The sequence below is a fragment of the Cupriavidus consociatus genome, assembly GCF_017814975.1.
GTDB classification, from domain to species: Bacteria; Pseudomonadota; Gammaproteobacteria; order Burkholderiales; family Burkholderiaceae; genus Cupriavidus; species Cupriavidus consociatus.
Genome location: NZ_JAGIQA010000010.1, coordinates 55,863 through 112,466, shown reverse-complemented (window position 1 = coordinate 112,466; position 56,604 = coordinate 55,863). Strand labels below are relative to the sequence as shown.

Annotated in this window: 51 protein-coding genes and 1 tRNA gene (2 of these 52 running past the window's edge); 19 read left to right on the top strand and 33 right to left on the bottom strand. The window is 66.6% G+C overall.

The features are described 5' to 3' along the window. The 5 genes in view from cysD to J8I82_RS15620 are tightly spaced (at most 28 nt apart) and all read right to left on the bottom strand, a layout consistent with a single transcriptional unit that may run on beyond the window. A protein-coding gene (cysD, locus tag J8I82_RS15640) for a sulfate adenylyltransferase subunit CysD (RefSeq protein ID WP_209758979.1) crosses the window boundary here: on the bottom strand, positions 1-381 show its beginning. The gene continues 585 nt to the left of window position 1, outside the view; only the first 381 of its 966 coding nucleotides appear in the window; its start codon is at positions 379-381; its stop codon lies beyond the left edge, outside the window. A gap of 13 nt (positions 382-394) precedes the next feature. Further along, positions 395-1,198: a phosphoadenylyl-sulfate reductase gene (locus J8I82_RS15635; protein WP_209758977.1), complete on the bottom strand. Its 804-nt coding sequence runs from the start codon at positions 1,196-1,198 to the stop codon at positions 395-397. After that, entirely contained in the window at positions 1,195-1,779 is a 585-nt protein-coding gene (locus tag J8I82_RS15630) for a DUF934 domain-containing protein (RefSeq protein WP_209758975.1), read from the bottom strand. The genes J8I82_RS15635 and J8I82_RS15630 overlap by 4 nt, the downstream gene beginning before the upstream one ends. 18 nt (positions 1,780-1,797) lie before the next feature. After that, positions 1,798-3,480 carry a nitrite/sulfite reductase gene (locus J8I82_RS15625; RefSeq protein WP_209758974.1) on the bottom strand — a complete coding sequence of 561 codons (1,683 nt, stop codon included), beginning with the start codon at positions 3,478-3,480 and terminating at the stop codon, positions 1,798-1,800. Between the two features lie 28 nt (positions 3,481-3,508). Then, a complete protein-coding gene (locus J8I82_RS15620) occupies positions 3,509-4,282 on the bottom strand; it encodes a sulfite exporter TauE/SafE family protein (RefSeq protein ID WP_209758972.1) in 774 nt (257 codons plus the stop codon). 165 nt (positions 4,283-4,447) lie between these two features. Here J8I82_RS15620 and J8I82_RS15615 point away from each other — a divergent pair, with 165 nt between their 5' ends. The 4 genes from J8I82_RS15615 to J8I82_RS15600 all read left to right on the top strand — a co-directional run bounded on the left by J8I82_RS15615 (position 4,448) and on the right by J8I82_RS15600 (position 8,827). Next, a complete protein-coding gene (locus J8I82_RS15615; protein WP_209758969.1) occupies positions 4,448-5,389 on the top strand; it encodes a CysB family HTH-type transcriptional regulator in 942 nt (313 codons plus the stop codon). 99 nt (positions 5,390-5,488) lie between these two features. Beyond that, positions 5,489-6,652, top strand: a complete 1,164-nt coding sequence (locus J8I82_RS15610; protein ID WP_209758967.1) for a methyltransferase — start codon at positions 5,489-5,491, stop codon at positions 6,650-6,652. Positions 6,653-6,718: 66 nt separating this feature from the next. After that, a complete protein-coding gene (locus tag J8I82_RS15605; RefSeq protein ID WP_209758966.1) occupies positions 6,719-7,900 on the top strand; it encodes an ABC transporter substrate-binding protein in 1,182 nt (393 codons plus the stop codon). Between the two features lie 45 nt (positions 7,901-7,945). Beyond that, positions 7,946-8,827, top strand: a complete 882-nt coding sequence (locus J8I82_RS15600) for an NAD(P)-dependent oxidoreductase (protein WP_209758964.1) — start codon at positions 7,946-7,948, stop codon at positions 8,825-8,827. Between the two features lie 17 nt (positions 8,828-8,844). On the opposite strand, the gene J8I82_RS15595 is transcribed toward J8I82_RS15600, so the two are convergent. Continuing rightward, a complete protein-coding gene (locus tag J8I82_RS15595) occupies positions 8,845-9,771 on the bottom strand; it encodes an alpha/beta hydrolase (RefSeq protein ID WP_209758962.1) in 927 nt (308 codons plus the stop codon). A gap of 194 nt (positions 9,772-9,965) precedes the next feature. On the opposite strand from J8I82_RS15595, the gene J8I82_RS15590 reads away from it, so the two are divergent. Both J8I82_RS15590 and loiP read left to right on the top strand, forming a co-directional pair. Next, positions 9,966-10,050, top strand: a tRNA-Leu gene (locus J8I82_RS15590). A 192-nt stretch (positions 10,051-10,242) separates the two neighbouring features. Continuing rightward, positions 10,243-10,986, top strand: a complete 744-nt coding sequence (loiP, locus tag J8I82_RS15585) for a metalloprotease LoiP (RefSeq protein ID WP_209758960.1) — start codon at positions 10,243-10,245, stop codon at positions 10,984-10,986. Between the two features lie 430 nt (positions 10,987-11,416). On the opposite strand, the gene hutG is transcribed toward loiP, so the two are convergent. The 11 genes from hutG to J8I82_RS15530 all read right to left on the bottom strand — a co-directional run bounded on the left by hutG (position 11,417) and on the right by J8I82_RS15530 (position 23,880). Continuing rightward, the gene (gene hutG / locus J8I82_RS15580) at positions 11,417-12,232 is read right to left on the bottom strand and encodes an N-formylglutamate deformylase (RefSeq protein WP_209758958.1); all 816 of its coding nucleotides are present in this window, start codon (positions 12,230-12,232) and stop codon (positions 11,417-11,419) included. Positions 12,233-12,310: 78 nt separating this feature from the next. Next, entirely contained in the window at positions 12,311-13,717 is a 1,407-nt protein-coding gene (locus J8I82_RS15575) for a formimidoylglutamate deiminase (protein WP_209758956.1), read from the bottom strand. Next, positions 13,714-15,000 carry an imidazolonepropionase gene (gene hutI, locus J8I82_RS15570; RefSeq protein WP_209758954.1) on the bottom strand — a complete coding sequence of 429 codons (1,287 nt, stop codon included), beginning with the start codon at positions 14,998-15,000 and terminating at the stop codon, positions 13,714-13,716. The genes J8I82_RS15575 and hutI overlap by 4 nt, the downstream gene beginning before the upstream one ends. Beyond that, on the bottom strand, positions 14,997-15,605 hold the full coding sequence (locus J8I82_RS15565) for a HutD/Ves family protein (protein ID WP_209758952.1): 609 nt from the start codon (positions 15,603-15,605) through the stop codon (positions 14,997-14,999). The genes hutI and J8I82_RS15565 overlap by 4 nt, the downstream gene beginning before the upstream one ends. Beyond that, positions 15,602-17,302, bottom strand: a complete 1,701-nt coding sequence (gene hutU / locus J8I82_RS15560; RefSeq protein WP_209758950.1) for a urocanate hydratase — start codon at positions 17,300-17,302, stop codon at positions 15,602-15,604. The genes J8I82_RS15565 and hutU overlap by 4 nt, the downstream gene beginning before the upstream one ends. Positions 17,303-17,510: 208 nt before the next feature. Continuing rightward, positions 17,511-19,085, bottom strand: coding sequence for a histidine ammonia-lyase (gene hutH, locus J8I82_RS15555; protein ID WP_209758948.1), 1,575 nt, complete (start codon positions 19,083-19,085; stop codon positions 17,511-17,513). A gap of 64 nt (positions 19,086-19,149) precedes the next feature. Then, positions 19,150-19,908: a histidine utilization transcriptional repressor HutC gene (gene hutC, locus J8I82_RS15550; protein ID WP_209758946.1), complete on the bottom strand. Its 759-nt coding sequence runs from the start codon at positions 19,906-19,908 to the stop codon at positions 19,150-19,152. Positions 19,909-19,914: 6 nt separating this feature from the next. After that, positions 19,915-20,694 (bottom strand): ABC transporter ATP-binding protein, encoded by a 780-nt coding sequence (locus tag J8I82_RS15545; protein ID WP_209758944.1) that lies wholly within the window; start codon positions 20,692-20,694, stop codon positions 19,915-19,917. Then, positions 20,691-21,551: an ABC transporter permease gene (locus J8I82_RS15540; protein ID WP_209758942.1), complete on the bottom strand. Its 861-nt coding sequence runs from the start codon at positions 21,549-21,551 to the stop codon at positions 20,691-20,693. The genes J8I82_RS15545 and J8I82_RS15540 overlap by 4 nt, the downstream gene beginning before the upstream one ends. Positions 21,552-21,580: 29 nt before the next feature. Beyond that, complete coding sequence (locus J8I82_RS15535; protein WP_431831553.1) at positions 21,581-22,516, bottom strand: ABC transporter substrate-binding protein; 936 nt, start codon at positions 22,514-22,516, stop codon at positions 21,581-21,583. A 368-nt stretch (positions 22,517-22,884) separates the two neighbouring features. Further along, positions 22,885-23,880: an NAD-dependent epimerase/dehydratase family protein gene (locus J8I82_RS15530; protein ID WP_209758938.1), complete on the bottom strand. Its 996-nt coding sequence runs from the start codon at positions 23,878-23,880 to the stop codon at positions 22,885-22,887. A 9-nt stretch (positions 23,881-23,889) separates the two neighbouring features. Here J8I82_RS15530 and J8I82_RS15525 point away from each other — a divergent pair, with 9 nt between their 5' ends. Together J8I82_RS15525 and J8I82_RS15520 are read left to right on the top strand one after the other, a co-directional pair. Beyond that, a complete protein-coding gene (locus tag J8I82_RS15525; protein ID WP_209758936.1) occupies positions 23,890-24,957 on the top strand; it encodes a CDP-6-deoxy-delta-3,4-glucoseen reductase in 1,068 nt (355 codons plus the stop codon). Between the two features lie 292 nt (positions 24,958-25,249). Beyond that, positions 25,250-26,437 carry an acetylornithine transaminase gene (locus tag J8I82_RS15520; protein ID WP_209758934.1) on the top strand — a complete coding sequence of 396 codons (1,188 nt, stop codon included), beginning with the start codon at positions 25,250-25,252 and terminating at the stop codon, positions 26,435-26,437. 251 nt (positions 26,438-26,688) lie between these two features. Here the strand turns inward: J8I82_RS15520 and J8I82_RS15515 are convergent, their stop codons facing one another. The 7 genes from J8I82_RS15515 to J8I82_RS15485 all read right to left on the bottom strand — a co-directional run bounded on the left by J8I82_RS15515 (position 26,689) and on the right by J8I82_RS15485 (position 33,830). Next, the gene (locus tag J8I82_RS15515; protein WP_209758932.1) at positions 26,689-27,405 is read right to left on the bottom strand and encodes an ABC transporter ATP-binding protein; all 717 of its coding nucleotides are present in this window, start codon (positions 27,403-27,405) and stop codon (positions 26,689-26,691) included. A gap of 32 nt (positions 27,406-27,437) precedes the next feature. After that, positions 27,438-28,214, bottom strand: a complete 777-nt coding sequence (locus J8I82_RS15510) for an ABC transporter ATP-binding protein (protein ID WP_209758930.1) — start codon at positions 28,212-28,214, stop codon at positions 27,438-27,440. 13 nt (positions 28,215-28,227) lie between these two features. After that, positions 28,228-29,385, bottom strand: a complete 1,158-nt coding sequence (locus tag J8I82_RS15505; protein ID WP_209758928.1) for an ABC transporter permease subunit — start codon at positions 29,383-29,385, stop codon at positions 28,228-28,230. Between the two features lie 13 nt (positions 29,386-29,398). After that, a complete protein-coding gene (locus tag J8I82_RS15500) occupies positions 29,399-30,334 on the bottom strand; it encodes a branched-chain amino acid ABC transporter permease (RefSeq protein ID WP_209758926.1) in 936 nt (311 codons plus the stop codon). Positions 30,335-30,548: 214 nt separating this feature from the next. Beyond that, positions 30,549-31,751, bottom strand: coding sequence for a branched-chain amino acid ABC transporter substrate-binding protein (locus J8I82_RS15495; RefSeq protein ID WP_209758924.1), 1,203 nt, complete (start codon positions 31,749-31,751; stop codon positions 30,549-30,551). Positions 31,752-32,338: 587 nt separating this feature from the next. After that, entirely contained in the window at positions 32,339-33,304 is a 966-nt protein-coding gene (ispH, locus tag J8I82_RS15490) for a 4-hydroxy-3-methylbut-2-enyl diphosphate reductase (protein ID WP_209758922.1), read from the bottom strand. Positions 33,305-33,341: 37 nt separating this feature from the next. Next, positions 33,342-33,830 carry an FKBP-type peptidyl-prolyl cis-trans isomerase gene (locus tag J8I82_RS15485; protein ID WP_209758920.1) on the bottom strand — a complete coding sequence of 163 codons (489 nt, stop codon included), beginning with the start codon at positions 33,828-33,830 and terminating at the stop codon, positions 33,342-33,344. Between the two features lie 120 nt (positions 33,831-33,950). On the opposite strand from J8I82_RS15485, the gene radC reads away from it, so the two are divergent. The 4 genes from radC (at position 33,951) to nadB (ending at position 37,110) form a co-directional block, all read left to right on the top strand. Continuing rightward, positions 33,951-34,637 carry a RadC family protein gene (gene radC, locus J8I82_RS15480; RefSeq protein ID WP_209758918.1) on the top strand — a complete coding sequence of 229 codons (687 nt, stop codon included), beginning with the start codon at positions 33,951-33,953 and terminating at the stop codon, positions 34,635-34,637. Positions 34,638-34,824: 187 nt separating this feature from the next. Beyond that, a complete protein-coding gene (rpmB, locus tag J8I82_RS15475; protein WP_006575661.1) occupies positions 34,825-35,058 on the top strand; it encodes a 50S ribosomal protein L28 in 234 nt (77 codons plus the stop codon). 13 nt (positions 35,059-35,071) lie between these two features. After that, positions 35,072-35,242 carry a 50S ribosomal protein L33 gene (gene rpmG, locus J8I82_RS15470; protein WP_010814980.1) on the top strand — a complete coding sequence of 57 codons (171 nt, stop codon included), beginning with the start codon at positions 35,072-35,074 and terminating at the stop codon, positions 35,240-35,242. A gap of 275 nt (positions 35,243-35,517) precedes the next feature. Beyond that, entirely contained in the window at positions 35,518-37,110 is a 1,593-nt protein-coding gene (nadB, locus tag J8I82_RS15465; protein ID WP_209758916.1) for an L-aspartate oxidase, read from the top strand. A gap of 78 nt (positions 37,111-37,188) precedes the next feature. Here nadB and nadC read toward each other — a convergent pair whose 3' ends face one another. From nadC to purN, 6 genes are all read right to left on the bottom strand, one after another. Then, entirely contained in the window at positions 37,189-38,052 is an 864-nt protein-coding gene (gene nadC / locus J8I82_RS15460; RefSeq protein ID WP_209758914.1) for a carboxylating nicotinate-nucleotide diphosphorylase, read from the bottom strand. Continuing rightward, the gene (nadA, locus tag J8I82_RS15455; RefSeq protein ID WP_209758912.1) at positions 38,049-39,203 is read right to left on the bottom strand and encodes a quinolinate synthase NadA; all 1,155 of its coding nucleotides are present in this window, start codon (positions 39,201-39,203) and stop codon (positions 38,049-38,051) included. The genes nadC and nadA overlap by 4 nt, the downstream gene beginning before the upstream one ends. A 126-nt stretch (positions 39,204-39,329) precedes the next feature. After that, positions 39,330-40,520, bottom strand: a complete 1,191-nt coding sequence (locus J8I82_RS15450) for a DesA family fatty acid desaturase (RefSeq protein ID WP_209758910.1) — start codon at positions 40,518-40,520, stop codon at positions 39,330-39,332. Between the two features lie 391 nt (positions 40,521-40,911). Next, complete coding sequence (locus J8I82_RS15445; protein WP_209758908.1) at positions 40,912-42,303, bottom strand: mechanosensitive ion channel family protein; 1,392 nt, start codon at positions 42,301-42,303, stop codon at positions 40,912-40,914. A 59-nt stretch (positions 42,304-42,362) separates the two neighbouring features. Beyond that, positions 42,363-43,775, bottom strand: coding sequence for an RsmB/NOP family class I SAM-dependent RNA methyltransferase (locus tag J8I82_RS15440; RefSeq protein WP_209758906.1), 1,413 nt, complete (start codon positions 43,773-43,775; stop codon positions 42,363-42,365). Next, on the bottom strand, positions 43,772-44,437 hold the full coding sequence (gene purN, locus J8I82_RS15435; RefSeq protein ID WP_209758903.1) for a phosphoribosylglycinamide formyltransferase: 666 nt from the start codon (positions 44,435-44,437) through the stop codon (positions 43,772-43,774). The genes J8I82_RS15440 and purN overlap by 4 nt, the downstream gene beginning before the upstream one ends. 266 nt (positions 44,438-44,703) lie before the next feature. Between purN and J8I82_RS15430 the strand changes: the two genes are divergently transcribed. Continuing rightward, complete coding sequence (locus J8I82_RS15430; RefSeq protein ID WP_011615962.1) at positions 44,704-45,363, top strand: response regulator; 660 nt, start codon at positions 44,704-44,706, stop codon at positions 45,361-45,363. A 24-nt stretch (positions 45,364-45,387) separates the two neighbouring features. Here the strand turns inward: J8I82_RS15430 and J8I82_RS15425 are convergent, their stop codons facing one another. Then, the gene (locus J8I82_RS15425; RefSeq protein WP_209758901.1) at positions 45,388-47,202 is read right to left on the bottom strand and encodes an ATP-binding response regulator; all 1,815 of its coding nucleotides are present in this window, start codon (positions 47,200-47,202) and stop codon (positions 45,388-45,390) included. 262 nt (positions 47,203-47,464) lie between these two features. Here J8I82_RS15425 and J8I82_RS15420 point away from each other — a divergent pair, with 262 nt between their 5' ends. From J8I82_RS15420 to dut, 6 genes are all read left to right on the top strand, one after another. After that, positions 47,465-48,460 carry a bifunctional riboflavin kinase/FAD synthetase gene (locus tag J8I82_RS15420; RefSeq protein WP_209758899.1) on the top strand — a complete coding sequence of 332 codons (996 nt, stop codon included), beginning with the start codon at positions 47,465-47,467 and terminating at the stop codon, positions 48,458-48,460. 113 nt (positions 48,461-48,573) lie between these two features. After that, positions 48,574-51,465, top strand: coding sequence for an isoleucine--tRNA ligase (gene ileS / locus J8I82_RS15415; RefSeq protein ID WP_209758897.1), 2,892 nt, complete (start codon positions 48,574-48,576; stop codon positions 51,463-51,465). Beyond that, a complete protein-coding gene (gene lspA, locus J8I82_RS15410; RefSeq protein WP_209758886.1) occupies positions 51,465-51,995 on the top strand; it encodes a signal peptidase II in 531 nt (176 codons plus the stop codon). Before ileS ends, lspA begins: the two co-directional genes overlap by 1 nt. Before the next feature lie 136 nt (positions 51,996-52,131). Then, the gene (gene coaBC / locus J8I82_RS15405) at positions 52,132-53,334 is read left to right on the top strand and encodes a bifunctional phosphopantothenoylcysteine decarboxylase/phosphopantothenate--cysteine ligase CoaBC (RefSeq protein WP_209758883.1); all 1,203 of its coding nucleotides are present in this window, start codon (positions 52,132-52,134) and stop codon (positions 53,332-53,334) included. Between the two features lie 16 nt (positions 53,335-53,350). Further along, positions 53,351-54,370, top strand: coding sequence for an LLM class flavin-dependent oxidoreductase (locus J8I82_RS15400; RefSeq protein ID WP_209758881.1), 1,020 nt, complete (start codon positions 53,351-53,353; stop codon positions 54,368-54,370). Positions 54,371-54,438: 68 nt separating this feature from the next. Then, positions 54,439-54,939: a dUTP diphosphatase gene (gene dut, locus J8I82_RS15395; RefSeq protein WP_209758879.1), complete on the top strand. Its 501-nt coding sequence runs from the start codon at positions 54,439-54,441 to the stop codon at positions 54,937-54,939. A 52-nt stretch (positions 54,940-54,991) separates the two neighbouring features. On the opposite strand, the gene J8I82_RS15390 is transcribed toward dut, so the two are convergent. Beyond that, positions 54,992-55,840: a VOC family protein gene (locus J8I82_RS15390; RefSeq protein ID WP_209758877.1), complete on the bottom strand. Its 849-nt coding sequence runs from the start codon at positions 55,838-55,840 to the stop codon at positions 54,992-54,994. A gap of 47 nt (positions 55,841-55,887) precedes the next feature. Then, positions 55,888-56,604 carry the 3' portion of a tripartite tricarboxylate transporter substrate binding protein gene (locus tag J8I82_RS15385; protein ID WP_209758876.1) on the bottom strand. It continues 282 nt past the right edge of the window, so only the last 717 of its 999 coding nucleotides appear in the window; the start codon falls outside the window, past its right edge; its stop codon occupies positions 55,888-55,890.

Sequence of the window (56,604 nt, the reverse complement as noted above, 5' to 3'; positions counted from 1 at the left end):
GGTTTCCTTGCGCAGGCGCACGGTGCCGCGCTTGATCGATTCCTCGACGTGGCCCACCACCAGGCGCGCGCCCAGTTCCGCCACGCGCTGGTCGCGGAAGGCGATCACTTCCGGGTAGTTGTGGCCGGTGTCGATATGCACCAGCGGGAACGGCAGCTCGATCTTGCGGTCGCCCAGGCGGAAGGCCTTCAGCGCCAGATGCAGCATCACGATCGAGTCCTTGCCGCCGGAGAACAGCAGCGCCGGGTTGCGGCACTCGGCCACCACCTCGCGGATGATGTAGATCGATTCCGCTTCCAGGCGGTCAAGATGGTCGTTCTGTACCTGCAACAGGTGCGCCACGCTGCTGGTGGCTTCTGCGATGTCGTTCATGATGCCCATTTTTGTACCGGCCTCAATGCTTGATGTTCTGTTCGTGGAGCCCGCACTCTTTCGAGTCCTTGCTCTCCCACCACCACCGTCCCGCGCGCACGTCCTCGCCCGCGCGCACTGCACGCGTACAGGGTTCGCAGCCGATGCTGGGATAGCCCTTGGCGTGCAGGTCGTTGACCGGCACGTTGTGGCGCTTCAGGTAGGCCCACACCTCCGGCTCGGACCAGTCCGCCAGCGGGTTGAACTTGGGGATGCCGCGGGCTTCGTCCATTTCCTCGAACGGCAGCTCGGCGCGCGTCACGGCCTGCTCGCGGCGCTGGCCGGTCAGCCACGCGTCGGCGTGCGACAGCGCGCGGTTGAGCGGCTCGACCTTGCGGATGCCGCAGCATTCCTTGCGCAGGTCGATGCTGTCGTAGAAGCCGTTCAGGCCATGCTTCTTCAGGTAGTTCTCGACTGCCTCGGCATCCGGCGTGTATTGCTCGATGCTGTAGCCGTAGTGCGACTGCACCTTGTCGAGCACCGCCAGCGTCTCGGCGTGCAGGCGCCCGGTCTGCAACGTGAAGACGCGGATGCCAGCGCGCACGGCGGGGGTACCGCGCAGGATGGCATCGGTCAGCACCATGTCTTCGGCGGCCAGGCTGGAGGCAAAGCGCGCGCGGTAGAAACGCGCGGCAATGCCGGCAAGGCGCTCGCCCAGCTCGCGCTCCTTCTGTTCCAGCGCTTCGATGCTGCCGGTGTACTCGGGCGCGACCCACAGCGCGGGCGGACGCAGCGCCGACACCGCGCCGGCATCCACCACGGGGATATCGCTCAGCACCGTGCTCATGCCGTGGCCTTCGGTTGCACGGCGGCGCCTTCGGTGCGGGCGCGGCGGAACAGCGGCAGCGGTTCGTCGACCGATGCCTGGTAGGTCACGGTGAACTCGGTGAAGCCCTTGATGGCGTCCTCGATGTTCTTGTCGGCGCGCACCGCGAAGGCGTCGAAGCCGCAGCGCTTCATGAAGTTGAGCTGGTCGCGCAGCACGTCGCCGACGGCGCGCAGCTGGCCTTCCCACTTGTAGCGGGTGCGCAGCAGGTAGGCCGTCGAGAAGCCGCGGCCGTCGCGGAACACCGGGAAGTCCACCGCCACCAGCGACACGCGGTCGAAGTAGGCGGCGGCGTCACCCGGCTCGTCTTCCGGAGCCAGCCACACGCCGGTGCGGGCCGCGTCGCGGCCGGCCAGCAGCGCTTCATTGGCCTTCCACACCGACAGCGGGAACAGCACGGCGTCCTGGCCTTGCGCGGCGGCGGCGACCTGCTCTTCGGTCAGCGGCTGCTCTTCAGTGGCGCGCAGCACGGTCCAGTTGTCTTCGACGATCACCGGGGTGACGTTCGCACCGTCGCGTTGCAGTTGAATGATCTTTGCCATGTTCAGTCTCTCCGGTCCTCAGGCTTCGGCGCGCTCGCGCGGCTGCTTGTCGGCATAGACGCGCTCCTTGAACGGGGCGATGCCGATGCGGGACAGGGTTTCGATAAAGCGTTCGTCTTCGATGCGGTTGGCCACGAAGGTGTCGATGATGCGGGTCACCACCTCGGGCATTTCCTCGGCGCTGAACGACGGGCCGATCACCTTGCCCAGCGCGGTCTTGTTGCCCTGCGCACCGCCCAGCGTGACCTGGTACCACTCCGAGCCGTCCTTGTCGACGCCCAGCACGCCGATATTGCCGACGTGGTGGTGGCCGCAGGCGTTGATGCAGCCCGAGATGTTCAGCGAGATCTCGCCCAGGTCATAGACATAGTCGAGGTCGTCGAAACGGTCCTGGATCGCCTGCGCGATGGGGATCGACTTGGCGTTGGCCAGCGAGCAGAAATCGCCGCCCGGGCAGGCGATGATGTCGGTCAGCAGGCCGATGTTGGGCGTGGCCAGGCCAGCCTTCTTCGCCAGTTGCCACAGCGCGTACAGGTCGTGCTTCTTCACGTCCGGCAGCACCAGGTTCTGTTCGTGCGCCACGCGCAGCTCGCCGAAGCCGAACTGGTCGGCCAGGTCTGCCACCGCTTCCATCTGCGCATCGGTGGCGTCGCCCGGGGGCGAGGCCACGCCCGGCTTGGTCGACAGCGTCACCGCGGCGTAGCCCGGCACCTTGTGGCCGTGCACGCTGCGGCTGACCCAGCGCGCGAACGCCTTGTCTTCCAGCAGGTGGTTCTCGTACGAGGCGTCGGTGTCGGCCAGCTTCTCATACGCGGGCGGCGTGAAGTACTGCGCCACGCGGTCGAACTCGACCTGCGTCAGCGTGGCCGGGCCGTCCTTGCTGTGCTGCCATTCTTCCTCGACTTCCTGCGCGAACTTCTCCACGCCGATGGCCTTCACCAGGATCTTGATGCGGGCCTTGTACTTGTTGTCGCGGCGGCCATAGCGGTTGTACACGCGGATGGCGGACTCGACGTAGGTCAGCATGTGCTGCCACGGCAGGTCGTCCTTGATGATCGAGCCCAGGATCGGCGTGCGGCCCAGGCCGCCGCCGGCCAGGATGCGCAGGCGCGTCTCGCCGTCGGCGTTCTTGTAGGCATAGATGCCGATGTCGTGCATCTGCACCACGGCGCGGTCATCCTTCGAGGCCGAGATCGCGATCTTGAACTTGCGCGGCAGGAAGGCGAATTCCGGCTGGAACGTGCTCCACTGGCGCAGCAACTCGGCCAGCACGCGCGGGTCGACCGACTCGTCCGGCGCCACGCCGGCGAAGTGGTCGGTCGTGATGTTGCGCACGCAGTTGCCCGAGGTCTGGATGCCGTGCATCTCGACGCTGGCCAGCTCGGCCAGCACGTCGGGCACGCGCTCCAGTTCCATCCAGTTGTACTGGATGTTCTGGCGGGTGGAGAAGTGGCCGTAGCCGCGGTCGTATTCGCGGGCGATGTGGGCCAGCTTGCGCAGCTGCGTCGCCGACAGCAGGCCGTACGGGATCGCCACGCGCAGCATGTAGGCATGGCGCTGCAGGTACAGGCCGTTCTGCAGGCGCAGCGGCAGGAATTCTTCCTCGGTCAGTTCGTCCGACAGGCGGCGGCGCACCTGGTCACGGAACTGGGCGACGCGCTCGTTGACGATGCGCTGGTCATATTGGTCGTACTGATACATGGCGGGGTCCGTTCAGTATTCGTTGGATTCAGGAAACGAGCTTGATGGCGACAAGCGTCAGCGTGGTCGCCAGTGCGGCGCGCACCAGCCGCTCGGGCAGCGCCCGCGACAGTTGCGCGCCCAGCCAGATGCCGGGGATCGAACCCACCAGCAGCGCCAGCAGCAAATTCCAGTTGACGGTGCCGAGCCACACATGGCCCAGCCCGGCGATCGCCGTCAGCGGGACGGCGTAGGCGATATCGGTGCCGGCGACTTCGGCCGGCTTCATATGGGGGTAGAGCAGCAGGATCAGCGTGGCGCCAACCGCGCCGGCGCCGATCGACGACACCGTCACCAGCACGCCGATCACGGCACCCACCACCACGGTGGCAACGACTTGCTTGCGGCCATGCAGCTGGAAGCGCGGGTTGCGTTCGAGCCAGGCCAGCATCTGCTTGCGGAACAGCAGCGACAATACGGTCAGCAGCACCGACACGCCGATGGTCACGCGAATCGCGTGCAGCCACTGGGCGTTGAGCTCACCTGCGCTCTTGAGCACCAGGATCGCCACAACCGCCGCCGGCAGGCTGCCGATGCACAGGCGCCGCACCACCTGCCACTGCACATGGCCGTGGGCGCGGTGCGCGATGGTGCCGAAGCCCTTGGTGATCGCGGCAAAGGCCAGGTCGGTGCCGACCGCGGTCGCCGGCGAAAAGCCGAACAGCAGCGTCAGCAGCGGCGTCATCAACGACCCCCCACCCACGCCGGTCAGACCGACGAGGACGCCTACAAACAGACCGGAAACGGTATAGGCCAGCGACATGGGGGACTCGGTGGGCCCTGGCCCGTGAGGCTCGCATCACAATCCGGGGGCTGCGAGCGGACGCACTGAGGGCAGGACGTTCATTAACAAAGTTCGAGAATCGTAATAAACTGGCCTCATACCTCAAACTAATAAGAAGTTGTTTGTTTATACGACCCGAGTTATATGAACCTGCACCAGTTTCGCTTCGTGCGCGAGGCCGTCCGGCAGAACTACAATCTGACCGAAGCCGCCAAAGCGCTCTACACGTCACAACCCGGCGTGTCCAAGGCCATCATCGAGCTGGAAGAAGAGTTGGGTGTCGATATCTTCACGCGGCACGGCAAGCGCATCCGCAGCCTGACCGAGCCGGGGCGGCGCATTCTCACCTCTGTGGAGAAAATCCTGCAGGAGGTCGAGAGCCTGAAGCGGGTCGGCATGGACTATGCCGCACAGGACCAGGGCAACTTCACCATTGCCACCACGCATACGCAGGCACGCTACGCGCTGCCGCGGGTCATCGGCGAGTTCACCAAGCGCTACCCCAAGGTCCGGCTGTCGATCCAGCAAGGCAACCCGTCGCAGATCGCCGACATGCTGCTGCATGACCAGGCCGATATCGGCATTGCCACGGAAGGCATCACCGACGACAAGAGCCTGGTATCGCTGCCGGGCTATCAGTGGACGCATATGGTGATTACGCCACCCGATCATCCACTGCTGGACAAGAAGCACCTGGCCCTGGAAGACCTGATGGGCTACCCGCTGATCACCTACGACCCCAACTTCGCCGGCCGGCCCAAGATCGACAAGGCCTTCGAGCTGCGCCACCTGAAGCCGGACATCGTGCTCGAGGCGATCGACGCCGACGTGATCAAGACCTATGTGGAGATCGGCCTGGGCGTGGGCATCGTCGCCGGCGTGGCCTATGATGCCGAGCGCGACCGCAACCTGCGCGGGATCCCGGCCGGGCACCTGTTCGGCAGCAATGTGACGCACCTGGCGGTCAAGCAGGGCGCCTACCTGCGCAGCTTTGTCTACACCTTTATCGAGCTGTTCTCGCCGACGCTGAACCGCAAGCTGGTCGAACAGGCCATGTCGGGCGATCACGAAGCCTACGAACTCTGAGCGCGGCATCCCGCCGCCTCTTTCTATATAAGAAGCAGAAACCAACATGCATTCCCAATCTGTCACGCCGCGCCGGCCGGAGGCGCTGTGAGCGAACCCATGAGCGAAGCCAACAGCGACCTGCCCCGCATCCACTGGACCGAGGACGGCACCGAGCGCAGCGCCGCCTGGCGCTCCGAAGCCGGCAACCCGCCGCCGCGCCGCGTGGTGGTCGCCGACGACACCACCAGCGCCGACACCGCCTACCGGCTCGCCTGCGAAGGCACTGCCCTGCTGTGGCGCGGGGACTTCCAGAATGCGCGCCAGCTGCTCAATGCCATGGCGCGGCGCACCGAGCGCAAGCCCAGGAAGGCCAGCCGGCCGGGCCAGAAGGCCAAGGGTGCGCCCGGCTCCGCCACCGAGGCCTTCCACCTGCACCGGCTGGCGCAGTCGCAACGCGCCCGCACGCTGGGCATGCTGCTGCTGCCGTTCGAGGCCGACCACAGCGTGCCGCTGCGCCGCGCGCCCGATGTGCGCGAAGCCTGCGAGCAGGTCTACGGCCCGGCGGGCGAACCCTATGTGGCGTCGCTGCGCGAGTTGCTGGGCATGATCGGCGCCTATGAGTGGCGCAGAAAAGGCGTGGAGATCCCGGCGCTGGAAGACCGCATCCATCCCTGGTACGGCGTGTTCTCGCCGGTGCGGGGCGAGTATGTCGACCTGGTGGCCGCCGAGCCGCTGCCGTCGAAGTCGCTGGCCTTCGACATCGGCACCGGCACCGGCGTGCTGGCCGCGGTGCTGGCCCGGCGCGGCGTGCAGCGCATCGTCGCCACCGACCAGGATCCGCGTGCGCTGGCCTGCGCACGCGAGAACATCGGCCAGCTCGGCTACGCCGGCGCCGTCGAGATCGTGCAGGCCGACCTGTTCCCGGAAGGTCGCGCGCCGCTGGTGGTGTGCAACCCGCCGTGGGTGCCGGCCCGGCCCAGTTCGCCGGTCGAGCGCGCCGTCTACGACCCGGACAGCGCCATGCTGCGCGGCTTCCTCGATGGGCTGGCCGCCCACCTGGAGCCCGCCGGCGAAGGCTGGCTCTTGCTATCCGACCTGGCGGAGCACCTGGGCCTGCGCCCGCGCGCGCAGCTGGAAGGCTGGATCGAGGCCGCAGGGCTGAAGGTGCTGGGCCGCTCCGATATCCGCCCGCGTCATCCGCGCGCCGCCGACCCCAGCGATCCGCTGCATGCCGCGCGGTCGGCCGAAGTGACCTCGCTCTGGCGGCTGGGCGTGCGCTGACGCGCGTGCCCTTGCAGGCGGAGTTCGGCTATCCTTCCCGTCACAAATAAGACTGGAGGAGACAAGATGCCGAAGTTATTCCGCGCGTTGCCCCGCCTGCTGCCCACCGTCGTACTCGCCACCCTGCTCTGCGCCAGCGCCGCCGCGCTGGCCGATATCCGCGTCGGCATCGACGTGTCCACCACCGGGCCTGCGGCCTCGATCGGCATCCCCTCCAAGAACACCGTGCTGATGTGGCCGCAGACGCTGGGCGGCCAGAAGGCGCATTACGTGATCCTGGACGACGGCTCCGACCCGGCCGCGGCGGTGCGCAACGTGCGCAAGCTGATTTCCGAGGAAAAGGTCGACGTGATCGTCGGCCCCAATATCACGCCGACCGCGCTGGCCGCGCTCGACGCCGTGTCCGAGGGCGAGACGCCGATGGTGGCGCTGGCCGCGTCGGCGTCGATCGTCGAGCCGCAGACCGACGCCAAGCGCCGCTGGGCCTTCAAGATGCCGCAGAACGACTCGCACATGGCGACCGTGCTGACGGAGTACATGAGCAACCACGGCATCAGGACAGTCGGCTTCATCGGCTTTGCGGACGCCTATGGCGAAAGCTGGTGGCGCGAGTTCTCCAGGCTGGCCGAGGTGCGCAAGATCAAGGTCGTCGCCAACGAGCGCTTCTCGCGCAACGACACTTCGGTGACCGGCCAGGTGCTCAAGCTGATGGCGGCAAACCCCGACGCGGTGCTGATCGCCGGCGCCGGCACGCCCTCGGTGCTGCCGCAGAAGACGCTGGGCGAACGCGGCTACAAGGGCAAGGTCTACCAGACCCACGGCATCGCCACCTGGGAATTCCTGCGCATGGGCGGCAAGGACGTCGAAGGCACGCTGTTCCCGACCGGCCCGGTCGTGGTCGCGCGCCAGCTGCCCGACAACCACCCCGTGCGCAAGGTCGCGCTGGACTTCGTCAACCGCTACGAGGGCAAGTACGGCCCCGACAGCGTGACGCAGTTCGCCGGCGACGCCTGGGGCGCGTGGCTGCTGCTGGACGATGCCGCGCGCCGCGCGCTCAAGACCGGCGCCCAGCCCGGCACGCGCGAATTCCGCGCCGCCATGCGCGACGCGCTCGAATCCACCACCAATCTCACCATCCCCAACGGCGTGCTGAACCTCAATGCGAAGGACCACCAGGGCTTCGACCAGCGTTCGCGCGTGATGGGGGTGATCCGCAACGGCAAGTTTGCCTATGCGGGCGACAAGTAGCCATCGCCCGCCCGAATCCAGCATCCTGAAAGGAAGCAACGCATCATGACCACTTCCACCCCTTCCGTCACCGTTGCCTTTATCGGCCTGGGCGCCATGGGCTCGCACATGGTCCGCCACCTGCTGGCCGCGGGCCAAACCGTGCGCGCCTTCGTGCGCCGCCCCGAGGCCGCCGAAGCCGCGCGCGCCATGGGTGCGGAGCCGTTCTTCACGCCCGCCGAGGCCGCGCGCGGCGCCAGCGTCGTCTTCACCAACGTGACCTCGTCCGAAGACGTGCGCGAAGTGCTGCTGGGCGAGCAAGGCGTGATCCACGGCGCGGCGCCCGGCACGGTATGCGTCGACCACAGCACCATCTCGCCGGTGGTCACGCGCGAGATCGCCGCGGCACTGGCCGCGCGCGGCCTCGAGGCGCTCGACTGCCCGGTGTCGGGCGGCACCATGGCCGCCGCGTCCGGCAAGCTGACCATCATGGTCGGCGGCAAGCTCGAGGTGCTGGAACGCGTGCTGCCGCTGCTGGAGCTCCTGGGCACGACCATCACGCATATCGGCGACAACGGCGCCGGCCAGGTCGCCAAGCTGTGCAACCAGATCGCTCAAGTGGTCAATATCGAAGGCATCGCCGAAGCCATGCGCTTTGCCTCGGCGCAGAACGTCGATACCGGCCGCGTGCTGCAGGCCATGTCGACGGGCATGGCGGGCAGCCGCATGCTCGACCTGATGGGGCCCAAGATGGTGTCGCGCAATTTCGCCGCCGGCATCGAGGCGCGGCTGCACGACAAGGACTTCGGGCTGGCGCGCGATATCGCCGAGGAAATCGGCCTGGACCTGCCGGCGATGCTGGCCACCTCGGCGCAGCTGCGCACGCTGATGGCCAATGGCTGGGGCAAGGACGATACCTCGTCGCTGCTGCGCGTGCTGGAGGGCTGAGAGCTGGGGGCCGGCGCTCAGGCGGCTGTCAGGCGCAATACGGCGCGCACCAGCGCGCTGTCGGCATCATTGAAGCCATCGAGCACGTTGAAGTGATGGCATCCCGGCAGCACGAGATCGCTCGCTGCCGGACTGCGGACATTGGCGCGCCACGCCGCCCGCATCAGCGCATGCTGGCGGTGGTATTCGGCCGCTTCCAGCTCGCCCACCGCGAGCGACAGCGGCGCGGCGGTGGCTGGCGTCATATATGCCGGCGACAAGCGCGCCACATCATCTTCCGACAGCCGCAGGTCGCATTGCAGGAACGCGGCGCGGCGCAGCGGTTCCATGTCGTACAGCCCGCTGACCGACAGCCCGCCCTTGACCAGGTCCGCGGGCAGGTCTCGCGCCAGCTGCGGCCAGCGTGCCGCCATCAGCATCGCCACCAGGTGGCCGCCGACGGAATGCCCGGCGGCGAACAGCCGCTGCGGGTCATGCCCCAGTCCGCCGGATTGCCGGTACAGCCACGCCACGCTGCGCAGCACCTGCCGCACGATCTCGGGCACCGTCACCGACGGCACCAGCGAATAGTTGACCACGGCCACCGACACGCCGAGCGCCGGCAGCACGCTGGCGACGAAACTGTGATCGCGCTTGTCGAGCGCGCGGTAGTAGCCGCCGTGGACGAACACCAGCAGCGGCGGCGCCTCTCCGTCATCCGCCGGCGCCGTCGCCGGGAAATAGTCCAGCGTCTCATCCTGCGGATGCCGCGAAGCTGCATCGGCATAGCCCAGTTCCGCGATCAAGCCGCCGCGCTCGCGCACCCGCGCCGACCATTCGCCCCAGCGCGCCATATGCGCCGGGTTGTCCGGCACGTTGGCGCGGTTGTTGTATTCGCGGTCGTAAAAGCCGGGGTCCTGCGAGGGCAGGCTGGCGAGGCTCGCCAGCGAGGCGTGGTCGGTCATGGCGGTCGGTGGATGCGGACTGAGGGCTGGCAGGCGCGTCGCCGGGGGTGCGCGGTGACGGCGATGCTAACCGCAATCGCCATGCACCGGTTATCCGGACCACTACCATCGCCATGGCAGCCGGTTGTCGGTCGCGGGGAATTGCGGCATAATCGCCGGCTCAGCCCGGCATCAGTTCCGATGCCGTCACACCTGCCCGGGTGGTGAAACAGGTAGACGCAGGGGACTCAAAATCCCCCGCCGCAAGGCGTGTCGGTTCGAGTCCGACCCCGGGCACCAAGATTTCCTTCCAAAGCACTCAGCCGTCCACATCATGGACTGCTGCGGCGCATCGCTCGGCATCTCCGGCCTATCGCATCACATCGCCCCCCTTTCCGGCCGAAGTTTGAAGGTGTGTCGGACAGCGCCCACTGGTGCCCATGCGCCTGGCTTCCTATCCTATGGCATTGCCATCCTGTCACCGGAGCCACCATGAGCCGACTGACCCTTCCCGCCCTCGCCTGCGCCACCCTGCTGGCCGGCTGCGCCGGCGCCAATGTGGAAAACCTGACCCAGGCCGGCGGCAGCCTGTTCACCGCAGCCACGCTGTCGGACACCAACGTCAAAACGCTGTCCGACCAGTCGTGCGCGGAAATGGACCAGAAGAACTCCATTGCCCCGCCCGACAGCACCTACGCCAGGCGGCTCGCGACCGTGATGAGCGGGCTGGGCAATACCGGGCTGCCGCTCAATGCCAAGGTCTACGTGACCAAGGACATCAATGCGTGGGCCATGGCCAACGGGTGCGTGCGCGTGTACAGCGGGCTGATGGACTTCCTCAGCGACGACGAGGTGCGCGGCGTGGTCGGACACGAGATCGGCCATGTGGCGCTGGGCCACACCAAGGCGGCGATGCAGGTGGCCTACACCACTGCCGCTGCGCGCGGCCTGCTGGGATCCACCGGCATGGCTTCGCTGACCGCGCTGTCGTCGTCGCAGATCGGCGATCTGGCGGAGACGTTCGTCAATGCGCAGTTCTCGCAGCGCCAGGAAACCGCTGCGGACGATTACTCCTTCAACCTGCTGACCAAGAACGGGGCCAACCGGCAAGCGCTGGCGTCGGCGTTCCGCAAGATGTCGCAGCTTGACGGCGGCCAGTCGAGCATGCTCAGCACGCATCCCGGTTCGTTGGAACGTGCCAAGCATATCGAAGATCGCCTGGCCGGCGGGCGCTGAGCGCGCCGCATTCTTTTGCGCCGCCGCCCCCGTTCGGGGGACGCGGCCTCTCCCTGTGTCCCTCCCTCCAGACATCACACGCATCATGCGCGTTCCTGCGCGCATTCCCGCGCGCATTCCCGCGCGCAATCGCAGCGCGCGGAATGTTGACAGCGTTTAATTCATTCAAGAAAGCTTTCAATATGCCTGCCTGAAACCGGCGGGGATAATTGCCCCTTCCTGGCTATCGTGCCGTGCTACGGCAGCGGATTACGCCAAGATCGGCCGCGCGATCCGCAAGCTGTTCGAAGAGTATGTGGAGAAGTACAACGCAGCGACGGGGAGCAAGGCGAACAAGAACGTCGTGAAGAAGTAAGCCTTCGTTGGCGTGCGCTGGGGCCCGGCATGTTGCCGGGCCTTTTTTATGCGTTGCCGCGCCCCGCCTGGCGCCTCACCGAGATTCGACGAATGCGAGTACCGTGGCCAGCATGCCTTGCAGCGCCGGCTGCAGCCCCGCCGACCGCGCCTCGTCATAGGCGAACGGATAGGTCTCGCTCATGTACGCACACTGCGACAGCTCGAGCTGCACCGCATGCACGCCGTCTTGCGGCTTGCCGTACTGGCGCGTGATATAGCCGCCCTTGAAGCGCCCGTTGAGCACCGCGGTATGGCCGGGCACCGCACTCGCCAGCTCGAGCAGCTGGTTCGCCAGCCCCGCGTCGCAGCTCTCGCCATTGGCCGTGCCGAGGTTGAAATCCGGCAGCTTGCCTTCAAAGAAACGCGGCAGCAACGAGCGGATCGAATGCGCGTCCCACAGCGCGACGGTGCCGTGATTGGCCTTCAGCCGCGCCAGTTCCGCAGCCAGCGCCTCATGGTACGGACGCCAGATCGCGTCGCGGCGCGCGGCGATTTCCGCGTCGTCGGGGCCGTTGCCGCCATCGGCGTACAGCGCCGTCTTGTCGAAGGTATCGACCGGGCACAGGCCGGTGGTGTCCTGGCCGGGATACAGGTTGGCATTGTCGGGCGGGCGGTTCAGGTCGACCACGTAGCGCGAATGCGTGGCGACCAGCACCGACGCGCCGAGTTCGCGGGCGAAACCGTAGAGGCGTTCCAGGTGCCAGTCGGTGTCGGGCACGGTGCGGGCCTCGGCGGTGAGGCGCTGCGAGACCGAGGCCGGCAGGTGCGTGCCGACGTGCGGCATCGATACCAGCAGCGGGCGCGTGCCGCGATGCAGGGTGAAGGCGGGAGTATCGGTGAAGAAGGACATGTTCTTTGCAATGCGTTGGGCGGTACCCGGATTTGTCGCGTGTTTGGTCGCGAATTTGGTCGCGAATTTGGTCGCGTATCAGTCGGCCAGCAGGCTGGCGCGGGCGGCGATGAACTGCCGCGCGGCTTCGGCTTGCAACGCATGCGCGCCATGCTGCACGCGGCTGCGGCCGGCGGTGCGGACCTCCGCTAGTGTCTCATGACCGTGGTTCGCGAACACGTGGGTGGCCAGCGCCTGCGCGCCGTCGAGACCGGCCAGCGTCGGGTGGGCACCGTCCAGCACCACGAAGTCCGCCTGCTGGCCAGGTGCCAGCCCGGTTACGTCGCGTCCACTGGCGCGTGCGCCACCCGCCACCGCTTCGAGATAGAGGCGGTCGGCCACCTGCAGGTGGGTATCCGAGGCCAGCACGTTGCGCTGCTGCAGGCCCAGCCGCTGGCCGTACTCGAACAGGCGCAGATCCTCCGCCACGCTGACGCTGGCATGGCTGTCCGAGCCGATGCCCCAGGCGCCATGCTGCGCGAGGTAAGGCGCCGCCTCGAACACGCCGTCGCCGAGGTTCGCTTCGGTGGTCGCGCAGATGCCGGCCACGGCGCCGCTGTGCGCAAGACGCCGGCGTTCGTCCCAGTCCATGTGCGTGGCGTGCACCAGGCACCAGCACGCGTCGACGTCGACATGATCGAACAGCCATGTCACCGGGCGCGTGCCGGACCAGGCGATGCAGTCGTCGACTTCGCGCTGCTGCTCGGCGATATGGATATGGACCGGCGCCTGCGCATCGATCGCCTTCAGCCCCGCCAGCGCATGCAGCAGGCTGTCTTCCGGCACCGCGCGCAGCGAATGCGGCGCCAGCCCGAGGCGCGCGCCGGCCTGCGCGCACACGGGCGACAGCCGCTCCAGCAGCCGCAGCATGGCGTCAGTGTCGTGCAGGAAACGGCGCTGCTCGGACAGCGGCGGCTTGCCGCCGAAGCCGGCGGTCTGGTACAGCACTGGCAACAGCGTCATGCCGATGCCGGTGCGCTGCGCCGCGCGCAACAGCCGCAGCGACATTTCGGCGGCGTCGGCATAGGGCTTGCCGTTGGCATCGTGGTGGACGTAGTGGAACTCGCACACGCTGGTATAGCCCGCGCGCAGCATCTCGATATAAAGCTGGGTGGCGATGGCTTCCAGCGTGTCGGGCGAGATCCGCTGTGCGAAGCGATACATCAGCGTGCGCCAGCTCCAGAACGAATCGGCGCCGGCGGGACTGTCGCCCTGCGGGCGGCTGCGGTATTCGGTCAGGCCGGCAAAGCCACGCTGGAATGCGTGCGAATGCAGGTTGGGCATGCCCGGCAGCACCGGGCCCGCGGCGCGCGGCACGTCGGCACTTGCGGCGGCACCGGCCCGCACGGTGGTCAGGCGGCCCGATTCGTCCCAGGCGAGCAGCACATCGCGCGCCCAGCCTGCGGGCAGCAGGGCCCAATCTGCGAACAGCTGCGATGCGCTCATGGCTGTGCCTCCGCTTTTGCCCCTTCTTGCGCCGGATATACGCGCCCTTGCCGCACGACCGCGGCAGCAGGATTGCGGCCGAACCAATACGCCAGCTCCGCCGGCGAATCGACACGCCACAGCACGAAGTCGGCCACCCGCCCCGCTTCCAGCGTGCCGTGGCGGTCCGCTGCGCCCAGCGCGCGCGCCGCATGCAGGGTCACGCCGGCCAGCGCTTCGGGCACCGTCAGGCGGAACAGCGTGCAGGCCATATTCACCATCAGGAGCAGCGACGTCACCGGCGACGTGCCGGGGTTGTGGTCGGTCGAGATCGCCATCGGCACCCCATACTGGCGCAACAGCGCGATCGGCGGCAGGTTGGTATCGCGCAGGAAATAGTAGGCGCCAGGCAGCAGCACCGCGACCGTGCCGGCTTCTGCCATCGCGGCGACGCCGGCCTCGTCGAGATGTTCGAGATGGTCCGCCGACAGCGCACGATGGCGTGCCGCCAGCGCCGCGCCACCGAGGTTGCTGAGCTGCTCGGCGTGCAGCTTGACGCGCAGGCCGTGGCGCGCAGCGGCATCGAAGACGCGTTCGGTCTGTGCGATCGAGAAGCCGATCGATTCGCAGAAGGCATCGACGGCGTCGACCAGCCCTTCTTCGGCCAGCGCCGGCAGCATGGTGCCGCATACCAGGTCGATGTAGTCATCGGCGCGTCCCGCGTACTCGGGCGGCAGCGCATGCGCACCGAGGAAGGTGGTGTGCACCGACACGCCGAACTGCTCGCCCAGGCGGCGCGCCACGCGCAGTTGCTTGCGCTCGGCTTCCAGGCTGAGGCCGTAGCCGGACTTGATCTCGATGGCAGTCACGCCTTCGGCCAGCAGCGGTTGCAGGCGCGCGGCGGCCTGCGCGAACAGCGTGTCTTCGTCGGCGGCGCGGGTGGCGCGCACGGTCGAGACGATGCCGCCGCCGGCGCGCGCGATTTCCTCATAACCGGCACCGGCCAGCCGCATCGCGAACTCGTCGGCGCGCTGGCCGCCGTAGACCAGGTGGGTGTGGCAATCGACCAGTCCCGGCGTGATCCACGCGCCGTTGGCATCGTGGCGCGGCAGGCTGCGGCAAGACTGTGGCAATTCGCCGGCAGCCCCGAGCCAGGCGATCCGGCCTTGTTCGACCACGAGGGAGGCATCGCGGATGGCGCGCGCCGGGTCGGCATCGGGCAACAGGTGGCAGTTGTGCCAGACACCGTCGGCGCTGGCAGGGTTGGTGGCATTGGCGGTGCCGGGTACGGAAGGCAGCGTCATTGGTCGGACTCCATTTCCAGCGTGACACACAGGCACAGCGCGTCGCCGGCGCCTGGTACAAAGGCTTGCCCGCCAGCCGGTCCGCCGGCGGGATACAGCACGCCCTGCCCCGCGTCCAGCGCGACGGCCGGCTGCGCTTCCTGCGCCAGCCAGGTGCCGGACACGGCAAGCAGGCAAACGGTATCGGCACCGGTGCTGACGGCAAACCCCTGGCGGAAGGCTTCGATGCGCGCGCGGCAGCGGCCACGCCGCGTCATCACGTTGAAGTCGCGCGTGGCGCCATCGAGCAGCGCGGCCTGCAGGCCGGTGTCGCCCGGGAATGCAAACGGTGCGCCCGGCTGGACCAGCCGATGGCTGAAGCTGCCATCGTCGGCGCGCAGCAACACGCCGGCGCCGTCGAGCAGCACGATCTGGCGGTCGATGCCGGGGAAGGCGGAGAACGGGCCATCGGCTTCGATATCGGCCACGCTCAGGCGCCACACGAAATCATCCATGCCGGCACCCGGCGGCCACACCGCGATCTCGCGCGTGTTGCCGCCGCCGTTCTTCCAGCGCGTCGGCTCGATGGCGGCTAGCGCGAAGTGCCGCGACATCACGGTGCTCATACGCCCTTCACCATCGGCAGGTTCAGGCCCTTTTCCTGCGCGCATTCGATGGCGATGTCGTAGCCCGCATCGGCATGGCGCATCACGCCGGTGGCCGGATCGTTCCACAGCACGCGCTCGATGCGCTTCGCGGCTGCATCGGTGCCATCGCAGACGATCACCACGCCCGAGTGCTGCGAGAAGCCCATGCCGACGCCGCCGCCGTGATGCAGGCTGACCCAGGTGGCGCCGCCCGCGGTGTTCAGCAGCGCGTTCAGCAGCGGCCAGTCGGACACGGCATCGGAACCGTCGCGCATCGCTTCGGTCTCCCGGTTGGGCGACGCCACCGAACCGCAGTCCAGGTGGTCGCGGCCGATCACCACCGGCGCCTTCAGCTCGCCCGACTTCACCATCTCGTTGAAGGCCAGGCCGGCGCGGTGGCGCTCGTCCAGGCCCACCCAGCAGATACGCGCCGGCAGGCCCTGGAAGGCAATGCGGTCGTGCGCCATGTCAAGCCAGCGGTGCAGGTGCTTGTCCTCGGGGAACAGCTCCTTCATCTTGGCGTCGGTCTTGTAGATATCCTCGGGATCGCCCGACAGCGCCACCCAGCGGAACGGGCCCTTGCCGCGGCAGAACAGCGGGCGGATATAGGCCGGCACGAAGCCGGGGAAATCGAAGGCATTGCGCACGCCTTCGTCGAACGCGACCTGGCGGATGTTGTTGCCGTAGTCGACCGTCGGCACGCCCAGCTTCTGGAAATCGAGCATGGCCTGCACGTGCTTGACGATCGACGGGCGCGCCGCGGCTTCCACCGACTTGGGATCACGCTTGCGTGCTTCTTCCCACTGCTCGACTGTCCAGCCTTGCGGCAGGTAGCCGTTGACCAGGTCGTGCGCCGAGGTCTGGTCGGTGACGATATGCGGACGCATGCCGCCGGCCTGCGCGCGCGTGGCCAGTTCCGGCACGATGTCAGCGGCGTTGCCGAGCAGGCCAACGGAGATTGCTTCCTTCCTGGCCGTGGCCTCGGCAATCATCGCCAGCGCCTCGTCCAGCGTGGTGGCCTTCTTGTCGAGGTAGCGCGTGCGCAGGCGGAAGTCGATGCGTGATTCCTGGCACTCGATCGCCAGCACGCAGGCACCGGCCAGCACGCCGGCCAGCGGCTGCGCGCCGCCCATGCCCCCAAGGCCTGCGGTCAGGATCCACTTGCCCGACAAATCGCCGTCGTAATGCTGGCGGCCGGCTTCGACAAAGGTCTCGTACGTGCCCTGCACGATGCCCTGCGTGCCGATGTAGATCCACGAGCCCGCCGTCATCTGGCCGTACATCATCAGGCCGGCGCGGTCCAGTTCATTGAACTTGTCCCAGGTAGCCCAGTGCGGCACCAGGTTGGAGTTGGCGATCAGCACACGCGGCGCATCCGGGTGCGTGCGGAACACGCCGACCGGCTTGCCCGACTGCACCAGCAGCGATTCGTCCTCGCCCAGGCGGCGCAGGCTGTCGAGGATGGCGTCGAAGCATTCCCAGTTGCGCGCGGCCTTGCCGATCCCGCCGTACACCACCAGGTCCTGCGGACGCTCGGCCACGTCAGGGTCCAGGTTGTTCTGGATCATCCGGTAGGCGGCTTCGATCAGCCAGTTCTTGCAGTGCAACTGGGTGCCGCGCGGGGCGCGGATTTCGCGCTGGCCACGCTGGAGGGATTGGGATTCGGGTGCGTTCATGTGTTTGTTCTCCTTTGGATGGCGCTGGTGGCGCGATCAGACCGGTGTCGTGGCGACTGGTACGTCGTCGGCTTTCGGATACGCTGGCCCCCACTCCCCGGCCCCTCTCCCGCGCGGGAGAGGGGAGCAAACCGCAGGCCTCTCCAACACTGTCTGGGGTCTCCCCTCTCCCGCTTGCGGGAGAGGGGCGGGGGTGAGGGCCGGCGTATCAACTTGCGTTGGTCGGCAAGATCTCCCGAACGGCAGCGGGCCACCCCGCCCCCGCATCGCCCTGCACCACCCACTGCTTCATCGCTTCAATATCCGGCGCCAGGTAGCGGTCGCCTTCCACAAAATCCACCCGCGCACGAATGCGTGCCAGTTCCTGCTCCACCAGCGGCGACGACTTCAGCGGGCGGTGGAACTCGATACCCTGTGCGGCAGCCATCGCCTCGATGCCGACCACCACCGCGGTATTGGCCGCCATGTCGCCCAGCCGGCGCGCGCCGTAGGTGGCCATCGACACATGGTCCTCCTGGTTGGCCGAGGTCGGCAGGCTGTCCACGCTGGACGGATGCGCCAGCGACTTGTTCTCCGAGGCCAGCGCGGCCGCGGTCACCTGCGCGATCATGAAGCCCGAATTCAGACCGCCATCGCGCACCAGGAACGGCGGCAGGCCGGACAGGCCGGTATCGAGCAGCAGCGCCAGCCGGCGCTCGGAAATCGCACCGATCTCGGCGATCGCCAGCGCAATGATGTCGGCGGCGAAGGCCACCGGCTCGGCGTGGAAATTACCGCCGGAGACCACGTCGCCCTGTTCGGAAAACACCAGCGGGTTGTCCGACGCGGCATTGGCCTCGATCTGCAGGATGCGCGCGGCGTGCTGCAGGTTGTCCAGGCATGCGCCCATCACCTGCGGCTGGCAGCGGATCGAATACGGGTCCTGCACACGGCCGCAGGCCTTGTGCGAATCGACGATCTCGCTGCCATCCAGCATCGCGCGCACGGCGCCAGCCACGGCGATCTGTCCGGCCTGGCCGCGGGCCTCATGGATGCGGGCGTCGAACGGCTTGACCGAGCCCTTGATCGCTTCCAGCGACAATGCGCCCGCCACCAGCCCGGCGGCGAAGGTGTCTTCGGCCGCGAACAGGCCCGCCAGCGCCAGCGCGGTCGACACCTGCGTGCCGTTGAGCAGCGCCAGGCCTTCCTTCGGGCCCAGTTCGAACGCCTTCAGGCCAGCACGGGCCAGGCCTTCGGCGGCCGGCACGCGCTTGCCGTCGACCAGCACGTCGCCCACGCCGATCAGCGTGCACGACATATGCGCCAGCGGCGCCAGGTCGCCCGAGGCACCAACCGAACCCTTGGCCGGGATGCACGGCGTCACGCCATGGTTGACCAGCGCCAGCAATGCCTCGATCAGTTCCGGACGAACGCCCGAATGGCCGCGCGCCAGGCTGACCGCCTTGGTGGCCAGGATCAGGCGCACCGTGTCTTCGGCCAGGTCCGGACCGGTACCGACGCTGTGCGACAGCACCAGGTTGCGCTGCAACTGCGCCAGCTTGTCATTGGGGATGCGGGTCTGCGCGAGCTTGCCGAAGCCGGTGTTAATGCCGTAGACCACGGCGTCGGCGTCGATGATGTCCTGCACGGTGGCCTGGGCCGCGCGTACGCCGGCCCAGGCGGAATCGGCCATGGCCACGCGCACTTCGCCGCGGTAGATGCGGCGCAGGTCGGCCAGGGTGACTTGGCCCGGCTGCAAGGTCAGCAGCGGGCGGGAGGCTTGGTCGTATTGGCTCGCAGTCATTTGTATGTTCCTGTCTATACAGCTTAGGCTAAAAATTGAACCAAAGGCCGATCTCACGAGAGGATCAGCCGAAAGCGGGGTTGCCGTCGGCGCGGAAGCGGCTGCCGAGGCGATAGCGGTTGCCCGGATGCAGGCAGCGAACGAAAGTCACTGGCACGCCATTGGTCCATGTGCGGCGGGTCAGCATCAGGCATGGTTGCGTTGGCGGCATTTCCAGCTGCGCGGCCTGCTCCGGCGTGGCGGCAATGGCATCGACCACGTGCTCCACCTGATCGTAGGGCACGTGGCGCAACAGGTATTCGCCCGGCTGGGTCGCGCTGAAATCCTGGCTGATGAAGTCCGGCGCCACGCGCGGGTTCACGTAGCGGTCCTCCAGCTGCACCGGCACGCCGTCTTCGCGATGCACGCAGACCGAATGGAACACCGATTCGCCGGTATGCAGCTCCAGCGCGGCGGCCACCTCGATCGACGCCGAAACCCGCTCGACCAGGATCACGTCGCAGGCATAGTCATGCCCGCGCATGCGGATCTCGTCCTGCAAGTTGACCACGGACAGCAGCGTTGACTGCGGCTTGTGCTCGGCAACGAAGGTGCCGACGCCGGCGACGCGCACCACCCGCCCCTGCTCCGACAGCTCGCGCAGCGCCCGGTTGACGGTCATGCGCGAGACGCCGAAGCGGTTCACAAGCTCCTGTTCCGACGGCACCCGGTCCCCCGGCTGCCACGCGCCGCTCTGGATCTGGCGGGCGATGTACTCCTTCACCTGCTGGTAGAGCGCGGTGGGAGAGGAAGCTGGAGTGGCGGAGCCGACGGCGTGGTTCATGGCGTTTCAGTGCTCGGCCGCGGCAATGGCCTCGGCGCGGATTTCCTCGGTCAGCCGCGCCTTGAGCGCGGAAAACTCCGGAGAGGTCTTGATGGTGTAATGGCGCGGATGCGGGAAATCGACCGCGATATCGCTCTTGATCCGACCCGGCCTGGCGGAAAACACCGCCACCCGGTTGGCCATGAAAATGGCCTCGTCGATATCGTGGGTCACGAATAATACCGTCTTGCGCGACGCTTCCCATATGCCGAGCAACAACTCCTGCATCAGCACGCGGGTCTGGTTGTCGAGCGCGCCGAACGGTTCGTCGAGCAGCAGGATCTTGGGATCGTTGGCCAGCGCCCGCGCGATCGCGGTGCGCTGCTGCATGCCGCCCGACAGCTGCTTCGGGTAATGGTGCTCGAAGCCGCGCAGCCCCACGCGCTGGATGAAGAAGTCGCTGCGCTCCTTCTGCTCCGCCGCGCTCATGCCGCGCTCGCGCAGCCCGAAGCGCACATTCTGCTCGATCGTCAGCCATGGGAACAGCGTGTACGACTGGAACACCATGCCGCGGTCGGCGCCCGGATCGGTGACCGGCTGGCCGTCGAGCAGCACCCGGCCGGTGGAAGGCGTGTCGAGCCCGGCCACGATGCGCAGCAGCGTGGACTTGCCGCAGCCCGACGGACCCAGGATGGTGACGAAGTCGTTGTCGCGCACTTCGAAATCGACCGGCTGCAGCGCCAGCGTCTGCCCGCCGCTCGGGTTGGAGAAGGTACGCGAAACCTGCTGGATGGAAAGTGCGCTCATTGGATCGAACTCCACGGGAACAGGCGCTGGTTGGCGCGCTTGAAGACAAGGTCGGAGACCAGCCCGATGCAGCCGATCACGATGATGCCGAAGATGATCTGCCCGGTATTGAGCAGCGCCTGGCTGTCGGTGATCATGTGCCCGATGCCCGACGAGGAGCCGATCAGCTCGGCCACGATCACATAGGTCCAGGCCCAGCCGAGCACCAGCCGCAGGATCTCGGCGATCTCCGGCGCAGCGCCCGGGATCAGCACGCGGCGCACGATGCCGGCGCTGTTGGCGCCCAGCGTGTAGGCCGCCTCGACCAGGTCCTTGCGCGCGCCGCCGACAGCCACCGCCACCATCAGCACGATCTGGAAGAACGAACCGATGAAGATCACCAGCAGCTTCTGCGTCTCGCCGATGCCGGCCCACAGGATCAGCAGCGGAATAAAGGCAGACGCCGGCAGGTAGCGGCAGAAGGAGACAAAGGGCTCGAAGAACGCCTCGGCCGCCTTGTACGCGCCCATGAAGATGCCCAGCGGCACCGCGATCACCGCCGCCAGCACAAAGCCGCCGACCACGCGCCACACCGTCATGCCGATGTCGCCGATGAAGTTGTGCTCGGTGAACAGGACCAGGCCCTCTTTGGCCATCGTCAGCGGATCGGCCAGGAACGTGCGCGGCACGAAGCCGCCCAGCGTCACCACGGCCCACACACCGAAGAACAGCACGAAGAAAGACAGGCCCAGCATCCAGCGCGTATTGGGCTGGACCGGCACCAGCGGTGCCAGCCAGGGATGGCGCCGGCGCGCCGGTGCCGTGGGGGCGGACACCGCCGCTGCGGGCGCGTGGGAACCGATTCGGGCTTGCGTCATGACGTCACGCCTCCTTGCGACTGCTCTGCTTACTTGAGGAAACGCGCGTCATACAACGCCGTCACGTCGGGCACCTGGCGGATCACGCCGATGTCCATCAGCACGCCAGCCGCTTCCTTGCTGAAGCTGGCGAGTTCACCGGAGAAGAACTTCTTGTTGGCCTCGCGATCCTGCCAGCGCAGGTAGGCGGCCGACTTGGCGAACTGCTCGGCGGACTGCTTGACCGCGGCGCCCATGATCTCATTGGCCTTCGCCGGCTCCTTCTGGATCATTTCCAGCGCCTCGAAGTAGCTGTCGACCAGCGCCTGCGCCGCCTTGGGGTTCTCCTTGAGCCACTTGGGCGCGCAGCCCAGCGTGTCGGTCACCATCGGGTAGTCGAGCGTGGTCGCCAGGATCTTGCCCTTGTCCGGATTCTGCCGAACGGTGGACAGGTACGGCTCGTAGGTCATTGCGCCGTCGTTCTGGCCGGCCACGAAGGCCTGCGCGGCCGCCTGCGGCGACAGCGTGGTGGTCTTGACGTCCTTGAGCGACATGCCGTTCTTCTTCAGCATCCAGGCCAGCCCGAAGTACGGCGCGGTGCCCGGCGCATCGACGCCGATGGTCTTGCCCTTCAGGTCGGCAAAGCTCTTGACGTCGCCGCGCACGGCCAGGCCGTCGGCGCCGTAGGACTTGTCGAGCTGCACGATCTGGGTGATCGGCACGCCGTTGGCGTTCCAGGCCACATGGGTTTCGACGGTGGTCGCCGCGCACTGGATCGCCCCGGCGGCCAGCGCCAGGTGACGGTCCTTCTGCGGGATCATCTTGATGTCGACCTCGACGCCGTTCTTCTTGAAGATGCCGGCCTTGTCGGCCAGCGTCAGCGGCGCGAAGCCGGTCCAGCCGCTCATGCCGAGCGTGACCTTGGTGGTCTGCGCGTGGCCGGCGCCGGCCATGGTGACTGCCGCGGCAAATAGCGCGGCCTGCATTGCCTTGCGGCCACGAACCCTGCCTTGAATCCTGCCCTGCATGCGGCTTTCCATCCTCATCGATACGCTCCTTTGGTGTGTCCGTCGACGGCAGGCCATGCTTGTGGCGCGCTCGTTTTCGGGCATTAAACAATGCCTGTATATACAAGTCAATGTAGGGCTTCCACCAAGGGACTTGACGTCACATCACCGCAGGAATCGGCGGCACTGCACGGATGTACCAACGAATACAACGGTGCCTCGGCTTGCCTCGGGTGCAGGAAGCACCGCGTTGGCGCGCTGGAAGTGTTGCTGTATAGACAGGATTGAAGTGACGGCAGGATGAGCAAACCCCGTGCCAAGGGCACGGGATGCGACCGCGGGCGCGGTCAGGCGTCGAAGAAGGAGGCGACCGTGGGAAAGCGCAGCCGCAGCCGCAGCTCGCGCTTCAGGCGGCGGTTGTCGAGCCGGCGCGACTCGCTCATGAAGCTCAGCAGCGTCGGCTCGATTACGTCGCGCGCCTGGCCGCGCGTGATGCGCGGCGGGCGCGGCAAGCCGCGGCGGTCAGCCACCAGGTCGAAGTAGTCGGCCATGCGCAGCTCGGTATCGTCGCTGGCGTGGACCACGCGCTGCGGGCGGCCGCGGAACAGCGCGGCAACCATGATGCGGGCCAGGTCGTCGGCATGGATATGGCTGGTGTAGACGTCGTCCTGCGGCACCAGCGCGGGCGTGCCGCGCTTGAGCCGGGCCACCGGCAGCCGCTCGGCGGCATAGATGCCCGGGATGCGCACGATGCTGGTGCGCCAGCCGGCAGCGCGGCCAAAGGCGCGCACCGCCCCCTCGGCGGCCACGCGGCGGCGCGCGCGCGCCGTCTGCGGACGCACGGCATGGAATTCCGACACCCGCGCGCCCTGCCGGTCGCCGTAGACGCCCGAGGTGCTGGCGTAGACAAAGGCGGGGCGGCGAAGGCCCCGGTCGGGTAGAATGGCGGGCTCGCCGCCAGGCGTGCCGCCCTGCCGCCAGGCCTTGCGGCGCAAGGCGGCGAGCAAGGCACGCGTACGCGGATCGCCCTCGCCCTGACCGGGCGGCGGCGCCAGGTCCAGCACCTGCGTGGCCAGCCCCCGCAGCCGTGCCAGCGTCACCGGCCGGTCCAGGTCCGCCACCAGCGGCACCGCACCGGCCGCGCGCAGTTCGGCGCGGCGCGCCGGCTGCGACGTGACGGCAAACACGCGCATGCGCGACGACAGGATTCGCAGGCAGCGCGTCCCCACATCCCCGCACCCGACGATCAACAGGCGCGGACGGCCCAGCCGGCGGCTGGGGACCGGGAGAACCGGCAGGAGCGGGAGGCGCGAGGGCTGCAGCATCGACTGAATTTTGCTCATAGACCGATTATGGCTTATCAAGTAACCGTCATGCCCAGTGGCCACAAGTTCGAAGTGGCCTCGGACGAAACCATCCTCGGCGCGGCCCTGCGCCACAGCATCGGCCTGCCCTACGGCTGCAAGAACGGCGCCTGCGGCTCGTGCAAAGGCCGCGTGCTGGAAGGCACCATCGTGCAGGGCGACCACGCCCCGGCCGCGCTGACCGCGCAGGAAAAGACCGAGGGCCGCGCACTGTTCTGCTGCGCCAACGCGTCGTCCGACATTACCATCGAATGCCGCGAAGTCCACGGCGCCGGCGACATCCCGATCAAGAAGGTGCCGTGCCGCGTGACCACGCTGGAACGCCTGGCCGACGACGTCATCGCGATCAAGCTGCAGCTGCCCGCGACCGAGCGCATGCAGTACCTGGCCGGCCAGTACGTGGAATTCCTGCTGCGCGACGGCAAGCGCCGCAGCTATTCGATCGCCACGCCGCCGCACGAAGACGGCCCGATCGAGCTGCATATCCGCCATATGCCGGGCGGCGCCTTCACCGACTACGTGTTCGGCGCCAAGGAAGGCGCCCCGGCGATGAAGGAACGCGACATCCTGCGCTTCGAAGGCCCGCTGGGCAGCTTCTTCCTGCGCGAGGAATCGAATGCCCCGATCATCCTGCTGGCTTCCGGCACCGGCTTCGCCCCGATCAAGGCCATCGTCGAGCATGCCGCCTACACCGGCATCACGCGCCCGATGACGCTGTACTGGGGCGGCCGCCGGCCCAAGGACCTGTACATGCACGCGCTGGCCGAGCAATGGGCGCGCGACCTGCCCAACTTCAGGTACGTGCCGGTGGTCTCCGACGCGCTGCCGGAAGACAACTGGCAGGGCCGCACCGGCTTCGTCCACCAGGCCGTGATCGCCGACCATCCCGACATGTCGGGCCACGAGGTCTACGCCTGCGGCGCGCCGGTGATGATCAACGCCGCGCGCGGCGACTTCACCCGCCAGTGCAAGCTGCACGAAGACGCGTTCTTCGCCGACTCGTTCACCTCCGAGGCCGACATGCACCCGGCCACGCCGGCAGCACCTGCTGCTTGACCAGCCCGGCCGGCACGCCGTTCCGTCAGCGCAACAATGCCCGGGTCCGCCAAAATTGGTTTTGACACCCGGGCGCATGCACCTTATATTTGCCCGCATGCATACGACCTTCAACCGACGCCGCAGCTTCCGTACGTCGCTCCCCGCTGGGGTGCCGCGCGGCTGACCGTCGACTGCGTCTGTTCAGGTCAACGAGCCACGGGCAACCCCCGTGGCTTTTTGTTTTGCCGCGTTTTTCGCTTGTTTCCCCGCTTGTCCGTCCATCGTTCTAAGCCGACCCCTGGAGTCCGCCATGGCATTTGCTGAGTTTCCCGTCCAATCCCTGATGTACATCACCAACCGGCCCGAGCTCGTCTTCACCGAAGGCAAGGGCTCCTGGCTGACGGACCACAACGGCAAGCGATACCTGGACTTCGTGCAGGGCTGGGCGGTCAACTGCCTGGGCCACTCCAACCAGGGCATGATCGACGCGCTGGTCGAGCAGTCGCAGAAGATCATCAACCCGAGCCCGGCGTTCTACAACGAGCCGATGCTGCGCCTGGCCAGGCAGCTTACCGACCACAGCTGCTTCGACAAGGTCTTCTTCGCCAACAGCGGCGCCGAAGCCAACGAAGGCGCGATCAAGCTGGCGCGCAAATGGGGCCGCAAGCACAAGAACGGCGCCTACGAGATCATCACCATGGATCACAGCTTCCATGGCCGCACGCTCGCCACCATGAGCGCGTCGGGCAAGGCCGGCTGGGACACCATCTTCGCGCCGCAGGTGCCGGGCTTCCCCAAGGCCGAACTGAACGACCTGGCCTCGGTCGAGAAGCTGATCACCGACAAGACCGTCGGCATCATGCTGGAACCGGTGCAGGGCGAAGGTGGCGTGATTCCCGCCACGCGCGAGTTCATGCAGGGCCTGCGCGCACTGGCCGACAAGCACAAGCTGCTGTTCATCGTCGATGAGGTGCAGGCCGGCTGCGGCCGCTGCGGCACGCTCTTCGCGTACGAGCTGTCGGGCGTCGAGCCGGACATCATGACGCTGGGCAAGGGCATCGGCGGCGGCGTACCGCTGTCGGCGCTGCTGTGCAAGGCCGAAGTTGCCAGCTTCGAGGCCGGCGACCAGGGCGGCACCTACAACGGCAACCCGCTGATGACCGCTGTGGGCAGCGCCGTGATCGAACAGCTGACCGCGCCGGGATTCCTCGACGACGTCAAGGCCAAGGGTGAATACCTGAAGGAACAATTGCTGGCGCTGTCGGCCGACTTCGGTTTGGGCGGCGAACGTGGCGAAGGCCTGCTGCGCGCGCTGCTGCTGGACAAGGACATCGGCCCGCAACTGGTGGAAGAAGCGCGCGACATGGCGCCGCAAGGCCTGCTGCTGAACGCGCCGCGCGCCAACCTGCTGCGCTTCATGCCGGCGCTGAACGTTACGCGCGAAGAGATCGACCAGATGATCGGCATGCTGCGCACGCTGCTGAAGAAGCTGGCCTGATCCTTCAGGACCTGCAGATGGCAAAAAGCCTCGCATTGCGCGAGGCTTTTTGCTTTGCAGCCTGATCAGCGATCAGCGCCGCAGAGGAGTGAGGGAGAGGGCCAGCACCACAGAACCCGCACACACCGGCCGAGCCGGCCCGCGCGGGGCCCCGCGGCAAGGGGAAAGGCCTTGCGCCTGCGAGCGCCCGCCCTCTCCCTCACCCCTCTTGCGGCAGCGGGGTTGCCGGAATGGGAGCGGCGGCGCGCCGCTTACTCGCCCAGGTAGGCCGCCCGCACCTTGGGATCGTCCAGCATCTGCCTGGCCTCCCCGCTCATGGTGATCAGCCCGGACTCCATCACGTAGCCGCGGTGCGCGGCCTGCAGCGCCAGGCGCGCGTTCTGCTCGACCAGCAGCACGGTCACGCCCTGCCCCGAGATATCGCGCACAACCTCGAAGATCTTGTCGACCATGATCGGCGACAGGCCCATGGACGGCTCGTCCAGCAGCAGCACCTTGGGCTGGCTCATCAGCGCGCGCGCCATCGCCAGCATCTGCTGCTCGCCGCCGGACATGGTGCCCGCCAGCTGGTTGGCGCGTTCCTTCAGGCGCGGGAAGATGCCGAACATGCGGTCGACGTCGGCCTTGATGCCGGCCTCGTCGTTGCGCGTGTAGGCGCCCATCTGCAGGTTCTCGGTGATGGTCATGCGCGCGAACACGCCGCGGCCTTCCGGCACCATCGCCAGCCCCTGCTTGAGCAGCGTGTAGCTGGGCACACCCTTGATCGACTTGCCCATGTACTCCACGTCGCCGCCGGCCCAGCCCTGCAGGCCGGTGATGGCCTTCATGGTAGTGGTCTTGCCGGCGCCGTTGGCGCCGATCAGCGTGACGAGTTCACCGTCCTTGATTTCCAGGTCGATGCCCTTGACGGCCTGGATGCCGCCGTACGCGACCTTCAGGCCGGAGATCTTCAGTACTGTCTGTTTCATTGCCGGTTGTGTCATTGCATTGCCTCCCGCCATCAGTGCGCCGAAGTGCCGAGGTAGGCCTCGATCACCGCGGGGTTGTTCTGCACCTCGTGCGGCAGGCCCTGGGCAATCACCTTGCCGTAGTCCAGCACGGTCAGGCGGTTGCACAGCCCCATCACCAGCTTTACGTCGTGCTCGATCAGCAGGATGGTCCTGCCATCGTTCTTGATCTTGTCGAGCAGGCCGCGCAGCTCGACCTTCTCGGTCGCGTTCATGCCCGCGGCCGGCTCGTCCAGCGCCAGCAGCTTGGGCTCGGTCGCCAGCGCGCGGGCGATCTCCAGCCGGCGCTGGTGGCCGTACGACAGGTTGCGCGCGGTGAAGTTGGCGTACTTGCCGATGCCGACATAGTCGAGCAGATCATGCGCCATGTCCTCGATGCCCTCTTCCTCGCGGCGCACCGCAGGCGGCCGGAAGATCGCGCCGAACAGGCCGGCCTTGGAGCGCACGTGGCGCCCGACCATCACGTTCTCGAGGGCGGTCATCTCACCGAACAGGCGGATGTTCTGGAACGTGCGCGCGATGCCAGCCTTGGCCACTTCATGCACGGCCGTCGGCTGGTAGGCCTTGCCGCCCAGCACGAACTCGCCCGAATCCGGCGTGTACAGGCCGGTGATGACGTTGAAAAAGGTAGTCTTGCCGGCGCCGTTGGGACCGATCAGGCCATAGATCTCACCCGGCTTGATCTGCAGGCCCACCTCGGACAGTGCCTGCAGGCCGCCGAATCGCTTGTTGACCCCCTGTACCGACAGGAGGAAATCGTTGTTGCTCATGTTGTCCTCCTGGTCAGAAACGGCCCACGCTGCCCGCACGGCGCACCACCGGGCGGTCTTCCTTGCGCGGCGACGGCCAGATGCCTGCCGGGCGGTACAGCATGACGCCAACCAGGGCCAGGCCGAACAGCAGCTGGCGCAGCACTTCGGCATCCACGATGACATGGCCGAACAAACCGGTCTGCATCGGCTCCGCCACCACTCGCAGCAGTTCCTGGAAACCCACCAGCAGGATGCCGCCCAGGATCACGCCCGGGATATGCCCCATGCCGCCGAGCACCACGATGGCCAGCACGTAGATCGATTCCCACAGCGTGAACGATTCCGGCGACACGAAACCCTGGAACGCGCCGAACACCGCGCCCGAGGCGCCGCCGAACGATGCGCCCATGGCAAAGGCCAGCAGCTTGATGTTGCGGGTGTTGATGCCCATCGCCTTGGCCGCGATCTCATCCTCGCGGATTGCCACGAAGGCCCGGCCGATACGCGAAGTCTGCAGCCGCAGGCACACGAACACGATCACGATGACCAGGAACACCAGCAGGTAGTAGTACATGAACACCGGCGAGAACTTCAGCCCGAAGATCTCGTGCGACTTGGAAAAGTCGAAGCCGAAGATATGGACCGGGTCCACCGCCGTGATGCCCTTGGGCCCGTTGGTGATGTTCACCGGACGGTCCAGGTTGTTCATGAAGATCCGGATGATCTCGCCGAAGCCCAGCGTCACGATGGCGAGATAGTCGCCGCGCAGCTTGAGCGTTGGCGCGCCCAGCAATACGCCAAAGGTCGCGGCCACCAGGATTGCCAACGGCAATACAAACCACATCGACAGGTGGATGCCGGTGGGAAACAGTTGGTGGATCCACTCGAACTGGTTCGCCAGGTGCGGCGAACCCAGCAGCGCCATCATATAGGCGCCCACCGCGTAGAACGCGATATAGCCCAGGTCAAGCAGGCCGGCAAAGCCCACCACGATGTTCAGGCCCAGCGCCAGCATGATGTACAGCAGCGCAAAGTCGAGCACGCGGACCCAGTAGTTGCCGCCCAGGGTCTGGACGATGAACGGCGCGCACAGCGCGACCACCAGAAAGCCGATCAGTGCGGCCAGGGTCTTGGCCGGCACCTTCGTCGGAGCCGCGACGGCGGCCGTGGATGGAATCGGGGTATTCATGGATTCGCTCTCCTCAGGCGCGATCCGCCACGCGTTCGCCCATGATGCCGGACGGACGGAAGACGAGCACGGTGATCAGTACGATGAAGGCGAAGACGTCCTGGTAGTTGGAGCCGAACACGCCATTGGTCAGGTCGCCGATATAGCCGGCACCCAGCGCCTCGATCAGGCCCAGCAGCATGCCGCCGACCATCGCGCCCGCAAGGTTGCCGATACCACCCAGCACCGCGGCGGTGAACGCCTTCAGGCCCGGGATAAAGCCCATGTAGAAGTGGGCGTTGCCGTAGTTGGTGGCCATCATCACGCCGGCCAGCGCCGCCAGCGTGGCGCCGATCATGAAGGTGGCGGAGATGACAAAGTTGGGATTCACGCCCATCAGGCCGGCCACCTTCTGGTTCTCGGCGGTGGCGCGCATGGCGCGGCCGAGCTTGGTGCGGTTGACCAGCGCGAGCAGGCCCGACATGACCATCACGGCCAGGCCGATGATGACCATTTCCTTGCCGGTGATGGTGGCACCGGTCGTGCCAATGTCGATCGGTTCCGACGGCAGCAGTTGCGGGAAGGTCAGCGGGTTGCGCGACCAGATCAGCATGCCGATCGTCTGCAGGATGATGGACACGCCGATCGCGGTAATCAGCGGGGCCAGCCGTGGCGCATTGCGCAAGGGCCGGTAGGCGATACGCTCGATGGAATAAGACAGTACTGCGCAGACCGGCATCGCAATCAGCGTTGCGATCACCAGTGTCAGCCATTCGGGCAAGCCGGGGGCAAACTTCTGCAGACCAAGAATCGCTGACAGGGCGGTCAGCGCGCCGATCATCAGGACATCGCCGTGGGCGAAGTTGATGATCCCCAGAATGCCGTAGACCATGGTGTAGCCCAGTGCGATCAGCGCATAGATGCTGCCAAGCACCAGACCGTTCACGATCTGCTGGATAAAGATATCCATGAAAACTCCTGCTTCAGTCCCTTACCTGACGGCATGGTGTGGATGCCGGGGGGGACATTGATGTGGTGATGGGTAACGTTGCGGAGGTTGGGTTGCTGGTAAGCGGCCCGCCATGCTCCATCCAGGGTAAGGATGCTTCTACATTAGGCGAGGCTAAAAAGAACGGCACCGCAAAATACTCACGGTGCCGTTCGGATGGGCCGGTAAGCCCAGATTACATCTTCACCACGTCGAGGACGGACTTCTTCTTGTCCTTGTACTCGTACAGCGTGATGGTGCCTTCCTTCATGTCGCCCTTATCGTCGAAGGCGATGTTGCCGATCACGCCCTTGTAGTTGGTCTTGGGCATTTCGGCCAGGATGGCTGCCGGTTCGGTCGAGTTGGCGCGCTTCATGGCATCGACGATGACCATCACCGCGTCATACGTGAATGGCGCGTAGATCTGCACCGGGGCGTTGAAGCGCGCCTGGTAGCGTTTGGAGAAGTCCGCGCCCTGCTCCATCTTCGACAGTGCCAGGCCGGCCTCGGAGCAGATAATGTTGGTCACGGCATCGCCCGCCAGCTCGGCCACCTTGTCGGTACAGACGCCGTCGCCGCCGACGATCTTGGCGCCGATGCCCAGTTCCTTGGCCTGCTTGGCGAACGGACCGCCCGTGGCATCCATGCCGCCGTACATGATCACGTCCGGCTTCTTGCCCTTGATCTTGGTCAGAATGGCCTTGAAGTCGGTGGCCTTGTCGTTGGTGGCTTCGCGCGCCACCACGTTCACGCCGGCGGCCTTGGCGGTCTTCTCGAACTCGTCGGCCAGGCCCTTGCCGTAAGCGGTGGCATCGTCGACGATCGCCACGCTCTTGGCATGGAGGGTCTTGCTGGCATAGTTGGCCAGTGCCGGGCCCTGCTGGGCGTCGGTGGCCACCACGCGGTAGGTGGTCTTGAAGCCCTGCTTGGTGTAGTCCGGGTTGGTGGACGAGGGCGAGATCTGCACGATGCCGGCATCGCTATAGATCTTGGAAGCCGGGATCGACGTGCCCGAGTTCAGGTGGCCGACCACGGCCACGACCTTGGCGTCGACCAGCTTTTGCGCCACGGAGGTGCCGGTCTTCGGATCGGCGGCGTCATCTTCACCGACCAGTTCCAGCTTGATCTTCTTGCCACCGACCTCGAGGCCGGCCTTGTTGACTTCTTCCACGGCCAGGCGGGCGCCGTTTTCGTTGTCCTTGCCAAGGTGCGCGATACCGCCGGTCAGCGGGGCCGCGTGGCCGATCTTGACGACGGTCTCGCCACCGCCCGCGGCAGGGGCTGCTGCGGCCGGCGCCGAAGAGGCCGCATCCGCCGGCTTCTCTTCCTTCTTGCCGCAAGCTGCTACCAGCGCCACTGCGGCCGCGATCGGCAGAATCTTGGCAAACGTGATTTGCATGAGTGATCTCCTAGGATTCACAAAAACAGGGATTTGCAACGCCTCCCGGACGTTTCCCTGGACCGCCTTTGTTTAGTTTCAATTTGAAACGCGCGCATTGTATCCCCTTTCTTTGCAGATGCAATACGCGACGCAACAAGTCGACCGATTTACCCTTCAAATGAGCTAGGGAATTTCCCCAATGCACAAATTGGGGCAATTCCCGCTCACATGGCGGGACCGCCTCACATTCTTACAAGAATCGTGCCTGCACCATCCTGGCGGCAGGATTAGGCGAGCGGTGCGCCATATAATAGGCCTTAATTAATTAGGCATTTCATTTCAAATGCTACGCACCGATCTCTAATGTGCAGAATGTAGCGCCGCACCATAATAGGGAAAACCCCAGTTACGGGGATTACCCCTATTTCTCGGCGCACCAAACACGCAGGTTATTCGCGCACCAATGGCATCGCACCGATTATGTGCACCGCGCGTCATAAGCTCGCAGTCGCCGCCGCCCGGCAAGCGCAAAAAAAAAGCGCCGCATTTGTGCGGCGCCCTTGTCATCAGAGCAGGGAGGCGCGGGCCTGGCCCGCCGTTGTCGCTCAGGCGGCGACGCTGGCTGGCATCAATCCCCGCGGCAGGGGGAACGCCATGTTTTCCTCGATGCCCTCCAGCGCCCGCACCTGGCGGGCACCGAGTGCGCGCAGGCGGTCGACGATCGACTGCGCCAGCGCCTCGGGGGCCGAGGCCCCGGCGGTCAGGCCGATGCGGCGCTTGCCGGCAATCCATTCCGGGCGCACCTGCTCCGGCGCATCGACCATGTAGGCCGGCACGCCCAGGCGCTGCGCCAGTTCGCGCAGGCGGTTGGAGTTGGAGCTGTTGGGACTGCCAACCACGATCACCACCTCGACCTGCGGCGCCATGAACTTGACCGCATCCTGGCGGTTCTGCGTGGCATAGCAGATATCCTGCTTCTTCGGCTCGCGGATCTGCGGATAGCGGGCCTTCAGCGCGGCGACGATCTCGCGGGTCTCGTCCACCGACAGCGTGGTCTGGGTCACGTAGGCGAGCCGCGCCGGGTCCGCGATCTGCACTGTGGCGACGTCATCGACCGTCTCGACCAGCACCATGCCGCCGTTGGCCTGGCCCATGGTGCCTTCGACCTCGGGGTGGCCGCGATGGCCGATCATCACGATCTCGCAACCTTCCGCACGCATCTTGCCGACTTCGACATGCACCTTGGTCACCAGCGGGCAGGTTGCATCGAACACGTGCAGGCCGCGCGCGGCGGCGTCCTCGCGCACTTCGCGCGACACGCCATGCGCGCTGAAGATGACGGTGGCGCCGGCGGGCACCTCGTCCAGCTCGCGCACGAACACCGCGCCCTTGCTGCGCAGGTCGGCCACCACGTAGGCGTTGTGCACGATTTCATGGCGCACGTAGATCGGCGCGCCGAAGCGCGCGAGCGCACGCTCAACGATCTCGATGGCGCGATCCACGCCGGCGCAGAAGCCGCGCGGCTGGGCCATCAGGATTTCGGCTTCGGGTGCGGTGGTCAGGTCTGTCATGCTGCGTATCTGGACAGGAGTCGGCACGTTGGCGCAATCAGAGGATGCCGATCAGCTGCACGTCGAACAGGATGGTCTGTCCGGCCAGCGGATGGTTGAAGTCGAACAGCGCCGCGGTCTCGCCGATTTCCTTCAGCACGCCCGCGTACTTGCCCCCGCCGGGTGCGTTGAACTCAACCAGGTCGCCCGGGTTGTAGTCTTCCTCGAACGAGCTGTTCTCGCGCAGCGTGGAAAGCGATACCCATTGCAGCAGTTCGGGATTGCGCGGTCCGAATGCGTGCTCCGGCGCGAGGCGGTAAGTCATGCGCTCGCCTTCCGGCATGCCCAGCAGCGCCTGCTCCAGCGTAGGCGCGAGCTGGCCCTGGCCGAGCAGCAGCGTGGCGGGCTTGTCGTCGAAGGTGCTGACGACTTCGGTGCCATTCTCCAGCGAGATGCTGTAGTGCAGGGTCAGGAAAGAGTCGGCCAGGACAGTCTTGCGGCCAGCCGTGCCGCCGTCGGCTTCCGACGCGAAAGTTTGCAAATTCATGGGTGATCAACCGAGGAACAACCCGTATTGTATTCGACTGGCCCATCGCTCGCCGTGCCGAAGCCGCATACCCCTTCTACCCCTTCCAGTTCTCCGGCCGGCGGTCCAACCTGAACACCCATGACCATAGCCAATTGGCCTGCCTGCGAGCGGCCGCGCGAAAAACTGCTGGAATGCGGCGCCGCCGCCCTGTCCGACGCCGAACTGCTGGCGGTGTTCCTGCGCGTCGGCGCGGCCGGCAAAAGTGCCGTCGACCTCGCCCGCGAGCTGATGCACCGCTTTGGCTCGCTGACCGCCTTGTTCGCGTCCGAACCCGGCGCGCTGGCTGGCATCAAGGGCATGGGCACGGCCAAGTACGCACAGCTGCAGGCCATTCCCGAACTGGCGCGGCGCGCGCTGGCCGAATCACTGCGGCTGCCGGCCGGCTTCGACTCGCGCGCGGCGGTGCACAATTACCTGCGCCTGACGCTGGCCTCGCTGCCGCATGAGGTATTTCTGTGCCTGTTCCTCGACACGCGCAACCGCATGATTGCCTGCGAAGAACTGTTCCGGGGCACCCTGACGCGCACTGCCGTCTATCCGCGCGAGGTCGCCCGCCAGGCGCTGGTGCACAATGCCGCCGGCGTGATCGTTGCGCACAACCACCCCTCCGGCACCACCGCGCCGAGCCAGAGCGACGTGCACCTGACCCGCGAACTGGCCCGGACGCTCGAACTGATCGACGTGCATCTGCTCGACCATTTCATCGTGGCCGGCCAGGAAATCCGCTCGCTGTCCGATGGTTGCGAGTGCCTGCCCGGAGTGTGACGCCTGCCGCACAGTGCTGGACGAGACACAACACACGCCCGTCAACGTACGGAAGGCATTGATTCGCCGGAGGATTCCGGTCTATAATTTACGTTTCACTGAAGTCCCAACCGCTGCAGTCCGGGCCCGCGCGCCTTTTGTTGATCTGTTGCGAACATTGTCCACGAATAAGATTTAGGAGTGCTTCATGGCACGCGTCTGTCAAGTGACCGGGAAAGCGCCGATGGTCGGCAACAACGTTTCCCACGCAAACAACAAGACCAAGCGCCGTTTTCTGCCCAACCTGCAGAATCGTCGTTTCTTCGTTGAATCCGAAAACCGCTGGGTGAGCCTGCGCGTCTCGAACGCCGGCCTGCGCCTGATCGACAAGAAAGGCATCGACTCCGTGCTCGCCGACCTGCGCGCACGTGGCGAAGTCTAATTAGGAGCACATCATGGCAAGCAAGGGCGGCCGCGACAAGATCAAGCTGGAATCGACCGCAGGTACCGGTCACTTCTACACCACCACCAAGAACAAGCGCACCATGCCGGAGAAGATGGAGATCATGAAGTTCGATCCCGTCGCTCGCAAGCACGTCGCTTACAAGGAAACCAAGATCAAGTAATTGATCCGGTATCCCGCCAAAAAGCCCCGCCTCGTTGCGGGGCTTTTTGTTGCCCGCTGATTTGCCGCTGTTTTGCTTACGGCCCTGCACGCGCGACGTTGGCGCCCGCAGACGGCAAGAAGCGCGCCGTTCGGCACACCACCGCGGGCGGCGCGCCCTTCCGGCGCGATCACCGCCCATCCCGCCCGGCGCACTGGTGCACGGCATGGCGCGCACGGTGTAGACTTTGCCGTTTCCCCCATTCGCCTGGCGCCCTGAGGCGCTCTCTCCGCACCATGAATTTCGACGTCGCCATCGTCGGCAGCGGGCTGGCCGGCCTTACGGTCGCGCTGCAACTGGCCGACACCCACCGGGTTGTCATCCTCAGCAAGCGCGCCATGACGCAGGGCGCCAGCGACTGGGCGCAGGGCGGCATTGCCGCCGTGCTGGATTCCGGCGACAGCCATGACGAGCACACGCAGGACACGCTCGTTGCCGGCGCAGGACTGTGCGACGAAGAGGCAACCCGCTTTATCGTGGAGCATGGGCGCGAGGCGATCCAGTGGCTGATCGACCGCGGCGTGCCATTCACGCGCGACGAGCAGGCCGAACTGGGCTTCCACCTGACCCGCGAAGGCGGCCACAGCCGCCGGCGCATCATCCACGCGGCCGATGCCACCGGACACGCGGTGGTCAGCACGCTGCTGCAGCAGGCCACGCAGCATCCGAACATCACCATCCTGGAAGACCATTTCGCGATTGACCTGATCACCTCACGCAAGATGGGACTGCCGGGCAACCGGTGCTATGGCCTTTACGTTCTCGACGACAACACCGGCGCGGTGCACACCCTCACCGCCACGCACACGGTGCTGGCCGCGGGCGGCGCGGGCAAGGTCTACCTGTACACCACCAACCCTGACACCGCCACCGGCGACGGCATCGCGATGGCGTGGCGCGCGGGCTGCCGGGTGTCGAACATGGAGTTCATCCAGTTCCACCCCACCTGCCTGTACCACCCCTATGCCAAATCGTTCCTGATTTCCGAGGCGGTGCGCGGCGAAGGCGGGCTGCTCAAGCTGCCCGACGGCACCCGCTTCATGCCCGAACACGATGAGCGCGCCGAACTGGCACCGCGCGACGTGGTCGCGCGCGCGATCGACTTCGAGATGAAGAAGCGCGGCCTGGACTGCGTCTACCTGGACATCAGCCACCAGCCCGAAGCCTTCCTGAAGGAGCACTTCCCGACGATCTACGCGCGCTGCCTGGAACTGGGCATCGACATCACGCGCGAGCCGATCCCGGTCGTCCCGGCTGCGCACTACACCTGCGGCGGCGTGGTCACCGATACCGCGGGCCGCACCGATATCGGCAACCTGTACGCAGTGGGCGAGTCTGCCTGCACCGGCCTGCATGGCGCCAACCGGCTGGCCTCCAATTCGCTGCTCGAATGCATGGTGATCGGCCGCGCCGCGGCGGAAGACATCGCCTCGAAGGACAAGGCCGGCGCGCCCGACATCACGCTGCCGGCGTGGGACGAGAGCCGCGTGTCCGATGCCGACGAGGAGGTCGTGGTGTCCCACAACTGGGATGAACTGCGCCGCATGATGTGGAACTACGTCGGTATCGTGCGCACCAGCAAGCGGCTGGAACGCGCGCAACACCGCATCGGCCTGCTGCGCGAGGAAATCGCCGAGTACTACGCCAACTTCCGGGTCACGCGCGACCTGCTGGAACTGCGCAACCTGGTGGAGGTGGCCTCGCTGATCGTGGACAGCGCGTACTCGCGGCATGAAAGCCGCGGGCTGCATTTCAGTCGTGACTATCCGGACTCGCTGCCGAAGGCGCTGCCGACGGTGATGCAGCCCTCGGCCGGCCGCAAGCGCTGAGCGCCGTCCAGCAATAAAAAACGGGGTGCGAGCCAGATGGCTCCACCCCGTTTTTTTTGACTTCGTGCTGGCGATGCGTCAGCCGATGATACGCAGCGAGTAATCCGTCGCGCGCACGTCCTTGGTCAATGCGCCCACCGAGATACGGTCCACGCCGGTCTCGGCGAACGTGCGGATGGTCTCGGCATTGACGCCGCCCGAAACCTCCAGCAGCGCCCTGCCCTGGTTGATCTTCACCGCGTCCTGCATCATCGGCACGGTGAAGTTATCGATCAGCACCGACTTCGCGCCTGCTGCCAGGGCCTCTTCCAGCTCCGCCAGCGACTCCACCTCGACCTGCACCGACGCCTCGGTATCGAGCGCCTGCGCCGCCTGCATCGCGGCAGTGATGCTGCCTGCCGCGGCGATATGGTTTTCCTTGATCAGGATGCCGTCGTACAGCGCCAGCCGCTGGTTCTCGCCACCGCCGATGCGCACCGCGTACTTCTGCGCCAGGCGCAGGCCAGGCAGCGTCTTGCGCGTATCCAGCACGCGCGCGCGCGTGCCGGCGATCAGGTCGGCATAGCGGCGCGTCGCGGTGGCCACGCCGGACAGCAGTTGCAGGAAATTCAGCGACGGGCGTTCGGCAGTCAGCAGCGAGCGCGCCGGGCCGGTGATCTCGCACACCACCGAATCCGGCGTCATTCGGGCACCCTCCTCCTGCAGCCACCGCACTTCCAGCGCCGGGTCGACCGCGCGCATGCAGGCATCGAACCACGGCTGTCCGCACAGCACCGCCGCTTCGCGCACGATCACGCGTGCGCGCGCGGGCTTGCCCGCGGGAACCAGCAGGCCGGTCAGGTCGCCGCTGCCGACATCCTCGGCGATGGCAGCCTGCACATTGGCTTGCAGCGCCGCCTGCAGCGCTGCGCCATAGCTGTCGAAAATCGGATTCACGCTCATGCCGGACCGATCCCCTGGAACAGCGCCTGTTCCTTCGCCAGGTCGGACGACGGACGCACATTGCGCTTCTGCGCCGCGGCAAAATCGAGCATGCGGTTGATGCAGGTCACCGCCTTGACGCCGATGGCCGGGTCGACATGAATCTCGTTGCGCCCCGTCTCCAGCACTTCGGCCAGGTTGGTCAGCGCGTTCATCGCCATCCACGGGCAGTGCGCACAGCTCTTGCAGGTCGCGCTGTTGCCGGCAGTCGGCGCTTCGATGAAGTGCTTGCCGGGCGCGGCCATGCGCATCTTGTGCAGGATGCCGTTGTCGGTGGCAACGATAAACTCGGTCGCGTCCAGCTTCTGCGCCGCCTCGATCAGCTGCGAGGTGGAACCGACGACATCGGCCTGCGCCACCACGTTTTCGGGCGATTCCGGATGCACCAGGATCTTGGCGTTGGGGAATTCACGGCGCAGCAGGTCCAGCTCGATGCCCTTGAACTCATCGTGCACCAGGCACGAGCCCTGCCACAGCAGCATGTCGGCGCCGGTCTGCTTCTGGATATAGCTGCCCAGGTGCTTGTCGGGGGCCCACAGGATCTTCTTGCCCTGCGCATGCAGGTGCTCGACGATCTTCAGGCCGATGCTCGACGTGACCATCCAGTCCGCGCGCGCCTTCACCGCCGCGCTGGTGTTGGCGTAGACCACCACGGTGCGGTCCGGGTGCGCATCGCAGAAGGCGGCGAATTCGTCGGCCGGGCAACCCAGGTCGAGCGAGCAGGTCGCGTCCAGGTCCGGCATCAGCACGGTCTTCTCGGGGCTGAGGATCTTGGCGGTCTCGCCCATGAAGCGCACGCCGGCCACCACCAGGGTCTTGGCTTCGTGGTCGCGGCCGAAGCGGGCCATTTCGAGCGAGTCGGAGACGCAACCACCGGTTTCTTCGGCGAGGTCCTGCAGGTCGGCGTCGACGTAGTAATGCGCCACCAGCACCGCGTTGCGTTCCTTCAGCAAGCGGCGGATACGCGCCTTGAGCGACTGCCGCTCATCGGGCGTCAGCACCGGCGGCACCTTGGCCCAGGCATGGGCAACGCAACTGCCGCCAGTAGCGTTTTCGGCATCCGACAGGTTCGGCTTCTCGAACTCGACGGTCTTGATCGATTGTGGGGTCATCTCCGGGTACTCCTCTAGACCTCCGCCAACAGGGTGCGGCCGGCCAGAACATGGGGGAGTTTATCTAAAACAAAAGCCCCGCCATGGGCGGGGCTTTGTCAAACCATACGGCGCGGCCGAATTGTATCAGGCGTAGCGGCGCAGGCGCAGCGAGAAATCGTGCAGCGCCTGGATACCGCTGGCCTCGGCACGGTGGCACCAGGCCTGCAGCTGCTGCAGCAGCTGCTCGCGCGTCAGGTTGGAACGGCCCCAGATGGCGGCCAGTTCACGGCGCATTTCGACGAAGGTCTGCAGCGCCTTGTTTTGCTCAACGATGCTCGCCAGCTGCTCGCGCTGCTGCGCGGCCAGCTTGGTTTCCTCGCGGTGGAACCACTTGCTGGCGGGCTTGAAGCTGCGGTACTCGGCAACACGGCCTTCCTTGAGCTTTTCCAGCTCCTGGCGGAACGCGCCCTTGACGGCCTTGGCGTAGCGCGCCATCACGTCATAGCGGTTGGCGATGATGGCTTCCAGCGTGTTGTGGTCGACCGGGCGGGCTTCCACCAGGCGCGCCTTGGGCGGGGTCTTCTTGACCTTGGCCAGGCCGACCGCCTGCATTGCGCGGATATAGCCCCAGCCCACGTCGAACTCGTACCACTTGATCGAGAACTTGGCCGAGGTCGGGTAGGTGTGGTGGTTGTTGTGCAGCTCCTCGCCGCCAATGATCAGGCCCCACGGCGACACATTGGTCGACGCGTCTTCGCAATCGTAGTTGCGGTAGCCCCACCAGTGGCCCAGGCCATTGATGATGCCGGCGGCGTGGATCGGGATCCACAGCATCTGCACCGCCCATACCGACATGCCGATCACGCCGAACAGCGCCAGGTCGATGATCAGCATCAGGCCAACGCCCTGCCAGGTGAAGCGCGAATAAACATTGCGCTCGACCCAGTCGTTCGGGCAGCCATGGCCGAACTTGGAAATGGTTTCTTTGTTCTTGGCCTCGGCGCGATAGAGTTCAGCCCCCTCCAGCAGCACCTTGCGGATGCCACGGGTCTGCGGGCTGTGGGGATCGTCCTCGGTCTCGCACTTGGCGTGGTGCTTGCGATGGATCGCGGTCCACTCCTTGGTGACCATGCCGGTGGTCAGCCACAGCCAGAAGCGGAAGAAATGCTGGGCGATGGGGTGCAGATCCAGCGACCGGTGCGCCATGCAGCGGTGCAGGAAGATGGTGACGCCAGCGATGGTGATGTGCGTCATCACCAGCGTGTAGATGACGATCTCCCACCAGGCCCAATTGGCAAGGCCGTTGGCGGCCCAGTCAAGAATAGTGTCGAACAAACTGTTCTCCGTCGGTTAAACAGGGACTTCCCGTGCAGGCCGGCGGGGCCGGTGCACACAACGCGCAGAAAAAATAGCTGCGAATCTATTGATTGCAATAGCTGTCTGGCGCGTGCCTCGGGACCCGAAGTCGCTCCGGGCTCCCTGGCACGCGAGTCTGGCGCCGGCCGTGGCAGGCGGGACAAGGTACGAGCCGCTGCAATCTGGCGGCTGTCTGATGTGGGAGCGGGATGTCTCAACCCGCGACAACCCGGCATTCTACCGGATTGGCGAAGGCGCGAGCATACGCTATTTCCCGGATTTGGACGGGGTGCGACGGTTTTCGTTCCGTGGGTGCCTGACTCGCCGCCTGGCTAGCATCTGCACGGACCTGTGACGCTCAGGTGACAGTCTAGGTGGCGTTAGCGGCTTCCGGCAAGGTACTTGCCTTGGGGGCGCCTGGCCCGGGCATTGGCGTCTCGTGCATCACACGCAGCTCACGCTGGGGATAAGGGATCGAAATGCCGTGATCGCGCAGCGTGCGCCAGATGGCGCGGTTCATCGCGGATTGCACCCCTAGCTTGCCGTTCTGCGGATCGGCAACGTAGACCGCGACTTCGTACTCGATGCCGCTGTCGGCGAACAGCACCAGGAAAGCCGCCGGCTCCGGATCCTTCAGCACGCGCGGCAGTTCGCGCACGCATTCGGTCAGCAGTGCGATCACGGTCTCGGGATCGGCGCTGTAGTCGGCCTGCACGCGCGTCGCCACGCGCACATTGGTATTCGAGAACGAATGGTTCTGCACTGACTGCGCCACCAGCTGCTCGTTCGGCACCAGCGTCTCGCCGTCGCCGTTGCGCACCACGGTGTAGCGGGTGCGGATCTGCGACACGATGCCGGTGTACTTGTCCACCGTGATCTGGTCGCCCAGCTTGACCGAGCGGTCCAGCAGGATGATGAAGCCCGAGATGTAGTTGCTTGCAATCTTCTGCAGACCCAGGCCCAGGCCCACACCCAGCGCACCGCCGAACACCGACAGCACGGTCAGGTCTATGCCGACCAGCGACAGGCTCAGCAGCAGCGACACCAGCAGCAGCACGGCCTTGGAGATGCGGGTCAGAACTACCTTGAGGCTGACGTCGAGGTTGGCCGAGCGCATCAGCCGCTCCTCCAGCCAGGACCCGAACCACAACGCCACCAGCACCGTCAGCAGGATCCAGACCACTGCCAACAGCGTGTCGGCGAGACTGATCTGCTGCTTGCCGCCGATCGAGAAACGCATGTCCTGCATCCACCCGACCACGTCCGACAGCACCCCCAGCACATAGAGGGCCATGCCGGCCCACACCAGTGTGGTCAGCACTTTCTCTACCAGCAGCAGCATGCCGTGCAGCTGTCCGCTGCCTGACATCACCCGCCGCAGGATATAGAAGACGACGTTCAGCGCAGTGATGCCGAACAGCGGCACCAGCGCCAGCCGCAGCACGCTGATCGGGATCAGCGGCTCCAGCGCGAAGCGCGCGATCATCACCAGCACCCACCCTGCCAGCGGGAACATGGCCCGCTCCAGGCTGGCCGCGGCAAAGCGCAGCGAGAAGCTGGAAGTGGCGTAGCGCGCCTCGAGCCGGCGCACCACGTAGCGTCCCAGCGGCCACGCCACCGCGAGGCAGCCGGCGAGCACCAGCAGCTGCCAGAAAAATCCCGGGCCGCCGGCATCGCGGATCAGGTCGCCCAGCATCTTGCCGAACATCGAATGGGAGGCCTTCAGCTCGCCGCCGAGGCCGGACAGGGTTTCACCGTTCATCGGGGAGACTCAGGGTTGGACCGCCAGCCAGCTGCATGCGCCGGCGGCGGCCACAGGCGTCAGCTGGTGCGTTCCAGCACCGCGGCGAAGAAGCCGTCGGTCTGGTGCAGATGCGGATACAGCGCGAACATGCCGCTATCCGCCGGCAACGCGGGCACTTCGATCTTCTGGTCTGCCAGCACCTCGCTGGCCGGGACCAGGCGGAAGTTGGGATGCGCGGCGAGGAAATCGCGCACGATAGCTTCGTTCTCGGCCTCGAGCACGGAACAGGTGGCGTAGACCACGCGGCCGCCGCCCTTGACCAGGCGCGCCGCCGATTCAAGGATGGCGCTCTGCTTGGCGGTCAGTTCCAGCACCGATTCCGGCGTCTGACGCCACTTCAGGTCGGGGTTGCGTCGCAGCGTTCCTAGCCCGCTGCACGGCGCATCCACCAGCACCCGGTCGACCTTGCCGGCCAGGCGCTTGATCTTGGCGTCGCGTTCGGAGTCGATCAGGACCGGATGGACGTTGGACAGGCCGCTGCGCGCGAGCCGAGGCTTCAGGTTGGCCAGGCGCTTTTCGGACACGTCGAAGGCGTACAACCGGCCCGTGGAGCGCATCGCGGCGCCCAGCGCCAGCGTCTTGCCGCCCGCGCCGGCACAGAAGTCGACCACCATCTCGCCACGCTTTGGCGCCACCAGGTTGCACAGCAGCTGGCTGCCTTCGTCCTGCACCTCGACCAGCCCGTTGACGAAGATCGGCAGCTGGTTCAGCGCGGGCTTGCCGGTCATGCGGATGCCGGCGGGCGCCATCGGCGTCGGCTCGGCGCCCAGGCCGGCGGTCTGCAGCTCGGCCAGCGCCGCATCGCGGCTGGTCTTGCCAAGGTTGACGCGCAAGTCAAGCGGCGCCGGGCGCAGCCAGGCATCGCCCAGCGCCGCGGTAAATGCTTCGCCATGGCGGCGCACCAGTTCGTCGTAGAGCCATTCGGGCAGATTGGTGCGTACGCGCGGGGCCAGGCTGGAACGTTCGATCGTGGTCAGGCGATCCAGCCATTCAGCCTCTTCGGGATGCAGGAACGGCGTCAGCACGTCGCGTCCCAGCGTGGCAGCCAGGCCTAGCAGCGCCAGGCGGCGCGAGCTGGCGCCGGTGCCGCTTTCGGCAAACTGTGCGAACTCCACGCGCCGGCGCAGCACCGCATAGATGGCCTCGGCAATGATGCCGCGCTCGCGATGACCCAGCTTGCTGTTCTCGCGGAAGTAATAGCTCACCACGGCATCAGCCGGGCGCGCAAACAGCATGACCTTGCCAAGCAGGCGGTCGATATGCTGAATATGCGCGGCATGCAGCCCACCATGCATGCGCGGCGCGCCGTCGCGGCCGGCATTGCCGTTGGCGGGCTTGCGGATGGGGCTGCCCTTGCCCTTGCTCTTGCCGCGCGGCGGCGCGTGGCCCTCGCTGCGGGTGGGACGGGTTCCTGCCTGGTTGCGGCTCATGCCTTGACTCCTGCCGCCGGGGTATGGGCGGAGATGGCCATCAGCAATTGCGGCTCGGCCGGGTTGATAACGTTGACCACGCCGTCCTGCAGTTGCAGGCGGTCCTCGACGAACCAGCGTACGGCGCGGGGATAGATCTGGTGCTCGCAATCGAGCAGGCGCTTGGCCAGGCTTTCAGGCGTGTCGGACGGCAGCACATCAAGTGCTGCCTGGATCACGATCGGACCATGGTCGAGTTCCGGGGTAACGAAATGCACGGTGGCGCCGTGCAGCTTGACGCCGGCGTCCAGCGCCTGCTTGTGGGTATTCAGCCCCGGAAAGCACGGCAGCAGTGACGGGTGGATATTCAACAGCCGGCCCGCATAGCGGTCGACGAAAGCCGGCGTCAGGATGCGCATGAAGCCGGCCAGCACCACCAGGTCGGGCGCGTGCGCGTCGATGGCCTCGGCCATCGCGGCGTCAAACGAGGCGCGATCGGGGAACTGGCGATGGTCGACCACGCCGGTGGCAATGCCTTGCTGCTGCGCGAACTGCAGCCCGGCGGCATCGGGCCGGTTCGACAGCACCGCTGCCACGCGGGCCGGCCAGCCGCCCGCGCAGGCCCGGACGATGGCTTCCATGTTGGAGCCACGCCCGGAAATCAAGATGACAATTTTTTTCATCGCGCAATTCTACCAAGGCGAGGCACTAAACTCCGGTAAAGCGAACCCATTAGGTGCTTAATTCACTAGATCCGGACAGGCGGCAATGTCTCTAACATGTGGCGGTGGTGCCGTATACCCCCGATTGATGGATTGTGACGCTTCGCCCCCTCTGCTAGAGTGGGCGCTACGTCCACGCGCCAATCCTGTGCAGGGTTTTAACGACACAGTGCTCCGAGCGAGCGGGTGACAACAAGGACGAAACGGGAAATTAGACGGGAATTCGCATGTCGAACGCTGCACCGACGTTGTTGGTGGTCGATGATCATCCTATGGCCTTGTCAGGCACCACGGCCTTCCTTGCCGAAGTCATGCCGGATGTCGCGGTACACGCCGCCGGCAGTGCCCGCGAAGCCCTGACGAGCCTGCAGCAGGGGCTACGCCCCGATATCGTGCTGCTCGATATCTGGCTGAACGACGGCACCGGCTTCGATGCCATGCAGTCGTTCAAGACCGTCATCCCCGGGGCCCGCTTTATCTTCATGTCCGCGGAAGCCACGCCCGAAATCGTCGGCCGCGCCCGTGCGTTGTCGGCATGCGGCTTCGTCGGCAAGCATCTCGATGCCAATGCCTTCACCGCCGCGGTGCGCAAGGTGCTGGCGGGCGACACCTCCTTCCCTACCGATGAAGCCCTGAACGGGCGGGCACAGTCGTTTGGCCCCGCGCACGGCATCCCGGTGACGCCGGCCGAGCTGGGCCTGACGCCGCGCCAGGGGTCCGTGCTGGCCCTGGTGCTGGAAGGCCTGCCGAACAAGGTGATCGCGCGCCGGCTCGGGCTGACCGAGAACACGGTCAAGGAACATGTCTCTGCGATCCTGCAACGCCTGGGCGTGCGTACCCGGATGCAGGTGATGTCGCGCATGGAACGGTTCCGTCTGCGCCAGTAAGGCGCCGCACTTGCCCGCGCCAGCCTAAGCCGGGCGCAGCCAGCGCCGCAGCAGCAGCCGCAGCGATGCCGGGTCCACCGGCTTGGGCAGCACGAAATACCCCGCCTCTTCCGCCGCCGCCAGCGCGGCCGACTTCAGATCGCCGGTCAGCAGCGCGCTGCGTGCCTGCGGCTGCGTGTTCTGCCAGCGCTCCAGCAGGTCCAGGCCGTTCTCGCTGCCCGGCAGCCGCAGGTCGCAGAAGATGATGTCCGGGCGCAAGCCCTTGGCAAACAGCTTGTCGGCCTCGGCGCCGTGCGCCGCGCAGGCCACGTGGATGCCCCACGCTTCCATCAGCGCGATCCACGCCTTGCGGATCTGGCTGTCGTCGTCGACCACCAGCACCGTGCCCTGCAGCCGGTCGGGCTTGGCTTCCTGGGCCTGCGCCATGGCGCGCATCTCACGTACGCTGGCGACGGTCTCGGCCGGCACCGGAGCCAGGGCAAACCAGAACACCGAACCCTTGCCCGGCACCGAGCGCACGCCATAGGTGCCGCGCATCAGCCGCACGCATTCCTTGAAGATCGCCAGGCCAAGGCCGAGGCCCTGAGACGGGTCGCGCTGCGGGTTGTTGACCTGGTAATACGGCGAGAAGATTTCGGGCAGGTGCTCGGGCGTGACGCCGGCGCCGGTGTCCCATACCTCCAGCCGCACGTGCTTGCGGCGCTGGCGCGCGGTCACCAGCACACCGCCGCGCTGCGTATAGCGCAGCGCGTTCTGCACCAGGTTGAACAGCGCGCGGCGCAGCAGCACCGGCTCGGCCATCGCGTACAGCTCGTCGGGCACGCGCGGGGTCAGCATCAGGCCGCTTTCGCGCGCGTCGGCGGCAAACTGGCTCATCACGTCGCGGATCAGCGCACCAAGCTCGCACGGCTCCAGCGTCGGCAGGACCTTGCGGCCCTCGAGCTTGGACAGGTCCAGCAGCGAACGGAACAGCAGGTCGATGGTCTGCGTGCCCGCGGCCACCTGCTCCACCAGCGGATGCAGCGACGACGACTGGTTGCGCGCGCGCAGCGCCTCCACCAGCATCACCAGCGCATGCACCGGCTGGCGCAGGTCATGGCTGGCGGCGGCGAGGAAGCGTGATTTCTCTTCGCTGGCATGCAGCGCGCGCTCCTTTTCTTCCTGAAACTGCTTGGCCAGGCGGCGGCTGTCACCCTCGAGCTGGATCGCGCGCACCAGCGTGACCTGCAGGTTGAAGGCATGGCGCGACAGCATCAGCGCGTAGATCACCAGCAGGCCCTGTACATAAGCGCCATGGCCGGGGAAGGCGAACTCCGCCATCAGGATGCTGGGCACCAGGATCGGCACGCCGGCGTACACCAGGTTGGACGGCACCGGCGCCTGCGATACCGCGCCGCCGGCCAGCACGCCCAGCGTCAGCAGGTACAGCACGCTGGAGAAGACCACCGAACCCGTATACAAATGCAGCAGCGCCGAGCTGCCCCAGGTCACCCCGGTCAGTATCGCCAGCACGCGCATGTTGTTCCACCATTTGCGCGTATGCGCGGAACGGCTCATCGAGGCGCCGTCGCGCTGGTAGCCGATATGGAACCACAGCCCGCCCGCGGTCAGCAGCAGCATGATCCCGCACCAGCCCAGCAACGCTGCGTGGCTGACATCGTCCCAGAATCCCAGCGTGGTCAGCGCCGGCAGCAGCACGGAGGCGACGATGGCAGTCGGCGCATTCTTGTGCACGATGGCCATCAGCTTGGCGCGGGTCTCGACGTCAAGCTCGCTGCTCGATTGCGGCAGGAAACGGGGCAGAAGCCGGGACAGGAACCGGTTGGGCAGCGCGTTCAAATGTGGCTGGATCGAGATGGCGGGCGCAATTCGGGGAAAAGCGGCAAGAAATGTCGTGCCCCGCGCGTTTTGGCTTCATGTGACGCCGGCGAGACACCCGAGTGGTGCATATCATGCCGCTTTTTGCGGTATCGCGCCATGCAGGGCTTGCCGGCTGCGGCACAAAAACAGCAGCTTGGCGCACATGAGGGCCCCGGCAGCGGCAAGCCGACCCATTCGCCTTATAATGCTCGCTTTACCCGAAACATTTCCCGCCGTCCCCGTGAAAGTCTTCCGCGGCCTGCCCAACGCCGAGAGCCGGGCGCCCTGCGCGCTCACCATCGGCAATTTCGACGGTGTGCATCGCGGCCACCAGTCGCTGCTCGCGCGTGCGCGCGCGGCGGCAGACGCGCGCGGCCTGCCGCTGTGCGTGATGACCTTCGAGCCGCATCCGCGCGAATTCTTTACCCCGGACAAGGCGCCTACCCGCATCGCGCTGCTGCGCGACAAGCTGGAAAGCCTGCGCCGCAACGGCGTGGACCGCGTCGTGGTCGAGCACTTCAACGCCCACTTTGCCGGCCAGTCCCCGCAGGAGTTCGTTGAAAACGTGTTGTGGCACGGTCTGCACACGCGCTGGCTGCTGGTCGGTGACGACTTCCGCTTCGGCGCCAGGCGCGCCGGCGACTTTGCCTACCTGCAGGACGCCGGGCGCCGGTTCGGCTTCGATGTCGAGCAGATGGGCTCGGTCTCCGAAGGCGGCATCCGCATTTCCAGCTCGGCGGTGCGCCAGGCCCTGGCCGATGGCGACCTCGAGCACGCGCGGCGCCTGCTGGGCCACGGCTATGCCATCAGCGGTCACGTGATCCACGGCCGCAAGCTCGGCCGCGACCTGGGCTTCCCGACGCTGAACCTGCGCATTTCGCACAAGCGCCCGGCGGTCAACGGCATCTTTGTCGTGCAGGTGCACGGCATTGCCGACCACCCGCTGCCCGGCGTGGCCAGCATCGGCGTGCGCCCGACCATCGAGGACGCCGGCCGCGTGCTGCTGGAAGTCCACCTCTTTGACTTCAACGAAAGCCTGTACGGCAAGCTGGTACGGGTCGAGTTCATGAAGAAGCTGCGCGACGAGGCGCGCTTCGACAACCTGGAAGACCTGACCGCCGCGATCGCCAAGGACAGCGCAGACGCGCGCGGGTTCTTCGGCCTGACCGCGCCTGGCGCTGCCGAAGGCACCGGTGGCCGCGACTTCGCCACCTCCGCCACCGACCGAATTAGCTAGCGGCCGGTGCCCGCCAGTGTGCGCGGGCCCGGTTCGCATGCCCCGCCCAGTCTTCCCGCGCGCGCCACGGCCTGCCGCCGGCCGCGCGCCAACGAATTGCTTCGAGAATCGAAATGTCCGACGACAAACGCGCCAAGCCCGAGAAAAACAAGTATCCCGTCAACCTGCTCGACACGCCTTTTCCCATGCGTGGCGACCTGCCCAAGCGCGAGCCGCAGTGGGTCAAGCAGTGGCAGGAGAAGCAGATCTACAAGAAGATCCGCGCGGCGCGCAAGGGCGCGAAGAAGTTCGTGCTGCATGACGGCCCGCCGTATGCCAACGGCGATATCCACATCGGCCACGCCGTCAACAAGGTGCTCAAGGACATGATCATCAAGGCGCGCGGCCTGAGCGGGCTCGACGCCGTCTACGTCCCGGGCTGGGACTGCCACGGCATGCCGATCGAGATCCAGATCGAAAAGAAGTTCGGCAAGGGCCTGCCGGTGCAGGAAGTCCAGGCCAAGGCGCGCGCGTACGCCACCGAGCAGATCAAGCGCCAGATGGTGGACTTCGAGCGCCTGGGCGTCCTGGGCGACTGGGACCATCCCTACCTGACCATGAACTACAGCAACGAGGCGGACGAACTGCGCGCGCTCGGCAAGATCATGGAAAAGGGCTACGTATTCCGCGGCCTGAAGCCGGTGAACTGGTGCTTCGACTGCGGCTCGGCGCTGGCCGAGGCGGAAGTCGAGTACAAGGACAAGGTCGACCTGTCGATCGACGTGGGCTTCCCGTTTGCCGAGACCGACAAGCTGGCGCACGCCTTCAAGGTGCCGTTCGACCAGATCAATGCCAAGCCGGGCTGGATCGTGATCTGGACCACCACGCCGTGGACCATCCCGAGCAACCAGGCGCTGAACGTGCACCCGGAGGTGGAATACGCGCTGGTCGACACGCCGCGCGGCTACCTGATCCTGGCCACCGAGCGTGTCGAGGAGCAGCTCAAGGTCTACGCCCTGGAAGGCAAGGTGGTCGCCACGGCCACCGGCGCAGCGCTGTCGGAAATCCGCTTCCGCCACCCGCTGGCCAAGATGGACGCGGGCTATGACCGCCTGTCGCCGATCTACCTCGGCGACTATGTCACCACCGATACCGGCTCGGGCATCGTGCACTCGGCGCCCGCCTATGGCGTGGAAGACTTCCAGTCGTGCAAGGCGCACGGCATGCCCGACAGCGACATCATCAGCCCGGTGATGGGCAACGGCGTCTACGCCGGCACCCTGCCGCTGTTCGGCGGGCTGTCGATCTGGGATGCCAACCCCAAGATCGTCGATGCGCTGCAGGAATCAGGCAACCTGTTCAATTCGCACAAGTACACCCACAGCTACATGCACTGCTGGCGTCACAAGACGCCGATCATCTACCGCGCCACCTCGCAGTGGTTCGCGGGCATGGACGTGGATCCGACCGAGGAAAACGGCAAGCCCGTGCCGACGCTGCGCGAGACCGCGCTGGCAGGCATCGAGGCCACCGAGTTCTATCCGTCATGGGGCAAGCAGCGCCTGCACAACATGATCGCCCACCGGCCGGACTGGACGCTGTCGCGCCAGCGCCAGTGGGGCGTGCCGATGGCCTTCTTCGTGCACAAGGAAACCGGCGCGCTGCATCCGCGCACGCCTGAACTGCTCGAAGAGATCGCCAGGCGCGTCGAGCAGCAAGGCATCGAGGCGTGGCAGACGCTGGACCCGGCCGAACTGCTGGGCGACGAGGCCAGCCAGTACGAGAAGAACCGCGACACGCTCGACGTCTGGTTCGACTCCGGCACCACGCACTGGACCGTGGTCCGCAGCTCGCACCGCGACGACCTGTACGACCAGGCCGCCGACACGCCCGAAGGCCGCCTGGCCGACCTGTATCTGGAAGGCTCCGACCAGCACCGCGGCTGGTTCCACTCGTCGCTGCTGACCGCGTCGATGCTGTACGGCAAGCCGCCCTACAAGGCGCTGCTGACGCACGGCTTCACGGTCGACGGCGAGGGCCGCAAGATGTCCAAGTCGGTCGGCAACACCGTGTCGCCGCAGGATATCTCCAACAAGATGGGCGCCGAGATCATCCGCCTGTGGGTGGCGTCGACCGACTACTCGGGCGAGCTGTCGATCTCGGACGAGATCCTCAAGCGCGTGGTGGAAAGCTATCGCCGCATCCGCAACACGCTGCGCTTCCTGCTGTCGAACCTGTCCGACTACGACCACGGCAAGCACGCGCTGCCGGCGTCGGAATGGCTGGAGATCGACCGCTATGCCGTGGCGCTGACCGACCGGCTGCAGAAGGAAGTGCTGTCGCACTACGAGGCCTACGAATTCCACCCGGTGGTGGCCAAGCTGCAGACCTTCTGCTCGGAAGACCTCGGCGGCTTCTATCTTGACGTGCTGAAGGACCGTCTCTACACCACGGCGGCGGACTCCAAGGCGCGCCGTGCGGCGCAGAATGCGCTGTACCACATCACCCAGGCGATGCTGCACTGGATGGCGCCGTTCCTGTCGTTCACCGCCGAGGAAGCGTGGCAGGTCTTTATCCACGGCACCGAACACACCGACACCATTTTCACCAGCACCTATTACCCGGTGCCGGAAATGGACGACGCCGACGACCTGCTGCAGAAATGGCATACGCTGCGCGAAGTGCGCGCCGAAGTCACCAAGCAACTGGAAGCCGTGCGCGTGGAAGGCGAGATCGGCTCGTCGCTGCAGGCAGAGCTGACCATCCAGGCCGGCGGCCCGGTGCTGCAGGCGCTGCAGAGCCTGGGCGACGACCTGCGCTTTGTGCTGCTGACTTCGTCGGCCAAGGTCACCGCCGCGCCCGAAGCCGGCGACCTGCTGGTGACGGTAACGCCGTCGGCGCATGCCAAGTGCGAGCGCTGCTGGCACTACCGCGCCGATGTCGGCCACAACCCGGACCACCCCACCCTCTGCGGCCGCTGCGACAGTAATCTGTTCGGCGCCGGCGAACACAGGAGCCACGCCTGATGGCATCGTCCACGTCCCGGTCCGCGCGGCCGGCGCGCCGCGGCAGCAAGGCCGCCGGCAACACCACGCCGCTGCTGTGGCTGGCGTTCGCGCTGCTGGTGGTGCTGCTTGACCAGTTCTTCAAGATCGTCATCGTACGCAGCTTCACCTACGGTGAGTCGCGCCCGGTCACGGGCTTCTTCAACCTGGTGCTGGTCTACAACAAGGGCGCGGCGTTCAGCTTCCTGGCCGACGCCGGCGGCTGGCAGCGCTGGTTCTTCACCGGGCTGGGCATCGTGGTCGGGGCGTTCATCGTGTGGCTGCTGTATCGCCACACCGGGCAACGGCTGTTCTGCTTCGCGGTGTCGCTGATCCTGGGCGGCGCGGTCGGCAACGTGATCGACCGCGTGATCTACGGTCACGTGGTCGACTTCCTCGATTTCTACGTGGGCAGGTATCACTGGCCGGCTTTCAATGTCGCGGATTGCGCGATCACGGTCGGCGCGGTGCTGCTGATCGTGGATGAGTTGCGGCGGGTACGAAAGCACTGAGCATAGCGATTAAGCTAGGCAGACCGATGGTGTCCCCCTCTCCCCTCACGGGAGAGGGGAGCAGTCCTCTGGGGAGCAAACCTCCAGCCGGCTTCCCCGGTATCATTTCCCTTTCTCCCCAGCCAGGCTCCCCACCATGGATTTGCGCGGCAAGCACATCGTTCTCGGCCTCACCGGCGGCATCGCCTGCTACAAGTCTGCCGAGCTGGTTCGCCTGCTGACCAAGGCCGGCGCCACCGTGCAGGTGGCCATGACCGAGGCGGCGACCCACTTCATTACCCCGGTGACGATGCAGGCGCTGTCCGGCCGACCGGTGTTCCTGTCGCAGTGGGACGCCCGCATCGACAACAACATGGCGCATATCGACCTCTCGCGCGAGGCCGACGCCATCGTCATCGCCCCGGCTTCCACCGATTTCATGGCGCGCCTGGCCAACGGCCTGTGCGACGACCTGCTTAGCACGCTGTGCATCGCGCGCGACTGCCCGCTGCTGGTGGCGCCGGCGATGAACCGCCAGATGTGGGCCGCGCCTGCGACCCAGCGCAATGCCGCGCAGCTGCGCGCCGACGGCGTGACAATTCTTGGGCCCGGCAGCGGCGACCAGGCCTGCGGCGAAGTCGGCGACGGCCGCATGCTCGAGCCGGAAGAACTGCTTGACGACATCATCGCTTTCTTCCAGCCAAAGCCGCTGCAAGGCAAGCGCGTGCTGATCACCGCCGGGCCGACCTTCGAGGCCATTGATCCCGTGCGCGGCATCACCAACCTGTCGTCGGGCAAGATGGGCTTCTCGATCGCGCGCGCGGCGCGCGAGGCCGGCGCCGAGGTACTGCTGGTGGCTGGACCCACCGGCCTGCCCACGCCGCGCGGCGTGGTGCGCACCGACGTGCGCAGCGCGCAGCAGATGCATGACGCAGTGCTGGCACAGCTGCCCGGCGCCGATGTCTTCGTCGCCGTGGCCGCGGTGGCCGACTGGCGCCCCGCGGAGGTGGCCCAGCAGAAGCTGAAGAAGGCCAACGACACCGACACGCCCACGCTGCAGTTCGTGCAGAACCCGGACATCCTCGCCACCGTGGCGGCGCGCACCGATGCGCCCTACTGCGTCGGTTTCGCGGCCGAAAGCGAAAACCTGGAGCAGTACGGCGAACAGAAGCGCCAGCGCAAGGGCGTGCCGCTGCTGGTCGGCAATATCGGCCACCATACCTTTGGCCTGGACGACAACGAGATCGTGCTGTTCGATGCCGCCGGCATGACGCGGCTGCCGCGCGCCGACAAGCTGTCGCTGGCGCGCCAGCTGGTAGCCGCGATCGGCCAGCGGCTGCCGGGCCGGGCGCGGCCCTGAGCGCGGAGCGGATCCGATGCCCAAGCCACGCCTGCGCCTGTCGGTACTCGACCAAAGCCCCGTCATCGCCGGCCACAGCGCCCGCGATGCGCTCGCCGCCACCGTGGAACTGGCGCAGATGGCCGACGCGCTGGGCTACACCCGCTACTGGTGCGCCGAGCACCACGGCCTGCGCGGCGTCTGCAATCCCGCACCCGAAGTCATGCTGGCCCGTATTGGCAGCGTCACGCAGCGCATCCGCCTCGGCTCCGGCGGCGTGATGCTGCCCTATTACAGCCCGTTCAAGGTCGCCGAGCAGTTCCGCATGCTCGAAGGCCTGTTCCCGAACCGGATCGACCTTGGCGTCGGCCGCGCGCCTGGCGGTGACCTGCGCACCGCGCAGGCGGTGGCGATGGGCCAGTACGACCGCGGCGCACAGTTCGAAGACCAGGTGCGCGACCTGTCGGTACTGCTGCGCGGTGAAGTGCCGACCGGTCACCTGGCCGAAGGCGTGCTGCTGCAGCCCGAGATCGACACCCGACCCGAGCTGTGGGTGCTCGGCTCCAGCGACTACGGCGGCGCGCTCGCCGCGCGGCTAGGCTTGCGCTTCGCCTTTGCCCACTTTATCAACGCGCATGGCGGCCACCTGGTGGCGCAGCAGTACCGCGACGATTTCTCGCCGGGCTACGAGGCCAGGCCTTACAGCGCGGCCGCCATCTTCGTCATCTGCGCCGACACCGATGCCGAGGCTGCCGAACTGGAGCGCGCCGTCGACCTGCGCCGCCTGCAGATGGCCTATGGCGTGAACGCGCCGATCCCGTCGCTGGCACAGGCCACGGAGTTCTCGCCCACCGAGCGTGACCGGCTCTTGATCGAGCGCGCGCGCCCGCGCACCCTGTGCGGCACGCCCGAGCGCGTGGCCGCACGCATGGAAACGCTGCGCGAGCAGTTTGCCGCCGATGAGCTGGTCGTGCTGAGCGTCACCGCCAGCTACGCCGCGCGGCTGCGCACCTACGAACTACTGGCACAGGCGTTTGACCTCGGCGCCGCGGCGTGAGCCCATCCGTCCGGTATCATGCGCCGCTGCCAACCAATCTGTTGAACCGAATTCCCCCAGGATTGCCCATGACCCAGCCTCTGAACCCCACCGTCGAAATCAAGGTGCTCGATGCCCGCCTGAACGAATGGGGCCTGCCCGCCTACCAGAGCGAAATGGCTGCCGCCATCGACCTGCATGCCTGCGTCGACACGCCGGTGTCGATCGCCCCGGGCACGCCCGCGCAATTGGTCCCGGCCGGCATCGCCGTTCACATGGGCAACCCCTACATGGCCGCGACCATCGTGCCGCGCTCGGGCCTGGGGCACAAGAAGGGCCTGGTGCTGGGCAACTCGATCGGCGTGATCGATGCCGACTACCAGGGCCAGATCATGGTCAGCGTGTGGAACCGCAATGCGCCGGGCACCGAGCCGATCGTGATCCAGCCGGGCGAGCGCATCGCGCAGATGATGTTCGTGCCGGTGCTGCGGCCGATCTTCACGACGGTAGACGAGTTCAGCGAGGACAGCGAGCGCGGCGCCGGTGGCTTCGGCTCGACCGGCGTGCATCACGCCAAGGCCGGCGCCTGACGCGCCGAGGGTTGCGAAGCAAAACTGGCGCCCTGTGGCGCCAGTTTGCATTTCAGTTGCGCTGCTCGAACAGCAACGCCACGCCGCCGGCTGCCTCGGCCGGCACCAGCGTTTCGCGGGGGCCGAGATCGTGGGTCGGCACGCCAGCGTTGCGCCAGAGCGCGCGCGCCGCGGCCAGGTCGCCGGTACGCAGGCGCATCGCGGCGTATCCCGGCACCTCACGGTGAACATGCGCGGTGCCGGTCGCCGAGGCCAGCGCCTGCGGCGTGCTGACCACCAGCGCGGCGTCGTCCAGCGCCAGGCTGCTGACATGCTCGCTCAGTTGCGTCAGCTCGCCGCCGGTCAGTTCGGCGTAGGCCCGCGCGGCGGCATCGACCAGCGCGGGCGCCACCACCAGGAACATGGTCGCGATGCTGTCGGCGCCATTGGCGTGCGACATCCATTCCGGCCGCCACAGCAGCTCGGGCGTGCGATGCTCGCAGACGAAATAGCGTGCGCCCGGTGCATCGTCGAGCGCGGTCACGCGGAAGGTGGCGGGATGTTCGCTGCCGTCGTCCAGCCGCACCGGGCGCGAGAATTCGATCGGATCGGAGGTGTACCAGCCTGACGCGCGCAGCCGCGCGGCCGTGCCGAAGGCGTCGTCGCTCTTGCACGACATCGCCGCACAGCCGCCGCCGCGCGCCTGGGCGTCCCAGTAGTACTGGCGGCTTGGGGTAGGCGCGGTGACGTGCAGCAGCTCGACGTAGTCGTGCTGCAGCATGATGCAATGGTTCTGCGAACCCAGCGTGTGATAGCCGCGCTGCGTCAGCGTAAAGCCGATCCGTTGCCAGGCCTGCGCCGCCGCATCGAGGTTGGGACACACCACCACCGCGTGGTCGAACATTTCCGCTTGGCTTGCCATCGACATCACCTCAGTCAGTGCGGCGGGCGCGCCTGCGCCGGCCGCCGTCATTCGAACTGGATATTGGCCTTGCGCGCCACGGCCTGCCACTTGTCGTGCTCCTGGCGCACCAGTTTGCCGAGGTCGGCGGGGCTGCCGCCGACGAGCTCGAAGCCCTGTGCGGCCAGCGCATCGACCACGCGCGGCTGGCGCAGCGATTCGACCAGCGCCTGGTGGATCCGCGTGACAGTTGCCGCGGGCAGGTTGGCCGGCCCGAACACGCCGATCCAGGAATACGCCTCAAAGCCCTTGAGCCCCTGCTCTGCCACGGTCGGCACCTGCGGCAACTGACGCAGGCGGCTGGTGCCGGTCACGCCCAACACCTTGATGGTCCGCGCGGCCACATGCGCCTGTACCGCGGCATAGCTGCTGAAAAAGAGATCGACCTCGTTGGCCAGCACCGCCTGCACGGCCGGGCCGCCGCCCTTGTAAGGCACGTGGAGCATATGCACGCCGGCTTCGGTCGCCAGCGCCTCGGCCGCAAGCTGGTTCAGGCTGCCGATGCCTGACGAGGCATAGCGCACGCTATCGGGCCTGGCCTTGGCCAATGCCACCAGTTCCCGCACATTGGCGGCCGGCAGCGAAGGATTGGCGGCGATGACCAGCGGGAAACGCACCAGCTGCGAGATCGGTGTGAAATCGTGGAAGGTGTCATAGGGCAGCTGCTTGTAGGCAAGCGGGTTGATGGCGTGCGTATCGAAGGCCATCAGCAAGGTGCTGCCGTC

Bases quoted from the DNA above. Each gene is read 5' to 3' on its own strand.
- J8I82_RS15635 (WP_209758977.1), bottom strand. From the start codon at position 1,198: ATGAGCACGGTGCTGAGCGATATCCCCGTGGTGGATGCCGGCGCGGTG.
- hutC (WP_209758946.1), bottom strand. From the start codon at position 19,908: ATGAACCACGCCGTCGGCTCCGCCACTCCAGCTTCCTCTCCCACCGCG.
- J8I82_RS15440 (WP_209758906.1), bottom strand. From the start codon at position 43,775: ATGAGCCGCAACCAGGCAGGAACCCGTCCCACCCGCAGCGAGGGCCAC.
- J8I82_RS15515 (WP_209758932.1), bottom strand. From the start codon at position 27,405: ATGAAACAGACAGTACTGAAGATCTCCGGCCTGAAGGTCGCGTACGGC.
- J8I82_RS15565 (WP_209758952.1), bottom strand. From the start codon at position 15,605: ATGAGCACCGTGATGTCGCGGCACTTCGCGCTAGCCGCCATCGAGCCG.
- J8I82_RS15600 (WP_209758964.1), top strand. From the start codon at position 7,946: ATGACCACTTCCACCCCTTCCGTCACCGTTGCCTTTATCGGCCTGGGC.
- hutH (WP_209758948.1), bottom strand. From the start codon at position 19,085: ATGACTGCGAGCCAATACGACCAAGCCTCCCGCCCGCTGCTGACCTTG.
- hutG (WP_209758958.1), bottom strand. From the start codon at position 12,232: ATGTCCTTCTTCACCGATACTCCCGCCTTCACCCTGCATCGCGGCACG.
- nadC (WP_209758914.1), bottom strand. From the start codon at position 38,052: ATGAGCGTGAATCCGATTTTCGACAGCTATGGCGCAGCGCTGCAGGCG.
- J8I82_RS15605 (WP_209758966.1), top strand. From the start codon at position 6,719: ATGCCGAAGTTATTCCGCGCGTTGCCCCGCCTGCTGCCCACCGTCGTA.
- J8I82_RS15615 (WP_209758969.1), top strand. From the start codon at position 4,448: ATGAACCTGCACCAGTTTCGCTTCGTGCGCGAGGCCGTCCGGCAGAAC.
- J8I82_RS15445 (WP_209758908.1), bottom strand. From the start codon at position 42,303: ATGAACGGTGAAACCCTGTCCGGCCTCGGCGGCGAGCTGAAGGCCTCC.
- J8I82_RS15530 (WP_209758938.1), bottom strand. From the start codon at position 23,880: ATGAGCAAAATTCAGTCGATGCTGCAGCCCTCGCGCCTCCCGCTCCTG.
- J8I82_RS15535 (WP_431831553.1), bottom strand. From the start codon at position 22,516: ATGCAGGCCGCGCTATTTGCCGCGGCAGTCACCATGGCCGGCGCCGGC.
- rpmB (WP_006575661.1), top strand. From the start codon at position 34,825: ATGGCACGCGTCTGTCAAGTGACCGGGAAAGCGCCGATGGTCGGCAAC.
- J8I82_RS15540 (WP_209758942.1), bottom strand. From the start codon at position 21,551: ATGACGCAAGCCCGAATCGGTTCCCACGCGCCCGCAGCGGCGGTGTCC.
- ileS (WP_209758897.1), top strand. From the start codon at position 48,574: ATGTCCGACGACAAACGCGCCAAGCCCGAGAAAAACAAGTATCCCGTC.
- J8I82_RS15510 (WP_209758930.1), bottom strand. From the start codon at position 28,214: ATGAGCAACAACGATTTCCTCCTGTCGGTACAGGGGGTCAACAAGCGA.
- ispH (WP_209758922.1), bottom strand. From the start codon at position 33,304: ATGACAGACCTGACCACCGCACCCGAAGCCGAAATCCTGATGGCCCAG.
- hutI (WP_209758954.1), bottom strand. From the start codon at position 15,000: ATGACGCTGCCTTCCGTACCCGGCACCGCCAATGCCACCAACCCTGCC.
- dut (WP_209758879.1), top strand. From the start codon at position 54,439: ATGACCCAGCCTCTGAACCCCACCGTCGAAATCAAGGTGCTCGATGCC.
- nadA (WP_209758912.1), bottom strand. From the start codon at position 39,203: ATGACCCCACAATCGATCAAGACCGTCGAGTTCGAGAAGCCGAACCTG.
- loiP (WP_209758960.1), top strand. From the start codon at position 10,243: ATGAGCCGACTGACCCTTCCCGCCCTCGCCTGCGCCACCCTGCTGGCC.
- J8I82_RS15500 (WP_209758926.1), bottom strand. From the start codon at position 30,334: ATGGATATCTTTATCCAGCAGATCGTGAACGGTCTGGTGCTTGGCAGC.
- purN (WP_209758903.1), bottom strand. From the start codon at position 44,437: ATGAAAAAAATTGTCATCTTGATTTCCGGGCGTGGCTCCAACATGGAA.
- J8I82_RS15610 (WP_209758967.1), top strand. From the start codon at position 5,489: ATGAGCGAAGCCAACAGCGACCTGCCCCGCATCCACTGGACCGAGGAC.
- radC (WP_209758918.1), top strand. From the start codon at position 33,951: ATGACCATAGCCAATTGGCCTGCCTGCGAGCGGCCGCGCGAAAAACTG.
- hutU (WP_209758950.1), bottom strand. From the start codon at position 17,302: ATGAACGCACCCGAATCCCAATCCCTCCAGCGTGGCCAGCGCGAAATC.
- J8I82_RS15620 (WP_209758972.1), bottom strand. From the start codon at position 4,282: ATGTCGCTGGCCTATACCGTTTCCGGTCTGTTTGTAGGCGTCCTCGTC.
- J8I82_RS15505 (WP_209758928.1), bottom strand. From the start codon at position 29,385: ATGAATACCCCGATTCCATCCACGGCCGCCGTCGCGGCTCCGACGAAG.
- J8I82_RS15575 (WP_209758956.1), bottom strand. From the start codon at position 13,717: ATGAGCGCATCGCAGCTGTTCGCAGATTGGGCCCTGCTGCCCGCAGGC.
- J8I82_RS15595 (WP_209758962.1), bottom strand. From the start codon at position 9,771: ATGACCGACCACGCCTCGCTGGCGAGCCTCGCCAGCCTGCCCTCGCAG.
- lspA (WP_209758886.1), top strand. From the start codon at position 51,465: ATGGCATCGTCCACGTCCCGGTCCGCGCGGCCGGCGCGCCGCGGCAGC.
- J8I82_RS15390 (WP_209758877.1), bottom strand. From the start codon at position 55,840: ATGGCAAGCCAAGCGGAAATGTTCGACCACGCGGTGGTGGTGTGTCCC.
- J8I82_RS15485 (WP_209758920.1), bottom strand. From the start codon at position 33,830: ATGAATTTGCAAACTTTCGCGTCGGAAGCCGACGGCGGCACGGCTGGC.
- J8I82_RS15430 (WP_011615962.1), top strand. From the start codon at position 44,704: ATGTCGAACGCTGCACCGACGTTGTTGGTGGTCGATGATCATCCTATG.
- coaBC (WP_209758883.1), top strand. From the start codon at position 52,132: ATGGATTTGCGCGGCAAGCACATCGTTCTCGGCCTCACCGGCGGCATC.
- J8I82_RS15630 (WP_209758975.1), bottom strand. From the start codon at position 1,779: ATGGCAAAGATCATTCAACTGCAACGCGACGGTGCGAACGTCACCCCG.
- J8I82_RS15625 (WP_209758974.1), bottom strand. From the start codon at position 3,480: ATGTATCAGTACGACCAATATGACCAGCGCATCGTCAACGAGCGCGTC.
- J8I82_RS15495 (WP_209758924.1), bottom strand. From the start codon at position 31,751: ATGCAAATCACGTTTGCCAAGATTCTGCCGATCGCGGCCGCAGTGGCG.
- nadB (WP_209758916.1), top strand. From the start codon at position 35,518: ATGAATTTCGACGTCGCCATCGTCGGCAGCGGGCTGGCCGGCCTTACG.
- J8I82_RS15545 (WP_209758944.1), bottom strand. From the start codon at position 20,694: ATGAGCGCACTTTCCATCCAGCAGGTTTCGCGTACCTTCTCCAACCCG.
- J8I82_RS15520 (WP_209758934.1), top strand. From the start codon at position 25,250: ATGGCATTTGCTGAGTTTCCCGTCCAATCCCTGATGTACATCACCAAC.
- J8I82_RS15525 (WP_209758936.1), top strand. From the start codon at position 23,890: ATGGCTTATCAAGTAACCGTCATGCCCAGTGGCCACAAGTTCGAAGTG.
- rpmG (WP_010814980.1), top strand. From the start codon at position 35,072: ATGGCAAGCAAGGGCGGCCGCGACAAGATCAAGCTGGAATCGACCGCA.
- J8I82_RS15400 (WP_209758881.1), top strand. From the start codon at position 53,351: ATGCCCAAGCCACGCCTGCGCCTGTCGGTACTCGACCAAAGCCCCGTC.